This window comes from Treponema maltophilum ATCC 51939 (genome assembly GCF_000413055.1).
GTDB classification, from domain to species: Bacteria; Spirochaetota; Spirochaetia; order Treponematales; family Treponemataceae; genus Treponema_C; species Treponema_C maltophilum.
This window is the reverse complement of record NZ_KE332518.1, coordinates 2460111-2516338: the sequence shown is the minus strand read 5'-3', so window position 1 is coordinate 2516338 and position 56228 is coordinate 2460111. Positions and strand designations below refer to the sequence as shown.

56 protein-coding genes and 2 pseudogenes (1 of these 58 only partly in view) are annotated in these 56228 nt (G+C 43.5%); 34 read left to right on the top strand and 24 right to left on the bottom strand.

The features are described from left to right. From HMPREF9194_RS11635 to HMPREF9194_RS11625, 3 genes are all read right to left on the bottom strand, one after another. Positions 1 to 2160: the 5' portion of an adenylate/guanylate cyclase domain-containing protein gene (locus HMPREF9194_RS11635; protein ID WP_040846364.1), read on the bottom strand. The gene continues 216 nt to the left of window position 1, outside the view; only the first 2160 of its 2376 coding nucleotides appear in the window; it begins with the start codon at positions 2158 to 2160; the stop codon falls past the left edge of the window. Between the two features lie 86 nt (positions 2161 to 2246). After that, the gene (locus HMPREF9194_RS11630; RefSeq protein ID WP_016526578.1) at positions 2247 to 2840 is read right to left on the bottom strand and encodes a TetR/AcrR family transcriptional regulator; all 594 of its coding nucleotides are present in this window, start codon (positions 2838 to 2840) and stop codon (positions 2247 to 2249) included. Further along, the gene (locus HMPREF9194_RS11625) at positions 2809 to 4038 is read right to left on the bottom strand and encodes a THUMP domain-containing class I SAM-dependent RNA methyltransferase (protein WP_016526577.1); all 1230 of its coding nucleotides are present in this window, start codon (positions 4036 to 4038) and stop codon (positions 2809 to 2811) included. Before HMPREF9194_RS11625 ends, HMPREF9194_RS11630 begins: the two co-directional genes overlap by 32 nt. A gap of 126 nt (positions 4039 to 4164) precedes the next feature. Here HMPREF9194_RS11625 and HMPREF9194_RS11620 point away from each other — a divergent pair, with 126 nt between their 5' ends. Continuing rightward, positions 4165 to 5220, top strand: coding sequence for an alpha/beta hydrolase (locus HMPREF9194_RS11620; RefSeq protein ID WP_016526576.1), 1056 nt, complete (start codon positions 4165 to 4167; stop codon positions 5218 to 5220). A 146-nt stretch (positions 5221 to 5366) separates the two neighbouring features. On the opposite strand, the gene HMPREF9194_RS12005 is transcribed toward HMPREF9194_RS11620, so the two are convergent. Continuing rightward, on the bottom strand, positions 5367 to 6401 hold the full coding sequence (locus HMPREF9194_RS12005; RefSeq protein ID WP_016526575.1) for an NADase-type glycan-binding domain-containing protein: 1035 nt from the start codon (positions 6399 to 6401) through the stop codon (positions 5367 to 5369). A 119-nt stretch (positions 6402 to 6520) separates the two neighbouring features. Between HMPREF9194_RS12005 and HMPREF9194_RS11610 the strand changes: the two genes are divergently transcribed. Beyond that, on the top strand, positions 6521 to 7435 hold the full coding sequence (locus HMPREF9194_RS11610; RefSeq protein WP_016526574.1) for an aldose 1-epimerase family protein: 915 nt from the start codon (positions 6521 to 6523) through the stop codon (positions 7433 to 7435). Here HMPREF9194_RS11610 and HMPREF9194_RS11605 read toward each other — a convergent pair. After that, positions 7410 to 8195 (bottom strand): TrmH family RNA methyltransferase, encoded by a 786-nt coding sequence (locus tag HMPREF9194_RS11605; protein WP_016526573.1) that lies wholly within the window; start codon positions 8193 to 8195, stop codon positions 7410 to 7412. The two genes, HMPREF9194_RS11610 and HMPREF9194_RS11605, sit on opposite strands and share 26 nt — an antisense overlap. 5 nt (positions 8196 to 8200) lie before the next feature. Then, entirely contained in the window at positions 8201 to 9937 is a 1737-nt protein-coding gene (gene pheT / locus HMPREF9194_RS11600) for a phenylalanine--tRNA ligase subunit beta (protein ID WP_016526572.1), read from the bottom strand. Positions 9938 to 10088: 151 nt separating this feature from the next. Between pheT and HMPREF9194_RS11595 the strand changes: the two genes are divergently transcribed. Next, entirely contained in the window at positions 10089 to 10427 is a 339-nt protein-coding gene (locus HMPREF9194_RS11595) for a PilZ domain-containing protein (RefSeq protein WP_016526571.1), read from the top strand. Positions 10428 to 10474: 47 nt separating this feature from the next. Here HMPREF9194_RS11595 and HMPREF9194_RS11590 read toward each other — a convergent pair whose 3' ends face one another. Beyond that, entirely contained in the window at positions 10475 to 11101 is a 627-nt protein-coding gene (locus tag HMPREF9194_RS11590) for a PrsW family glutamic-type intramembrane protease (RefSeq protein WP_016526570.1), read from the bottom strand. 56 nt (positions 11102 to 11157) lie between these two features. Here HMPREF9194_RS11590 and HMPREF9194_RS11585 point away from each other — a divergent pair, with 56 nt between their 5' ends. After that, positions 11158 to 11730: a shikimate kinase gene (locus HMPREF9194_RS11585; protein WP_016526569.1), complete on the top strand. Its 573-nt coding sequence runs from the start codon at positions 11158 to 11160 to the stop codon at positions 11728 to 11730. A 7-nt stretch (positions 11731 to 11737) separates the two neighbouring features. Here the strand turns inward: HMPREF9194_RS11585 and HMPREF9194_RS11580 are convergent, their stop codons facing one another. Further along, entirely contained in the window at positions 11738 to 12265 is a 528-nt protein-coding gene (locus HMPREF9194_RS11580) for an FKBP-type peptidyl-prolyl cis-trans isomerase (RefSeq protein WP_016526568.1), read from the bottom strand. 140 nt (positions 12266 to 12405) lie between these two features. Between HMPREF9194_RS11580 and HMPREF9194_RS11575 the strand changes: the two genes are divergently transcribed. Beyond that, the gene (locus HMPREF9194_RS11575; RefSeq protein ID WP_016526567.1) at positions 12406 to 12990 is read left to right on the top strand and encodes a YggT family protein; all 585 of its coding nucleotides are present in this window, start codon (positions 12406 to 12408) and stop codon (positions 12988 to 12990) included. Positions 12991 to 12993: 3 nt separating this feature from the next. Next, complete coding sequence (recG, locus tag HMPREF9194_RS11570; protein ID WP_016526566.1) at positions 12994 to 15270, top strand: ATP-dependent DNA helicase RecG; 2277 nt, start codon at positions 12994 to 12996, stop codon at positions 15268 to 15270. 12 nt (positions 15271 to 15282) lie between these two features. Here the strand turns inward: recG and HMPREF9194_RS11565 are convergent, their stop codons facing one another. From HMPREF9194_RS11565 to HMPREF9194_RS11550, 4 genes are read right to left on the bottom strand one after another with little or no spacing between them, the layout of a single operon-like run. Next, positions 15283 to 19686, bottom strand: coding sequence for a SpiroCoCo family coiled-coil protein (locus HMPREF9194_RS11565; protein ID WP_016526565.1), 4404 nt, complete (start codon positions 19684 to 19686; stop codon positions 15283 to 15285). Positions 19687 to 19720: 34 nt separating this feature from the next. Beyond that, complete coding sequence (locus HMPREF9194_RS11560) at positions 19721 to 20392, bottom strand: HAD family hydrolase (protein WP_016526564.1); 672 nt, start codon at positions 20390 to 20392, stop codon at positions 19721 to 19723. A 46-nt stretch (positions 20393 to 20438) separates the two neighbouring features. Continuing rightward, positions 20439 to 20747 (bottom strand): MGMT family protein, encoded by a 309-nt coding sequence (locus HMPREF9194_RS11555; RefSeq protein WP_016526563.1) that lies wholly within the window; start codon positions 20745 to 20747, stop codon positions 20439 to 20441. After that, positions 20732 to 21796 carry a threonine aldolase family protein gene (locus HMPREF9194_RS11550; RefSeq protein ID WP_016526562.1) on the bottom strand — a complete coding sequence of 355 codons (1065 nt, stop codon included), beginning with the start codon at positions 21794 to 21796 and terminating at the stop codon, positions 20732 to 20734. The genes HMPREF9194_RS11555 and HMPREF9194_RS11550 overlap by 16 nt, the downstream gene beginning before the upstream one ends. 125 nt (positions 21797 to 21921) lie before the next feature. On the opposite strand from HMPREF9194_RS11550, the gene HMPREF9194_RS11545 reads away from it, so the two are divergent. Continuing rightward, positions 21922 to 22362, top strand: a complete 441-nt coding sequence (locus HMPREF9194_RS11545; protein WP_016526561.1) for a Dps family protein — start codon at positions 21922 to 21924, stop codon at positions 22360 to 22362. A 106-nt stretch (positions 22363 to 22468) separates the two neighbouring features. Here the strand turns inward: HMPREF9194_RS11545 and HMPREF9194_RS11540 are convergent, their stop codons facing one another. Then, positions 22469 to 23044 carry a YbhB/YbcL family Raf kinase inhibitor-like protein gene (locus HMPREF9194_RS11540; RefSeq protein WP_016526560.1) on the bottom strand — a complete coding sequence of 192 codons (576 nt, stop codon included), beginning with the start codon at positions 23042 to 23044 and terminating at the stop codon, positions 22469 to 22471. Positions 23045 to 23245: 201 nt separating this feature from the next. Here HMPREF9194_RS11540 and HMPREF9194_RS11535 point away from each other — a divergent pair, with 201 nt between their 5' ends. After that, entirely contained in the window at positions 23246 to 23761 is a 516-nt protein-coding gene (locus HMPREF9194_RS11535) for a hypothetical protein (protein ID WP_016526559.1), read from the top strand. A 148-nt stretch (positions 23762 to 23909) separates the two neighbouring features. Here HMPREF9194_RS11535 and HMPREF9194_RS11530 read toward each other — a convergent pair. Both HMPREF9194_RS11530 and HMPREF9194_RS11525 read right to left on the bottom strand, forming a co-directional pair. Then, a pseudogene (locus tag HMPREF9194_RS11530) lies at positions 23910 to 25002 on the bottom strand (MATE family efflux transporter). A 52-nt stretch (positions 25003 to 25054) separates the two neighbouring features. Further along, the gene (locus HMPREF9194_RS11525; RefSeq protein ID WP_016526556.1) at positions 25055 to 25648 is read right to left on the bottom strand and encodes a TetR/AcrR family transcriptional regulator; all 594 of its coding nucleotides are present in this window, start codon (positions 25646 to 25648) and stop codon (positions 25055 to 25057) included. A 185-nt stretch (positions 25649 to 25833) separates the two neighbouring features. On the opposite strand from HMPREF9194_RS11525, the gene HMPREF9194_RS11520 reads away from it, so the two are divergent. Together HMPREF9194_RS11520 and HMPREF9194_RS11515 are read left to right on the top strand one after the other, a co-directional pair. After that, the gene (locus HMPREF9194_RS11520) at positions 25834 to 26232 is read left to right on the top strand and encodes a VOC family protein (protein WP_016526555.1); all 399 of its coding nucleotides are present in this window, start codon (positions 25834 to 25836) and stop codon (positions 26230 to 26232) included. An 86-nt stretch (positions 26233 to 26318) separates the two neighbouring features. After that, positions 26319 to 26687, top strand: coding sequence for a TfoX/Sxy family protein (locus HMPREF9194_RS11515; protein ID WP_016526554.1), 369 nt, complete (start codon positions 26319 to 26321; stop codon positions 26685 to 26687). 48 nt (positions 26688 to 26735) lie between these two features. Here HMPREF9194_RS11515 and HMPREF9194_RS11510 read toward each other — a convergent pair whose 3' ends face one another. From HMPREF9194_RS11510 to HMPREF9194_RS11500, 3 genes are all read right to left on the bottom strand, one after another. Next, on the bottom strand, positions 26736 to 27308 hold the full coding sequence (locus tag HMPREF9194_RS11510; RefSeq protein WP_016526553.1) for an SAP domain-containing protein: 573 nt from the start codon (positions 27306 to 27308) through the stop codon (positions 26736 to 26738). 425 nt (positions 27309 to 27733) lie between these two features. Continuing rightward, a complete protein-coding gene (locus tag HMPREF9194_RS11505) occupies positions 27734 to 28453 on the bottom strand; it encodes a DUF7019 family protein (RefSeq protein WP_016526552.1) in 720 nt (239 codons plus the stop codon). A gap of 337 nt (positions 28454 to 28790) precedes the next feature. After that, positions 28791 to 29768, bottom strand: coding sequence for a pPIWI-associating nuclease domain-containing protein (locus HMPREF9194_RS11500; RefSeq protein WP_040846362.1), 978 nt, complete (start codon positions 29766 to 29768; stop codon positions 28791 to 28793). Positions 29769 to 30008: 240 nt separating this feature from the next. Between HMPREF9194_RS11500 and HMPREF9194_RS11495 the strand changes: the two genes are divergently transcribed. The 3 genes from HMPREF9194_RS11495 (at position 30009) to HMPREF9194_RS11485 (ending at position 31179) form a co-directional block, all read left to right on the top strand. Beyond that, the gene (locus tag HMPREF9194_RS11495) at positions 30009 to 30287 is read left to right on the top strand and encodes a hypothetical protein (RefSeq protein ID WP_016521328.1); all 279 of its coding nucleotides are present in this window, start codon (positions 30009 to 30011) and stop codon (positions 30285 to 30287) included. Continuing rightward, positions 30271 to 30669 carry a PIN domain-containing protein gene (locus HMPREF9194_RS11490; protein WP_016526550.1) on the top strand — a complete coding sequence of 133 codons (399 nt, stop codon included), beginning with the start codon at positions 30271 to 30273 and terminating at the stop codon, positions 30667 to 30669. Before HMPREF9194_RS11495 ends, HMPREF9194_RS11490 begins: the two co-directional genes overlap by 17 nt. A gap of 72 nt (positions 30670 to 30741) precedes the next feature. Next, positions 30742 to 31179: an alpha/beta fold hydrolase gene (locus HMPREF9194_RS11485; protein ID WP_016526549.1), complete on the top strand. Its 438-nt coding sequence runs from the start codon at positions 30742 to 30744 to the stop codon at positions 31177 to 31179. Between the two features lie 230 nt (positions 31180 to 31409). Here HMPREF9194_RS11485 and HMPREF9194_RS11480 read toward each other — a convergent pair whose 3' ends face one another. From HMPREF9194_RS11480 to HMPREF9194_RS11475, 3 genes and pseudogenes are all read right to left on the bottom strand, one after another. Continuing rightward, positions 31410 to 31682 carry a BrnA antitoxin family protein gene (locus tag HMPREF9194_RS11480; RefSeq protein ID WP_016526548.1) on the bottom strand — a complete coding sequence of 91 codons (273 nt, stop codon included), beginning with the start codon at positions 31680 to 31682 and terminating at the stop codon, positions 31410 to 31412. Beyond that, positions 31654 to 31881: pseudogene (locus HMPREF9194_RS12195) on the bottom strand (BrnT family toxin); the annotation flags it as partial. The gene HMPREF9194_RS11480 and the pseudogene HMPREF9194_RS12195, both read right to left, overlap by 29 nt. Positions 31882 to 32093: 212 nt before the next feature. After that, positions 32094 to 32384 carry a nuclear transport factor 2 family protein gene (locus HMPREF9194_RS11475; RefSeq protein ID WP_016526547.1) on the bottom strand — a complete coding sequence of 97 codons (291 nt, stop codon included), beginning with the start codon at positions 32382 to 32384 and terminating at the stop codon, positions 32094 to 32096. Between the two features lie 132 nt (positions 32385 to 32516). Here HMPREF9194_RS11475 and HMPREF9194_RS11470 point away from each other — a divergent pair, with 132 nt between their 5' ends. The 4 genes from HMPREF9194_RS11470 (at position 32517) to HMPREF9194_RS11455 (ending at position 35165) form a co-directional block, all read left to right on the top strand. Next, the gene (locus tag HMPREF9194_RS11470) at positions 32517 to 32861 is read left to right on the top strand and encodes a winged helix-turn-helix transcriptional regulator (RefSeq protein WP_016526546.1); all 345 of its coding nucleotides are present in this window, start codon (positions 32517 to 32519) and stop codon (positions 32859 to 32861) included. A gap of 81 nt (positions 32862 to 32942) precedes the next feature. Then, positions 32943 to 33818 carry a ketopantoate reductase family protein gene (locus HMPREF9194_RS11465; RefSeq protein WP_016526545.1) on the top strand — a complete coding sequence of 292 codons (876 nt, stop codon included), beginning with the start codon at positions 32943 to 32945 and terminating at the stop codon, positions 33816 to 33818. A 49-nt stretch (positions 33819 to 33867) separates the two neighbouring features. Beyond that, the gene (locus HMPREF9194_RS11460) at positions 33868 to 34470 is read left to right on the top strand and encodes a Type 1 glutamine amidotransferase-like domain-containing protein (RefSeq protein ID WP_016526544.1); all 603 of its coding nucleotides are present in this window, start codon (positions 33868 to 33870) and stop codon (positions 34468 to 34470) included. After that, the gene (locus tag HMPREF9194_RS11455; protein ID WP_016526543.1) at positions 34467 to 35165 is read left to right on the top strand and encodes an SGNH/GDSL hydrolase family protein; all 699 of its coding nucleotides are present in this window, start codon (positions 34467 to 34469) and stop codon (positions 35163 to 35165) included. The genes HMPREF9194_RS11460 and HMPREF9194_RS11455 overlap by 4 nt, the downstream gene beginning before the upstream one ends. A 33-nt stretch (positions 35166 to 35198) precedes the next feature. Here HMPREF9194_RS11455 and HMPREF9194_RS11450 read toward each other — a convergent pair whose 3' ends face one another. Continuing rightward, positions 35199 to 35651, bottom strand: coding sequence for an RpiB/LacA/LacB family sugar-phosphate isomerase (locus HMPREF9194_RS11450; RefSeq protein ID WP_002692357.1), 453 nt, complete (start codon positions 35649 to 35651; stop codon positions 35199 to 35201). Between the two features lie 125 nt (positions 35652 to 35776). On the opposite strand from HMPREF9194_RS11450, the gene HMPREF9194_RS11445 reads away from it, so the two are divergent. Continuing rightward, positions 35777 to 36526: an RluA family pseudouridine synthase gene (locus tag HMPREF9194_RS11445; RefSeq protein ID WP_016526542.1), complete on the top strand. Its 750-nt coding sequence runs from the start codon at positions 35777 to 35779 to the stop codon at positions 36524 to 36526. 20 nt (positions 36527 to 36546) lie between these two features. Here HMPREF9194_RS11445 and HMPREF9194_RS11440 read toward each other — a convergent pair whose 3' ends face one another. Together HMPREF9194_RS11440 and rocF are read right to left on the bottom strand one after the other, a co-directional pair. Next, positions 36547 to 37011, bottom strand: a complete 465-nt coding sequence (locus tag HMPREF9194_RS11440) for a hypothetical protein (RefSeq protein WP_016526541.1) — start codon at positions 37009 to 37011, stop codon at positions 36547 to 36549. Positions 37012 to 37026: 15 nt separating this feature from the next. Then, on the bottom strand, positions 37027 to 37935 hold the full coding sequence (rocF, locus tag HMPREF9194_RS11435) for an arginase (RefSeq protein ID WP_016526540.1): 909 nt from the start codon (positions 37933 to 37935) through the stop codon (positions 37027 to 37029). Positions 37936 to 38169: 234 nt separating this feature from the next. Here rocF and HMPREF9194_RS11430 point away from each other — a divergent pair, with 234 nt between their 5' ends. The 16 genes from HMPREF9194_RS11430 (at position 38170) to HMPREF9194_RS11355 (ending at position 56204) form a co-directional block, all read left to right on the top strand. Continuing rightward, positions 38170 to 39063 (top strand): radical SAM mobile pair protein B, encoded by an 894-nt coding sequence (locus HMPREF9194_RS11430; RefSeq protein WP_016526538.1) that lies wholly within the window; start codon positions 38170 to 38172, stop codon positions 39061 to 39063. Positions 39064 to 39182: 119 nt separating this feature from the next. Continuing rightward, complete coding sequence (locus tag HMPREF9194_RS11425; RefSeq protein WP_016526537.1) at positions 39183 to 40940, top strand: flavocytochrome c; 1758 nt, start codon at positions 39183 to 39185, stop codon at positions 40938 to 40940. Between the two features lie 90 nt (positions 40941 to 41030). Further along, on the top strand, positions 41031 to 41882 hold the full coding sequence (locus HMPREF9194_RS11420; protein WP_016526536.1) for an alpha/beta hydrolase: 852 nt from the start codon (positions 41031 to 41033) through the stop codon (positions 41880 to 41882). A 12-nt stretch (positions 41883 to 41894) separates the two neighbouring features. Next, a complete protein-coding gene (locus HMPREF9194_RS11415; RefSeq protein ID WP_051127897.1) occupies positions 41895 to 42440 on the top strand; it encodes a dehydroquinate synthase/iron-containing alcohol dehydrogenase family protein in 546 nt (181 codons plus the stop codon). Between the two features lie 120 nt (positions 42441 to 42560). Further along, the gene (locus HMPREF9194_RS11410) at positions 42561 to 43508 is read left to right on the top strand and encodes an L-lactate dehydrogenase (protein ID WP_016526534.1); all 948 of its coding nucleotides are present in this window, start codon (positions 42561 to 42563) and stop codon (positions 43506 to 43508) included. Positions 43509 to 43587: 79 nt separating this feature from the next. Beyond that, positions 43588 to 44373 (top strand): protein-ADP-ribose hydrolase, encoded by a 786-nt coding sequence (locus HMPREF9194_RS11405; protein WP_016526533.1) that lies wholly within the window; start codon positions 43588 to 43590, stop codon positions 44371 to 44373. Positions 44374 to 44467: 94 nt separating this feature from the next. Next, positions 44468 to 44884, top strand: a complete 417-nt coding sequence (locus tag HMPREF9194_RS11400) for a 2-thiouracil desulfurase family protein (protein WP_016526532.1) — start codon at positions 44468 to 44470, stop codon at positions 44882 to 44884. A gap of 43 nt (positions 44885 to 44927) precedes the next feature. Beyond that, positions 44928 to 45593: a hypothetical protein gene (locus HMPREF9194_RS11395; protein ID WP_245540749.1), complete on the top strand. Its 666-nt coding sequence runs from the start codon at positions 44928 to 44930 to the stop codon at positions 45591 to 45593. A gap of 560 nt (positions 45594 to 46153) precedes the next feature. Then, a complete protein-coding gene (locus HMPREF9194_RS11390; protein WP_016526530.1) occupies positions 46154 to 47035 on the top strand; it encodes a helix-turn-helix transcriptional regulator in 882 nt (293 codons plus the stop codon). Positions 47036 to 47052: 17 nt separating this feature from the next. Next, a complete protein-coding gene (locus tag HMPREF9194_RS11385) occupies positions 47053 to 47880 on the top strand; it encodes a type II CAAX endopeptidase family protein (RefSeq protein WP_016526529.1) in 828 nt (275 codons plus the stop codon). A 433-nt stretch (positions 47881 to 48313) separates the two neighbouring features. Further along, positions 48314 to 48529 carry a helix-turn-helix domain-containing protein gene (locus HMPREF9194_RS11380; RefSeq protein ID WP_016526528.1) on the top strand — a complete coding sequence of 72 codons (216 nt, stop codon included), beginning with the start codon at positions 48314 to 48316 and terminating at the stop codon, positions 48527 to 48529. 21 nt (positions 48530 to 48550) lie between these two features. Next, positions 48551 to 51577 carry a type I restriction endonuclease subunit R gene (locus tag HMPREF9194_RS11375; protein WP_016526527.1) on the top strand — a complete coding sequence of 1009 codons (3027 nt, stop codon included), beginning with the start codon at positions 48551 to 48553 and terminating at the stop codon, positions 51575 to 51577. Beyond that, on the top strand, positions 51570 to 52841 hold the full coding sequence (locus tag HMPREF9194_RS12190) for a restriction endonuclease subunit S (RefSeq protein WP_016526526.1): 1272 nt from the start codon (positions 51570 to 51572) through the stop codon (positions 52839 to 52841). The genes HMPREF9194_RS11375 and HMPREF9194_RS12190 overlap by 8 nt, the downstream gene beginning before the upstream one ends. Then, on the top strand, positions 52838 to 54151 hold the full coding sequence (locus tag HMPREF9194_RS11365) for an AAA family ATPase (RefSeq protein ID WP_016526525.1): 1314 nt from the start codon (positions 52838 to 52840) through the stop codon (positions 54149 to 54151). Before HMPREF9194_RS12190 ends, HMPREF9194_RS11365 begins: the two co-directional genes overlap by 4 nt. Then, the gene (locus HMPREF9194_RS11360) at positions 54151 to 55941 is read left to right on the top strand and encodes a type I restriction-modification system subunit M (protein ID WP_016526524.1); all 1791 of its coding nucleotides are present in this window, start codon (positions 54151 to 54153) and stop codon (positions 55939 to 55941) included. Before HMPREF9194_RS11365 ends, HMPREF9194_RS11360 begins: the two co-directional genes overlap by 1 nt. Positions 55942 to 56063: 122 nt before the next feature. Next, positions 56064 to 56204, top strand: coding sequence for a hypothetical protein (locus HMPREF9194_RS11355; protein WP_245540748.1), 141 nt, complete (start codon positions 56064 to 56066; stop codon positions 56202 to 56204). Positions 56205 to 56228 lie beyond the last annotated feature (24 nt).

The following is a 56228-nucleotide window of genomic DNA, read 5'->3' as shown; positions in this document are numbered from 1 at the left end:
CGCTTCCTTTGCCTGCAAAATCTCGTAAATACGCACCGGTTCGGTTTTTCCCTTTACCGTTACAAAATCGAGCTCGCGGCATACAAAACTGCCGTTCAATTTTTCATACACCGCTTCGGAAATAATCGCCTTTGAGCCGTATTCTTTATTTGCGCTTTCAAGCCGAGCCGCGAGGTTTACCGTATCGCCGATCGACGTAAAGTCCTTGCGCGTTTCCGATCCGACCGAACCGAATACGACGGAACCGGAGTTGATGCCGATACCGATGGAAATGGAATCCACTCCCTCTTCGAGTGCGGCCTGCTTTTCGCGGTACATTGCTTTGCGGATTTCCATGGCGGCTTTGCAGGCGTTGATCTCTTTTTTGGGGCCGGAAAAAAACGCCATTATTTCGTCGCCGACGTATTTATCGACATCGCCGTCGTTTTCGAAAATGATTTTTGTTTCCAGATCGAGATATCGATTCAAAAGCCGGATAACCTCTTTCGGCGATATCTTTTCGCACAGACTCGTAAATCCGCGGATATCGGTAAAAAGAAAGCACAGTTCGCGCGTCGTGCTCAAACGGCCGGTGTTTTTTTCCGCATTTTGCACCGTGTGAAACGATACGTACGGCAGCATGCCGCGCACAAGCGACACGATATTTTTTATTTCTATCGAAAGCGTTTTTATTTCGTCATTCGTGTTGACACTTTCTTCAAACATCAGCTTGCCCGATTCAATCTTCGCGTTGCCGGAAAGCATGTCGCTCAAACCGTTTGCCGTTTTGCGAATATTTCCGCACAGAAAGAGGATCGGGTTCGCGATAAAATCGGCGAGAAACAGAGTGATTATTATCGAAACATAAAAAAAGATTGCCGAAATCGTCAAAATAAAAACCTTTGCCTGAAAATACGGCCTGTTCAAGACTTCGTTCAAATACGTAACGACCGAAAACCCCACAAGCCTTTGACCGTCTTTGCGCGAAAACGTAACCGGATACACATACAAACAGGTGTTCTTTTCCGGCTTTAGAATCGGCTCGCTTCTCGTATTTTCATTTTGATAATGCGTTATGTAGCGCACGGCTTCGGACGGTAAAATCGTTTTTTCCGAAACGGGAATCTTATTAACGCTCCCGGCAGCCGTCGTATAAGAAAATACATCGAATTCCGGCAGTTCCGTAGAATAATCGATTTCTTCAAGGAAGATATTCGTTTTGCTGCTCGTCGTAATAATGTCTACCCTTTGGAAGGGGAACGGCGAGGACGCGTTTGTTTTCCGTATACCGTCGAAAAATGCACTTATTTTCGTATGAAGACCGTCGGAAAAATCATAGATCGCGGCAACCTGTTCGGCGAGATTTTTACCCGTATTGTTTACCGTTTGCGAAAGCAGCGTTTTATAATTTTTCAAATCCGTGGAAATAAAGGTGGAAAGAATAATCAGTATCGTACAGAGAATGACAAAGGTTATTTTCGTTTTTATGCGTGTTTTCCATTCCCGGTTTTTAAAATCGTTGATTCTGTCTTTTACGGCCGAATACACGGCGGCAAGATCCGGCGCTGCATCGCCTTCGGTTTTTTTGTGCTTTTTCAGCTTTTCCGATGTTTTGTCGCGAAGAATCGCTTCTTTTTGCTTTTCTTCTTTTAAAAGCTGTTTATATTCCACATACGATTCGCTTTTTCGTTTTATGGAAACTATTCCGAATGCGATTAAAGCTGAATGAAACGCAAGCGCCGAAAAAAAAGCAAGGTATACCGCAGGGCTTAACGAAGAAAACCAGCGCGCCGTATTTGCAAACAAAATTATTCCGCAAAAGCTGCCGGCAAGATAAAACGTTGCGGATACGAGCAAACTTAAATATACCATAGTATCCGTTATCTTTTTTTGAAAAAAGGATACGATCGTAAGGATACAGGCAATCGGCAAAAGAAAAAATGCGAAGCAGCAAACGGGAAAAAAATGAAACCCGCTCGGAACAACACCGGATGCCAATACGGTAAACGGATACAGCAAACGCGACGCCTGTTCGGGATTAAATAAATCCATCTTGTCCATACTGAAAGGGAGCGCCATAAGTACTACAAGAACGACAAGCGAACCGACTTTCCATCTTGCAACGGAAGAGGAAATCTTCTTCAGCCGATTTTTGATTTTTTCAAATACAATCTTACTCATGCTCATTGATTCTTTGTGAAACTTTTATTGATTATACTACGATATATTGCACTTTCCGGAAAAAGTCAAGACGCAAACGCGCCCTCTTACGCACTTATACCTGCGACGGCCAGCTGCAGGGAAGAAAGCATTTCGTTGACTGTCTGCTGGTCGAGGATTGCCAAACGGAAAATTGCCGATTCGATAAGCGAATAGAACATTTCGTTCGCCGCTTTTACGTTTATCTGCTTAAAGTCGCCGCTTTTTTTACCTTCGATTAAAATGGTCGAAAGAAGATGCCGCAAGCGCACGATGCGACGCCGCACGCGGTCGCCCGGATTTTTACCCGTTTTTTGTATTTGAATAAGATAGGCTAAAATAACCTGAAACAGCTGCCTGTTTTCCATGCAGCCGTGAACAATCACTTCCAAAACGTCCAAAAGCCGTTCTTTACAAGTGCGGCTTTTGTCGTCGATAATAAGGCGGAGCGAATTTTCCAAGCCTTCGGTCAACTGCTTGATACTCCATAAAAATATTTCGCGCTTGTTTTTAAAATAGATATATAAGGTGGTGCGCGTAATACCGCAGCGGTCGGCAATTTTTTGAAAGGTCGCGTCTTCATAGCCTTCATCGATAATCACATCGAGGGCTTTTTTTAAAATGACTTTTTTACGCTTTTCGTGGTCTATAACGATTCCCATCTTTTTCCTCCGTCGGTTGCGTACTGTGTTTGCCGTATCCTTGTTCGTTGTATATATAAAAAACGGTATCCAAATTACCGCTTTTTAAATTTTTTGCCTGCGACGCGCGCTTTCCGATGCAGCGTTCAAAATCCGCATAGGCCGTAATGAAGCCCATGTTCCAGCCTTTAAAATCCGTAAACAGGGAGCCCATGCTTTTATACAGCGCGGGAATTTCCTCCTCATCGCCGAGCCGCTCGCCGTACGGAGGATTGGTAATGATACATCCCTCGTTGTAAGGCGCTTGCAGCTCCTTAAAATCCGCACATTCAAAATCGGGGCGCGGAATTTTCAAATCGCTCCCGATAAGCTGCAAAGCGCGCCCCGCACCGGCGAATGCGCGTTCGGCGTTTACACGCGCCCGCTCTGCCGCAGCGGGATCTATGTCGGTTCCGGTAATGCGGGCAAGCACATCCGGGCGAATGTTCGCCGCTTCTTTTTTGCGGATTTCGTCCGCCGAGGCGGCATCGAAAACGGCAAGGTTTTCAAGCGCAAAGCGCCTGCCGAAGCCCGGAGCGACGTTGTACGCGTAAAGCGCCGCTTCAATCGCTATTGTTCCGGATCCGCAAAAGGGATCGTGCAGCGGCATTTTCCGCTTCCAGCACATAAGCTGCAAAAGGACTGCCGCCGTCGATTCGCGTATCGGCGCGCTTCCCCCGTCTTTGCGGTACCCTCTGCGGTTCAGCGGCGCGCCCGACAAATCGAGAAAAACCGACACCGTATCGTTTTCGACGTACACGCGTATATCCGCCTGCGCGCCGCTTTCCGGCAAAACGTTCATACGCCAGCACGAGCCGAGCTTGGCGCAAACCGCTTTATGCACGACGGATTGCACGCCGTGTTCCGATCTAAGAGCACTCTTATGAATGCGCACCTTATCTATATGGAGTTTTACGTCTTTTTTAAAAAAATCCTGCCACTGTACGGCATGCACGCCCTCAAACAGCGCGTCGAAATCGGGTGCGGCAAAGGAGGCCGCCTGCAGGTAAATTCTGTCCGCCGTGCGCAGGCACAGATTGGGCCGGAACAGCTCTTTTTCGGGGCAGTCAAACAGCACCCGGCCGGGAGCATTGCTCCTCACCGCGTAACCGAGTTTTTTTATTTCGTTTGCAAGAACCTTTTCGGCACCGATTGCACACAGGGCGGCAAGTGTTGTCATTAACAAAGTATACCCGAAAACCGCACATTCTGCAATTGCAATTTTGACACATTCTTAAAGTTTGTGAAATCGCGATCGCCCCGCACCGATTGCTTTTTTTGTCCCGCAGCGTGTATACTTTTCGATATGCTTTTCATTTTTTTGCCGCTGCTTGCCGCCGCAGGTTTTTTAATTCTATGCTTTTCCGCAGGATTCGTACTGTTCGGTTTTTTATGCGCGCGCTCCGTGTACGCAAAACACTCGTTCGTCGATAACGCCGATCACATAAAGGACGAAAAAGTTTACCCCGTTTTGCTTGAAGCGAAAAACCGCATAGACGAAACATCGCAGGAAAAGGTCGCAATACGCTCCGCCTGCATCCGCCGGATTTTCCCCTTACCGTCCTTTTTCCCCAAAAAAACGCTGAAACTGTGCGCCGATTTACAACTGCAAAACGATGCCGAAAGCGCGTCCGACAAAAAGCATTTTGCGGTGCTCGTTCACGGCTTTTCCGATTCCGCCCGCGGCATGGCGTATTTGGCCGAAGCATATTATAAAAACGGCTTTTCCGTTTTAAGCGTCAACCTGCGCGCCCACGGCGAAAGCGAAGGCCGCTTTGCGGGGCTCGGCCATCTTACAACCGACGCCGCCGACCTTGCGCTGTGGCTCCGCTTTTTGGTATACCGCTTCGGCAAAGATATCCGCATTGTGCTTCACGGCGTGTCCATGGGAGCCGCGGCGGCCGTCCAATGCGCATACGGAATCATCGCCGTGCAAGACGAATGTGCCGACGAAAGAGCCGCCCTGAAAACGGTTGCCGCCGACTGCGGATTTTACCGTTTTTCGGAACAAGTCGAACGCCAGCTGTCCCTGTTTTTATCCGCAAAAGGCATTCACCGCGCGGTTTTCTGCTGTGCGGCAAAAGCCGCGTCTTTTTTCAACCTTTTTGTAAACGGATTTTCTTTTTCGGCCGATTGCCCGGGCACAACCTTGGCCGCATGCACGCAAGCGCAGCCCTTTGAACTCGTTTTGTTTCACGGCAGCGCCGACACCCTCGTACCGCCCGCCGACGCGCACCGCTTGTACGAAGCGGCGCACGAACCCAAACGGCTCGTTTTAACCGAAGGCGCCCCGCACATCGGCAGCTTTTTTTACGCCCCCGAAAAATACATGGCCGCCGTTTTGAAAAACTTCCGCGATTGACTTGTCCGAGTATACGGGCGTTGCCGTAAGAAATCTTACGGCCGCGTGCTCTGCAGTACTCCTCGCAGGCATTCGCTTGCTGCGGGGTACTGCTGCCGCCCGCTAACGCATTATACATAATAAGTATAGCAGTAAAAATATTTTATTCATTTTTTCTCTATTTTGCATACTTCGTATTTACCGGTATCATTATTGTATCTATACCGCCAATCTTTTGCTTTATTATCATACTCCGGAAACATGATAGCGGAAATTGCCGTATCCTGCCATTTAGTCCCCGGATATACATCTTGAATCGTTATACGTATTTTTACCACAGGCTTCGTAAATTGTACTGTCTTAAAATATACAAAATCTTCAAAATAGACTGTTTGCTCCAACTCTTTTCCTTTTGCGGTTATCCCCTTTATAAGAGCCTTTTTTATACGGCTATTCATTTTATATAAATGAGGCCGCGATGCGTCTACAAAACCGTTTAAAATATAACATACACTTTGTTCCATATCCGGCTCAATTTCTATCCATTCACCGATTCCGCCTCCCGCAGCGTTTTCTACCCACGGCATTGCATACATATTCAAGCTTGACCCGACCTCATCGTGTAACATGTATAATTCAAACTCGGAACCGTTATAGGGAAAGGTTACGCCTTTTACCGTTTCGGTCATATAACTGCTTGTTGTCGTTTTTTTTATAAGCCCTGAATAGGGACTGCTGTCTACATACCATCTCTGTTTATTTTCCGAATCCCAAAAGTCGCTTTTTTCTCTTTGTTTAAAAATATATGGAGTTGCCATAGTCAAAAAATATCCCGAATTAAAATCCTTCATACTTGTAAAAAACAACAGATATTCATTTCCTAACACAAAGAAGATATCGATTTTTTTATCTTCTTTTGTTTTATGATTGTGTACGGGAACTTTTTGTGATAAAAATCCATTTTCAGTTAACGTAAAATCGGAAATTTCAAACCGTTCAGTAGTATACAGCCGACCTTCAAGATCTTCTATACAAGCTTCCAGTTCTCTTTCTATTCTCTTAAAGCCCTGTGTCCAATCACAACGCACTTGAAACGTTTCTTTTTGAATAAACTGTGCAAACAATTCTTTTTGCCAATCAACGGCAAAAAAACAATGCCCCATTCCGCACAGTAAAATTACTGCTGTTATATATTTTTTCATCTTTTCTGCCTCCTTATCCGGTACTTTATATCGATAAGTATAGCTTGTAAAAATGCAGCTGTCCAGTTGTCGGCGATGCGCCCCTTTCAAAAGACGCGGATTGCGGCTATACTGCCGGTATGCAAAAACATCTTTGTAACGATTATCTGAGCGTTACGGTCGACACGGCGGGTGCGGAGCTCGTTTCCGTAAAAACGCGTTCGCACAGGGAAATCCTGTGGCAGGGCGAAAAGGGCGTATGGAACGCTCACGCGCCCCTGCTTTTTCCGTGGACGGGACGAATAAAAAACCGCCGGTTCACGCACAAGGGCGCGGCTTTCGACGCGGGCATTCACGGTTTTATAGCGCAGACCGAACACCGGCTCGCACAAGAAAGCGCGGACCTTTTGCGCTTCGAAACCGAAAGTTCGCCCGTTACGCGCAAACTGTTCCCCTACGATTTTGCACTCGCCCAAACGTTTTCCCTTAACGCCAGCGCGCTCACGCATACGGTTGACGTAACGAACACGGGGAAATCGCCGATGTTTTTCGGACTCGGATTTCATCCCGGCTTTATATGCCCCTTTGAAAAAGAAAAAGAGGCGGGCGATTACGAGCTTGTTTTCGATACGGCGCAAAGTCCGGACTTGGTCGAATTGACCGAAAACGGACTTCCTTCCGGCGCGCAAAGGCGGTACATGAATAATCAAAAAGCGCTCGCCTTGTCGGACGACTTGTTCAAAGGCAATACGCTGTGCTTTACGGGATTAACGGCATCGTCGGTTACGCTGCGCGAAAAAAGTGCGCCGCACAAAAAAAACGGCGCCGGCTATTCTGCAGGATATTCGGTTGAAGTGTGCATAAAAGATTTTCCGTACCTGCTTTTGTGGAGCGCCGCAACCGAAAAGCTGCGCTTTGTCTGCATAGAACCTTGGTACACGCTGCCCGATTTTGAAAACTCATCAAGCGAATGGGAATCCAAAAAGAATCTTTTGCGCCTTGAAAGCGGAAAAACTTTTACCGCCGCCCTTACGTTGACAATTCATACAGTATAACCGCGGCTGCCTGCGCAACGTTCAAACTGTCGGGGAAGGCTTCGCCGGCGCGCGCAAGCCGTTTATTGTGCGAGGGAATGCGCACGAGCCGGTCGCACAGTTTTTTTACCTCGTCCGTCATTCCGTTTTCTTCGTTGCCCAAGATAACGGCGCATCCGGTCTTCGCATCGTTTTTTGCTTCGTTTTTTACACCGCGCACGTTCATGCTGGCTGCGGCGTCGGTTCCCACACGTAAAAGCTTTCCTTTAAGCGCGCGCAAAAACACGGGAATCGAATGCACGGCGTACAGCCGCACAAATTCCATGCCGCCCTGCGCGTTCCGGTACGAGCTTGTCGTTATAAGGCTCGCAGCGCCGGCGGCCGGCAAAACGATCCGCTGTATGCCGAAAAAAGCCGCCGAACGGATTATCGCGCCCACGTTTTGCGCATTGCCGATACCGTCCAAAACCAAAACAGTTTCACCCCGGCTGCTCCATTCGTCAACATCGGAAGGCCCTACCGGCAAAAAAACCGGCATTTCAATCATCGCCGTAAGGCCCTGATGGTGGTGCGAGCCCGACAGCTTTTCGAGTTCCTGCGCGTCCTGCACTTCGTTGTACGGAATTTTACGCGATGCAAGTTCTTTGCACAAAAAACCGAACGCCGGTGCGCGTTCACGGGTATAATAAAAACGCTTTATTTTTTGCGGGTTTTGCCGCGCCAAAGCCTGTACCGCCGCAAAACCGCACACGGCCAATTCGGCTCGCTGCTTGTTTTTCATTTGATTTACAGCAGCGCTTCCAAGTCGATTTCGCCCGCCGTACAGGGAACGCGGATGTCCCAGTTTTCAAGAACGGCCGGGTGCAGTTCGCCGAAAATGCCGACCGCTTTGCCTTTTACGATAAGGCTCGCCTGCCGGCCGGGAATAAAACGCGGATCGGAAGCTTCTTCAACCTTGTATTCATGGTTTAAAAAATAAAGCAGAGAAGCCGTTTCGCTTGCCGCCGTATTAAAGTTCGCATCGGCGGATGCCGTCAAAAATCCTATGTACTGACGGGTTTTTGTTCCCGTATCTTCCGTATCGCATAAAAAAGCCGTTTTGCCGATTTCGAAAATCTTATGCGGATACACGGCGTTGCCCGATACCGCTTCGGCGCTTAAAAGCGACGGAATAATTGAAGAGCGCACAAACTGATAATTTTCGCTCATCGGGTTTGCAATTTCGATTACCTGCGAACCGTCGATGTTCATGCGCTCGATATAGTCGCGCTTTGAGCCCAAATAATTGAAAATCATTTCCTGGTAGCCCAAGCCGATTAAAAGTCCCTTCGCCTTGCGGCTCAAAAGCGTTACGGGCGACAGACGGCCGATCGTAAAATCGTGCGGTTTTTCCGGCTTAAATGCAGACAATTCGCAGCCGAGCATAATGTCTTCGATAACGTCCGCCGAATGCAAAAAGTCGTTGCGGTACGGAGGCGGCAGTACGCTTATAAGGCCGTCTTTTTCCTGCGCTTCGACACCCGTGCGGGCGAGGGCCGAAAGCATTTTTTCGACCGAAAGGTCTTCGCCCAAAAGTTTGCGTACCGCCGCAACCGAAGCTTGCGTCCGTTCCTGAAAATAAAAGGGCGTTACGAGGTCTTTGCCGAAGCCGGTGTCATACGGATGCTTTACAAGGCAGGGAAGAATCGTATAGCCCGCGTCGAAAAAATCGCAGGCAACAATCATCGTCGCAAGCAATAAAGACGGCATATCGGTTCCGGTCATTTCAACCAAAAGATCGCTGTCGCCGACCTGCACGGCGCCCAAAAATGCGCTGTTGATAATCGGCGCCATGGAAAGCGTTTCGCCGGCGGCATCGCTTAAAAGCGGAAACTTTTTCGCTTTTTCCAAAATCCAGCCGTATTCTTTTCCCTTCGGATGTTCGCTTATAATTTGGCGGCAGCTCATCGGCGTGTCAAAACCCAACGGCACAAAGCTCGTTTTATCCGGATCTACGGCATGATATGAAACCGGCCATTTAATCGGCGCGTAGCGGTACACGCCCATCGAAATCGAGCGGCGCTTGCGGCCGAAATTCCAGCATAATTTTTCCTGCGTTTGAATGACATCGAGCAGCATCGGCTCGTCGATCGGTTTTCCGGATATGACAAAGGCGCTCATAAAAGGACGGATATCCTTTAAGGCGGGATCCACGTTTATGACGCGCGAGCCGTAATCTTTGCTTTCACCCGCCGACGACAAAAAGTCTTTATATAAAACATAACCGCTTTCCCGACTCTGTTCGGCATCTTTATTTTTATGCAGCCGCAGTTGGCGCGCAAGGCCGGCGGTAGACCATAAGTCGGGACGGTTCGTATCGTTCAGTTCGATTTTAATCGTTCGTTCGTTTTCGGGCGCCTTGGGGTCAGGTTTTTCATCCAGCTCGGCCTTTGCGCAGGTTAAGCGCTGCTCGAGCACGTCGTAAGAATATTTTTCACCCAACAAACTAAAAAAAAGCTTTTCGTTTACATCTATTTTAGGCATATGCCCTCCGTTAAGCTCGGTAGTTTTTACAGTATACCGAAATCCGCCGGCGCTGTACAGACCTCGTGTTCCGACGGCAGACTTCGGCATGAATGAAAAATAAAAGAAAACAGGCTTGCAAAGAAGCAAAAAGAAGTGTATCCTTTAGGCGATGGCAATAAAAGAACGAAAAACGCACCGTTTCCGCGAAGCGGGAAAGGTTTCCGTACCTGAACTCTGTATTTTTCCGGGTCTTTTAATCGATATAAGCAGTTCCGGCTGCTGTATCCGTTTTCCCGCCGTCGTTGACCCCGACATGGATTCGGACTATGAAGCATCATTCGTCCTGTCGTCAAAATCGCCGCAGCACCCGATCGTTCTTATAGTGCAGCCCAAATGGAAAAAGACCGCCGACTCGGCAACGGAAATCGGCTTTGAATTCCTGCATTCGCCCGGTACCAAAAATCTGGCACAGTACATACAGGAACTTTCCGAAGCCGCCGAAGGCTAAACGGTCAAGAAGTCGATCCGTTCGCACTTCAGTTACTTGCGTTTCAATTATTCGCGCTGCAAATCGGTATAATAATATCGCAGCCTCACGGCGGCAAATAAAAGCACCGCAATCGAAAACCACCAGATGAGTCCGTTGAACGAAGCAAAAAAATCGTATAAGCCGTGGCAAACCGTTGCGGACACAAGGGCGGCAGCCCGCGCCTTTCCGTTTTTACGTGTCCACACGAAAATTCCCGACAGGCCCGAACACAGCGCGTGCAACACCACGGCCGTAATCAAACGCACGAGCGAATAATTCGTTCCGGCGATGCAGTATACGAGGGCTTCAAAAGAGCCGACCGCCGTTCCGGCAATAATGGCCGACGCCGTAAACGCCGAAAGCGGAACCGCCTTTACCGGCAGCAAAAATAAAAAGACCGCCTTTACGGTTTCTTCGATTAATCCGTTAAAAAGCAAAGCGCTCAAAAAAACGGCGGCAAGAGAAGCGGGCGAAAAATTGAAAAAGCGCCGTATAACGAATTGAATGACGATAATCGGAACGAGGGCGGCAAAGCCCGCGCCGACCGCCCATACGGAATAGGAAAGCTTAAAGGACGGCACTTTTACGGCCGAAAAAACGATGCCGGCAAGCAGGGGCAAAAAGCACATGGCCAGCGTTACGTACAAAATCATACTTCATCATAACAAAAATACTGTACAGGTGCAATAAAAGGCTGTATAGTAAGCATATGCAGTGCGTTATTTTGCTTGGTATACAGCATTCGGGAAAAACGACCGCCAGCCGTCTTTTGGCGGCGCGGAAGAGCTTCGAGTTTTTCGATATCGATGCGATTATCGAGCGGCTGTGCGGCATAAGCTGCCGCGAACTGTACGCGCAAAAAGGTGAAGCCGCGTTTAAAAAAGCCGAACTTGAAGCGTGCCGGCTTTTTCAAGCCGCTTGTGCGGAAAAAAGCAAAACAAACGCGAAAGGCGTCGTATGCGCCGCAGGCGGCGGTATCTGCGACAACGCGCGCGCGCTGTCGGTTTTAAAAAAAACGGGCACCTGTGTTTATTTGGATATCGGCGAAGAAGAAGCTTTTTCGCGCATTTGCGCGCGCGCGGCACGCGAAGGAAGTTTTCCCGCCTACATCGAGCGGCACAAACCGCAAACAGACGAACGGCGCAGGGAGATTTTTCACGCCGTATACGAACGCAGAGCGGCGGAATATAAAAAAAACGCGGCGCTGACTGTCAACGCGGACGGTTTAAGTCCGGAACAAGTATGCGCCGCTATTGAAAAGCTGCCGGCTTTAACGCCTTAAAATCCTTTTAAAAGCACCCGCATCCGCCGCCGCAGCCGGAACACCCGCCGCATCCGCCCGAGGAGCAGCCGCATGAATCGCCGGAAGCGGCTGAAAGCTCTTCATCGGTCGCATCGCGCACATCGGTTATGTTTACATCAAAAAACAGCTTTTTGCCGGCGAGCTCGTGGTTCGCGTCCACCGTTATGTTGTCGCCGTCAATTTTTGTAACGCGAACAATGCGGCTCATTGCGCCGGAACCCGTTTCAAATTGCATGCCGACTTCAATCTTTGTTCCCGTGTCGAAATTCGCGCGCGGAATCGTTACAACCAAATCTTTTGAATATTCGCCGTACGCTTCGGCCGGTTCAACCGAAACCGACAAAGATTTGCCGGCCTCTTTGCCTTCGAGCTGCCTTTCCAAACCCGGAATCAAGTTGCCGTATCCGTGAAGATATTCCAGCGGCACGGAACCTTCGGACGAATCGAGCACGTTCCCGTCTTCATCCTTCAGCGTATAATGGATTGATACCATTTTATCTTTTTCGATTACCATATAATTCCTCTTGTATTTATACTAATATACACTTTTAAGCGCCGCGCGGTCAAGTCGGAGCAAACGGATAAAGGCGGACAGTTTTCTCAGTCGCAGGACTTTTTCTTGATTCCCGCACTTTTTTTTGTTATATTCAGCTTATGTACATTATCTTCAGCCTGCTTGCGGCATTGGCAAGCGCCGTTTCGCTGTATTCGCTTTTATGCATTGTACGCGTTTTTTTTACGTGGGTGCCCGACCTCAATTACAGTCCCTTCGGCAAACTGCTTGCGCACATCTGCGACCCCTGGCTCAACGCATTCCGCAAATTCAATTTTACGCGGAACTCGCCCGTCGATATTTCTCCGGTTATTTCCGTAGGCGTTTTACTCATTATTTCGTCGATTTTCAAGCAAATCGCGCGCTCGCGCAGTTTTTCACCGCTCGTTATTATTGCCGTGATTGTGCAAATGGTATGGTCGGTTGTGTCGTCGCTTTTAACTTTTTTTAATATTTTGCTTTTAGTCCGATTGATTGCCGAACTGCTCAACAGAACGCAAAGCCGCATTTGGTACAATGTCGATCAGGTTTTGAATCCGATAATTTACAAAATTCCCGCATTTTTTGTGCGAGGTCGTTTTATCCGGCCGAAAACGGCGATGCTTATAACGCTGGGCTGCGGTGTTGTCGTTCAAATCGCTTTGGGACTGCTTGTAAAAAGCGTGCTGCCCCTTTTATTGCTCTAGCCTATGAAGTTGAAGGACATGGAGATACCGCTGAACCGTATCTCCGGCGTGGGACCGTCTTTTGCAAAAGCCTTTGCCCGTGTAAATGTTTTTACGGTGTCCGATTTGCTGTCGTATTATCCGCGCGATTGGGAAGACCGGACGCGGCGCCGCTCCTTTGCCGAATTTATGCGGGGAAAAGTCCATACGGCCGCTCAAGTGCTTTCGCACGAATGGTTCGGCTTCGGCCGCATGAAAACGCTGAAAATCATCGTAACCGACGGCACGGAGCGCGCGGCTCTCGTGTGTTTTAATCGTCCTTTTTTGCAAAAGAACCTGCCTGAAGGTTCGCTCATAAGCGTAAGCGGCGCATTCACCTACCGTTACGGCGAAATACAATCCTCGTCTTTCGATGCAGTTCGTATTGCCGAAGAAGGAAGCCTTGCCGACATTGCAAACTCGATTTTGCCGGACAGCGCCGTTTATCCCGTGTACGCGCTCACCGCGGGCTTGACGCAAACCCACATCCGTAAAACAATGAAAAAAGCGCTTTCGGAATACGGGAAGGGAATTGAAGACGAGGTTCCTCAAAGGCTTATCGACGCATACGGATTTTTCCATAAACAAAAGGCCGTACAGGCGATTCATTTTCCTGCAAATATGGAAGAAGCCGAACAGGCAAAGCGTTCGATTATTTTTGAAGAACTGTACGTGTTCCAAAAAAACATTGCCGAGCGTGCGACCGAGCGCAAAAGCGGCATGAGCGCGCCGCTCCAAAAAACGGTCGGCTCGCAAAAAGAACTGGAACCGCTTTTGTCGCCGCGCCAAAAAGAACTGCTCGGCCGCTTAACCTTTTCGCTCACAAAAGACCAAATACAGGCGATCGCCGACATAAACGCGGACATAGACGCGGGCTTTGCGGCATCCGATGCGTCCGGAGGAAAGCCGTCTTTTTATATGGCGCGTTTGCTTCAGGGCGACGTCGGTTCCGGAAAAACCCTCGTTTCCTTTTTTGCCGCCTTGCGCACAATCGACTGGGGCGCGCAGTGTGCTTTGCTTGCTCCGACCGAAATTCTTGCAAAACAGCACGCCGAAAACGCCGCCCGCCTTTTGGAGCCCCTAAGCGGCGGAACGGGCAAGGGTGTGCGCGCCGCTTTTTTAAGCGGAAACGTTAAAAACAAAAACCGCATCCCGCTGTTGGAGGAACTTCAAAACGGCGGCATAGACATCGTTATCGGCACGCACGCTTTGTTTTCAAAAAATGTCCTGTACCGGAACCTGAAGCTGGTCATTATAGACGAACAGCACCGTTTCGGCGTCGTACAGCGCGGCACAATTATAGACAAAGGCCGCTCCTCGATCGTAAACGCGCGGCAGACGAACCCGGATGCCGTGCCTCAAAACCCCGCCCTTTTAATGATGAGCGCAACGCCGATCCCGCAAACGCTTGCCCACACCGTGTACGGCGACTTGGACGTTTCGCTTATAAAAAGCATGCCGGCCGGACGCAAACCGGTACTCACGCATTTGACAAAGCCGGGAAACGAAGGGCGCGTATACGAAACCGTGCGCGAAGAACTGAAAAAAGGGCATCAAGCGTATTTCGTGTATCCGCGCATCGAAGATGCGGAAAACGCCGAAGAAGAAGCCGATACGCAAACAAAGACCATGCCGAATACCGAAAACGAAAAACTGTCAGCATCGGCGGCGCGGGACAAGATGCGCGGCATAAAATCGGCGGAGCACATGTATGCGTTTTTATCGGAGCGCGTGTATCCCGAATTCAAGTGCGCGCTCATTCATTCAAAAACGGACGAAGAAGACCAAAGCCGGATTCTGCGCTTTTTTTACGAAGGACGCATTCAAGTGCTTGTTGCGACAAGCGTTGTCGAAGTTGGCGTTGACGTGCCCAATGCGACCTGTATGGTTATCGAACAGGCTGAACGTTTCGGCCTGGCGGCGCTTCACCAGCTGCGCGGACGGGTCGGGCGCGGCAACGCCCAATCGGCGTGTTTTTTAGTTTACGGCGATAAGCTAAGCGAAACGGGTAAAAAGCGGTTGAAGGTTATGCACGAAAGTACCGACGGTTTTTTTATTGCTGAAGAGGATTTACGTTTGCGCGGGCCCGGCGAAGCGGCCGGCATTCAGCAGTCGGGCTATTTGACGCTCGGTTTGGCCGACCCCGTGCGCGACACGGAACTTTTGCTTCTCGCGCGAACAGAAGCCTTAAAGGAAGCCGCAGACACGCCCTGTCCCGGTTGCACGCCGCGCCGAAACCCGCTCGGCGCCGACTATGCGTAATGCGTACCGCGCTCAGCGGGTTTCTTTGCCGTAAAAGTCCAAAATAAGTTCCACTTCGCCGATCGTTACATTCAGGCTGGACGCAATTTGTTCCACCTTCCATCCTTGATGGGCAAGCTTTATAACGCTTTCACGCACCGCAATCGGCGGTGCGCCGGCATCTTTCTTTTTGCCGCGGTCTTTTACGAGAGCCCCGAGCAGGTTCACTTGCTCAAGCGCTTCTTTTTTCATTTCGCTTAAGCGGACTTCCGTTTTGGTTATCCAGCTGCACGCCGTATCGACTTTTTCGATGCGCTTATCCGTTTCGGCCAAAATACTGTCCAAATTATTCAGTTTATCGACCAAATCGTTTATGCGCCCGGATTTTTCCATAAGCGAATCCAGATCCGTGCGCAGCGTATCGACGGCGGCCGGCATTTCCAGCGTTTGCTGCGAACATTCGCCGAGCCGCTGTTCAAGTTTGCGCAGCTCGTCGAAGGTGCGGTCGACGCCTTCAATGGTTTGATCGAGCACGATATTTTTCTTTTCGAGTCGGTCGTAACGCACGGAAATATCGCCGAGCGTTTCCTGAAAGCGCCGCACTTCGCCCTGAAGAATCTGTAAATCGTCGCTCGTGTTTTTCAGCTCCAGAATTTTTTGATCCATCGACGACGACAATCCCATAAGCTGGCGGAAATCCTTTTCCATGTCGTCTATTTTGTTTTTTCCGGCCGCAAACTGCTGAACCTTTGCCGTTATCTCGTCATCGATTTTTCGCATTTTGCCGAACTGCATTTCGATGCTGTCGGTTATCTGTTTGAAGTTGTCGAACCGCGAAATGTGATCGCGCAGTTCCTTCATTTGATTTTCAAGCTGATTTTTCATCTCGGTCGTTTTTTCGACCAACTGCGTTTGCGCCAAAAACTGCTTAAGCTGCCGATCGGTTTCGTTGATGCTCATTTTAAGATGATTCGCTTCGGTTTGAATTTCCAAAAAGGTTTTTTCGTGAATGCTTTCGGTTTTTTTCTGAGCGTCCTGTACGAGCGTTTTCAACAAGCGCAGTTTTTGTTCGGCGTCGCTGTTTTCCTCGCGGATTTTGCGCTGCGTGTCGTCCAGCATGGTTTCGTACGCTTTTTTGAATTCTTCAAGAACCTGTTCGGTGCGTTCTTCGTAATCCGCCAAAGCCTTTTTGCTTTGCTCTTTCAGCTCATCCAAATCGGCGGTGATTTTACCGGTTTCGTCCTTCGCGATATTTGCAAAATGCGCAATGTCGGAAGTAAAAATCTGGCGAACCTGTTCGATTTGTTCTTCGGAGGCTTGCTGCAAACCGGCAAGTTTTTCGGTATACAGCGAACGGTTTTCTTCAAACTGCGCATTGAGCCGCTCTCGCCACGACGCAAGATCGCCCAAAATGCCTTCCAACGACCCCTTCGTTTCTTCCTGCGCGACGGCTACCGACTGGGATATCTGCGTAAGCTGCGCGTTTATTTCCTGTTCGTAGCGCTTCAGCTGTTCCGCCGTGTTTTGCTGTTGGCGATCCAATTCGCCTTTCAGCGATTCTTCAACCGCTTGGCGGGCTTTTTCCATATCTTCATGCTGTGCATCGGTAAACGCACGCAGCGAACTGTCTATGCCGTCGAAGCGGTCTTTAAAGTCCGCTTCCGCATTTTTAAGCGCTTCTTCCAGCGCGGTAAACTGCTGGCGGTATTTTTCCTGCAGAGTGAGCAGTTTTTCTTTCAGATCTTCGCCGTACTGCAGCTCGAGACTGCGCCGCTCGTCTTCAAAACGCTGCGACACATCAGTTAAGCGCGCATCAAAGCCCGCCTTCCATTCTTCCAGCGACGTACTCAGGTTTTCGCCGCGTTCGTTCAAATCCTTAAAAAAATCGTCTTCAAAAACCTTCAGCTTTTCCGACACGCTGTCGTACGCTCTGGTTTTCAATTCGTTCAATTCCCGGTCCAACCCGTCGATAATTTCTTTCATGCCCTCGTACGACGAATTGATTTCGCTTTCAAAATCTTTTTGAGCGCTGCCCCGATCGTTTTTGAATAAGTCGAACTCGTTTAATATGCGCTGTTCGGCGTTTTCCATAAGCTTGCGGAAACTGCCGTCGAGGCTGTCGATGTCCGAAGCAAGCGTTTCGAGTTTTTTAAGCCGGTATTCGATATCTTTTTTTGTATCGGAAAGCTGTGCCTCCGTGTCGCCGAAAAACGCCTGCAGCGTTTTCGCGTTGTGTTTTACGGCGTCTTCGTAGGCGGTTTTGAACGCGTCTTTCATTTGCGCCATGTGAGTTTCCGATTCTTTTGCAAGGGATGCCGAATCGGACTCCAAAAGCCGGCGGAGCTGTTCGATAGCGGCGGCGCTTTCCTGCTGGCGTTTGTTGACCGTTTCATCCATGTGCTGCAGCATTTGCTCTGCCCTGCCGAAATTCGTATTGAATTCGACAAGTTCTTTTTTTTGCCGCTCTATTTCCGCACTGCTTTGTTCCGCAAGAGAGGCGATTTCGTCCGACAAAGCCGAATACTGCTTTTCCGCCGCGTCGGCAAGTTCTTTGCGCCTGCGCTCAAACTGCGAAAATGCCGCCGTGCTGAGATCTTCGAGCGCCTTTGAAAGTTTTTCGTCTTGAGCGCCTATTGCGCCCTGCAGGCGCTCATCCTGATCTTCGATGGCGGCGCGGATTTTTTCTTCCTGGCCGTTTCCGATCATATCCAAAAGGCGGCGCGATTCGGCGAGCGAGGCCGTCACTTCTTCCTGCCTGCTCGAAAGTTCCGTGTACACGCGGTTCGACACTTCTTCGAGTGCGGTTCGCGTCTTTTCGTTTATCTCGTTTACGGCCTCGATAAAACGGTTTTCCTGTTCCGCAAGTACACTGCGGATTTTTTCGCCTTGGCCGCCTTCGGCTTCGGCTAAAATGCGCTCGGTTTCGCCGGCAAGCTCGTTTACCTTTTCACGCTGCTTTTCAAGTTCCGCCGCAACCGCTTGCTGCTGGTTTTCAAGGTCGGAAAACACCTTTGCTTTTTGTTCGGCGGCAGCCGCGGACAAATCGTTCTTTAAAGATTCCAGCGCTTCGGTCGAACTGTTTTTAAAGCGTTCGTATGTTGCGGCGACCGACGAGGTAAGTTTTTCGAGCGCTTTGGAAAGTTTTTCATCCTGCCCCTCGATGGCGGCGCGAATTTTTTCTTCCTGGCCGCTTCCGATCATGTCCAAAAGGCGGCGCGATTCGGCAAGCGAGGCCGTCACTTCTTCCTGCCTGCTCGAAAGTTCCGTGTACACGCGGTTCGACACTTCTTCGAGTGCGGTCTGCGTCTTTTCGTTTATGTCGTTTACGGCCTCGATAAAACGGTTTTCCTGTTCCGAAAGTACACTGCGGATTTTTTCGCCTTGGCCGCCCTCTGCTTCGGCCAAAATGCGCTCGGTTTCGCCGGTAAGCTCGTTCACCTTTTCGCGTTGCTTTTCAAGCTGCGCGGCGACCTGTTCCTGCTGATTTTCAAGATCGGAAAGCACCTTTTCTCTTTGTGCGGAAACGGCCGCGGACAAATCGTTCTTTAGATTTTCCAGCGTTTCGTCCGAATCGTCTTTAAAACGTTCGTACACGTCGGCTGCGGAATTCCGTACCGCTTTCATTTGTTCGGCCAAATCGTTTTCGATTTCCGTTTTTTCGCGGTCGATGTATTCGGTCAAATCCTGCGTGCTGCGGTTTAAAAGATTTTCAAATTCTTCCGCGCGCTGCCGCGTGTTTTCCTGAAGCCGTGCAAAAACGTCGTCTTCAAGCGAATCGGCTTTTTCAGCGGCGCGAGAGAGCGATTCTTCAAATACTTCGTTTATCTGTTCGAGCAGCTGTTGGTTTTTATCCGTCGCCGCGTCCGCAAGCGTTTCCAAATCGGCAAAGCGCCGGTCGAGCGCCGCGGTATATTCGACCCCCGCACGGCCGATGTATTCCGCATTTTGTTTTTCAAAATCGAGCAAAAGCTGCGGAATTTTCTTTTCGATTTCGCCGAGCCGCTTTTGCTGGTCGGAGAGCAATTTGAACGTTTTATCTATAAAATCCGATTGTTTGTGTATTTTTTCAAGATTTTCTTCCACTTTCGACGACATTTCGAATAAGTCTTTTATAAGCGCTTCATAGGAAAGAACGCGTTTTTTTATGTCGTCCAGCACGCTTATATGCGCACCGAATTCCGCCGAGCGGGCTTCGAAAGCGGATGAGTTTTGCTCGAGCCGCTTAACGGCGGCAACGGCCTGACTTTGCTTTACGTCAAGTTCAACTCCGGCATTCTTCATTTGAATGATGCGGTCTTTAAAATACGCGTCAAAATCGGCAAGAACCTTGTCCGTAAATTTTTTAACCTTTTCAATCGACCGGTTGTTTTTATCCAGCTGCCTGAATACCAGCAGCATCGCAAAACAAACTGCGGCCGTAAGAATGTTCAGTATCATCGCTTTCCCCACCCGGTTTACAAGTTATCTATATTTACTGTAACACAATTTTACACAATTGACGATAGTTTTTAAAGCAAATATCGGCTTCGCGCGGCTTTTTATGCAATATTCTTCGCCATAAGGGCGTTAAATAGGCCGTTTTCATACCCGCATTGCGCGCGCCCTTAACGTCGCTTCGGATATTATTGCCGACATACAAAATACGCTCGGCCGGAACGCCCAAAGTGCGCTGCAAAATCCCGAACGGATAAGCGGACGGTTTAAGCGCCCCGCAGGTTTCCGAACCGAGAATGCAGTCGAACAGATGTTTGCAGCCCCACAAATCGCCTTTTTGCTCCGGCGGAAAATCCGACAGCAAGGCAAGTTTAAGCCCCGCATCTTTAAAAGAGCGCAGCGTATTTTGCACGTTTTTAAACGGTTTTATCGAAGGGAAAAAGGGCGCCAGTCCGTCGTAAATTTTTTCGCGTATGAGCCGGTGCGCTTCTTCCGGAGAGATTTCCATATACGCGGCTAAAAGGCGCGCCTGATATTCAAAAAAATCGGGAAGCGGCGCCGTTCTGTGCAAAATATAACGCACGCGTTTGAACTTAAGAAAAAAGGAAAGGTTTTTAAAAAAATACGGAATGAGGCGCACAAAAAGCCGGGAGTCGGGGTACAGCGTTCCGTCTATATCGAAAGCGACCGCTTGTATATCGAATATCATTATTTATTGTACTATAAATAAACGCCGCATGTCCATCATGCAAACCTTATTCTTCCCATCTGTGCTTTTGCAAATCGACGCACGAGTCGTTTTTAAACGTAACGCCTTCGGCAAGCAGGCGATTTTTTTGCTCCGGAAAATTCGGCGCGAGGCGGCCCGAATGATTGACAACCCGATGGCACGGATAGTCGCCGTAATCTTCAGCGCGGCTCAGTATGTTTCCTACAAGGCGCGCATTTTTGTCCCTGCCGATAAGACGTGCGATTTGCCCGTAAGTTGCGACCTTACCTTCGGGGATTTCTTCGACCGCCGAAAGGATTTCGTATATTAAATCTTCCGTTACGATTTTCCGCATGATGAATGTTCCGAAAGCACTTTCAACAGTCGTTCAACCTGTTCGCCGGTCGTTGCCCAGCTTGTCGCAATGCGGGCGACGGTGTGCGCTTCGTCCGCTTTTTCCCAAAAAGAAAAACCGATTTTTTCAGAAAGCAGAGCGTAATCTTCGTTTTTCAAAACGATAAAGATTTGATTGGTCGGAGAGGCGAAATATTGGCGGAAGCCGTGGGCGTCGAGGAATGTGCGGATTTTGTCTGCCGCACGGATCGCATTTTCTCCGATACGGAAGTACAGGCCGTCTTCAAAAAGCGTTTCGAATTGAATGCCCAAAAGCCTGCCTTTTGCAAGAAGTGCGCCGTGCTGTTTTACCGTTGTTACAAAATGAGGTAAGCGGTTTTTATCGGGAATGACGAGCGCTTCGCCGAAAAGAGCGCCGCACTTTGTCCCGCCTATGTAAAAAGCGTCCGAAAGAGATGCAAGGTCGGAAAGCGTTACGTCGTTTTCCGGAGAGGCGAGCGCATAGGCAAGCCGCGCCCCGTCGATGTAAAGCGCAAGCGCATATTCGCGGCATAGGGCGGCAATTTCGGACAGTTCCTTTTTAGAATAAAGCGTGCCGCATTCGGTCGACTGGGAGATATAGACCATACCGGGCTGAACCGCGTGCGCTCTGTTTTCATCGGCATAAAAATCATGCAGATACCGCTTAAGCGTTTCTGCCGAAAGCTTTCCCGCAATGCCTGCAAGCGTGAGCACTTTATGGCCGCCCGCTTCGACTGCACCTGCTTCATGCACGGCGATGTGTCCCGTGCCCGTCGCGACAACTCCTTCGTACAGGCGCAAAAACGCGTCGATGACCGCCGCATTCGTCTGTGTTCCGCCGACAAGAAAATGAACCGCGGCGTCAGAGCTGTTCGCAGCTTTTCGTATCAGGTTCCGTGCGCGTTCGCAGTGTTTGTCAGTTCCGTAGCCGGAAGTTTGCTCCGTATTTGTTTCCGCAAGACGCTGCAAAATCGCCGGATGAGCTTCTTCAAGATAATCCGCCGCAAAGTTCGGTTTGTATATCTTCATAATCTTTCCCCGATTCCCGACAATTTTTTGTTGACAATTGTATTTTTTTTCTATATTTTAAACACAGTGAGTATAATACATTTCTTTAAAATTACAAAGAGATGAATTCTTAACAGGAGGCTCATATGTCAAAGGAATTGGAAAAGAAATTAAATCTGTATCTTGCAAACCAACTGGTCGATTATGTAAAAAAACATAATCTGCACTGGAACTTGAAAGGAAGTCATTTTTTTACTCTTCATGCAAAACTCGAAGAATTGTATGAAGAAGCGGGCGATATTCTCGACGAAGTTGCGGAACGCATTCTCGCGCTCGGCGGAAACCCCGTTTCGAATATGAAAGAAGCCTTGTCGATTGCGACGATTAAAGAATTGGAAAACGGTCCCAAATCGACCGATCAGACGATAAAGGCGCTTATTTCCGACACCGACTATTGGATTAAAGATTCGAAAGAAATCGCCGAACTCGCGGACAAAGAGGGTGACAGCGTGACCAACGATATGTTCAACGGCTACACGAAGGCATATCAAAAATTGGCGTGGATGCTTAAAGCATACGTCAGCTAAGCCGGCGCGGCTTTGCCGAAGTGAAGCTGTCCGAAAACGAAAGTTTCGGACAGCTTTTTTTGTCCCTTCTTTTATTCAAAGCACCGAGTTCCGTGCGCCGACTTTTTTAGTCGTTCTCTTTGGGGTTGTCTTTTGCCGCGAACATGCCCGTAAGCGAAGCCGTTTCGATTATATGATCTTTAATCGCGGCTTTCAGTTCCTTAACCTTGCTGCCGGCCGGAAGGTTGAGCGTTGTGTCGAGCGCATACAGGTAAAAAATATAACGGTGGTTGCCGAACGGCGGCTGCGGCCCGTTATAGCCGCTTGTTCCCCAGCTCGTTGTACCTTCAACGGTGTTTGCCGGCACGTTGTCCGCCCCGATCGATGTCGTTTCCGGCGGAATGTTCCACAGCGTCCAGTGATAAAATCCGCCCGGCATCGGCGCGTCCGGATCGTGCACGATAATCGCCAAGCTCTTTGCCTCGCTCGGCACACCGGCAATTTCCAGCGGCGGAATGCGGTTCGCACCGAGCTTTGCAAATTCTATCGGCATCTTTTCGCCGTCGGCAAAAGCCGAACAAGTCAGTTTCATCGCGCCCTCTCCCGTAGAGATTTCTGTTTTGCGGCTGCCGCTTTTGCAACTGCCGCAAGAAATAAGCAGCAACGCCGTAAGCAACGGTATTGTTATACGTATAAGTTTCATAATTCCATCTTACTTCATAAAATACGGTAAGTCAATGGTTCTGCGATTACACACGGTTGTCGATTGCGTATTGCAGATTGGCAAACGCGTAGCTCATGCAAAATTCCCCTTCCGTCGAAAATACGCATCACTGCATCCTGTTATTGTCGCCCCCTTGACTTACCCCGCACTTTAAAGGATAGTCGGAGTATCGGAGTAATTATGAGTTTACAAATACACACGGCCATTATTCATGGCATTATATGGTCTGCCTTGTGGGCGGCAATGGTGGCGGTTTCGGTTCACCGATTCCCCTGGACAATAGCGCACGATTATCCTGCAGACGTTACAGAATGTGCCCATATACTGCAGCCGAGTGTAAATCAAAAAAGGCTCGCCATTGTCTTTTTTGTTTGCGTTTTTTTTCTGCTTGCCGGTACGGCGATCTTTTCGGTTTTCTGTACCTACGGCGCAAAAGACGTTTCTTTCGTCACAATTTTTTGCCATTTGTGGGTTATGGCGATGATGTGGAACGCCGTCGATTTACTCATCGTGGATTGGCTCATGATCTGCACGCTTTCGGCAAAACTGTTCATTTTTCCGGGAACCGAAAACTGCAAAGGTAATAAAGATTATCTGTTCCACTTTATGGGATTTTTAAAGGGTCTGATTGCAATGACGCTTACGGCGCTTATATTATCCGCTGTGGCATTTGCGATTATGCGGCTGATACGGTAATGTGAATAAATTGTGAAAGCAAGTTGGGAGATATAAGACAATCACACGAATGTAATGAGAGTTTATCACTGCTATCAAAGTAAGATTTGTGAGCAGCATATATTACTGCGTACGTAGAAAGTTCATTATTTTACGTTTAAGGAATTCCTTAGACGGCATCCTTTCCCATTTTTCTCATTACATTAAGCATTAAAAACAATCCGGCTATAATCATTGTAAAATCTACAATAGGTTCCGCCCACCAAACAGCTGACACTCCGAATAATTTCGGCAACAGAAGTATCGCCGGAACAAATAATACCAATTGTCGCAACAGTACAATGATCCCTGCTTTTTTACCGTCTCCAATGGATTGAAAAAAGGTCAGTGTCATAATCATAATTCCGTATAAAATAAATGTGGAATAAAACATCTTAAAGTTTTTAACACCGGCTTCAATAATCTCATGTCTTACACTGAATAACGACAGTAATGTATCGGAACAAAACATTGACGGTATCCACGAAACTGCCGCAAGAATAGTTGCTCCATATATAAAAATCTTCATCGTGTCTTTTACTCGCCCGTATTGTTTTGCTCCGAAATTTGAAAAATAATGAAATGTTAATAAAACTTGTACGATTTGAGATAATACGGTTGCGATAGCAGCTCCTTCAATAGCATATTCTCCCATGAGCTTTATAAGAATAGGGTCTAACATAATGTTGAGTATGGCTCCCGTTCCCATAATCATCATTGATTGGTTTTAATGATCCTTCGCCGCGCATTGTCATATTACCTGCTTGAGCAAAATTAACAAATAGAGATCCAAAGAACACAATTCGTAAATATCTAACACCAAGCTCTTTAATATTTCCTTTAGCACCGACCATATCTAAAAAATGAGGTGCGAATATCAAACCTGCTATTGTGATAATTGCAGAAAATAAAATAACCCAATAACAAAAATTGCCGAATATTTTATCTATTGTTTCTTTATCACCCTTACCGATAGCTCGTGATAATATCGATGCACTGCCTACGCCTATCAAAGCCGATATTCCGCCATTTATAATTGTCAAGGACATGGATACACTAATTGCCGACATCGCATAGTCCCCAATAAGCCGCCCTGCAAATATCCCATCCATAAACGGGTACAGACCGATAACCAGCATTCCAATTATTCCCGGGATAGCCAACTTGAATAACAATTCTTTAGGATTTTTAGTTAATAGCTGTGTTTTCATATCTTGTTTCATTGCAACTCACCTCTTAAAATATTATTTCTCATTTTCAAATATCCCTATTGGTTTAGTTATTTTTTTCAAGATCAATAATGTATTGAATCATTGTTTCTTTTATATACTTCTTATGAGCGTCAAAAGAATTCCGTGCATTAAGCACTTCCGAACTCACTATTAAACCGTTAATGTAATGAACTAAAAAACCATCCTTAAAAATATGTGCCCTAATTCCCAGTTTCTTTGCAATGAGATCAAGTTCTTTAGTTGTATGCAATTTTAGTTCTTGATATAAATCTTCCAAATCCCGATTATAGTTTTTTGCTTGCAAAAGAAGTGCGTACAGCTTCATTAAATCGGTTTTCGCTAATGCCTTACTTGTTAAAATATCACCCATTTGCTGATATTTATCTTTGCTCCGATTATGCACTAAATATTCAGTTATCAAGCTATTTCTGTATTCATTTCCATCAAGCATTAAGTCTTTTAGCATTTCAGTTGTACTTGCATAATGATGATATACGCCTCCTCTACTCATACCTATTTCAGTAATGACATCTTCCATTGTTGTATTCTGAAAGCCTTTATCTAAAAAGCATTTTTTTGCGGCTTCTCGAATTTCTCTTTTTCTCATCTGTCCGACTTTTTGTTTTTCTTCTTTCAAAATAAAGTCCCTCCTTGCCTGTCAAAAAAACCGACAGTGCTGTCGGTTTTTAATATAGCGTTATTATTAAGTGATGTCAAGTAAAAAAACACTTTGTAAACAGCGCGAAATGAACAGTATATACAAATAATAGTTAAAAACAGTAGATTAAGGAAATCAGCAATCTGAAATGTATGGAGTGAGAAATGAATAAAATAACATGTATTTGTTTAGGCGTGCAAAATATGGAAAAAGCATTAAAATTTTACAGAGACGGGTTGGGATATAAGACAGACTGTAAAGAAGATAATCCACCGGTATGCTTTTTTAATACACCGGGAACAAAATTTGAACTTTTCCCTTTGGATTCATTGGCAAAAGATATTGATGAAAATAATCCGCCGACAGGAACCGGCTTTTCAGGAATTACATTGACATACAATGTGAAAAACAAAGAAGATGTAGATAGCGTTATTGAGTTGGTAAGAAAAGCCGGAGGAACTATTGTTAAAGAGCCGCAAAAAGTATTTTGGGGCGGATATCATGCATATTTTTCCGATTTAGATGGATACTATTGGGAAGTATCTTGGGGTCCCAATTTTTAATTTGACGAAGATGGTCTATTGAAATTTTAGAGAGAAAGGTAACCTGTTCAGAAACGGAAGTTTCCGAACAGGTTTAATGGATAATTATGGCATCGAGTAAAACATATTTGGATTTTATTTTGGAACAGTTATCGGAATTGCAAGACATACGCTATCGCGCAATGATGGGAGAATTTATTATTTACTATCGAGATAAAATTGTGGGCGGTATCTACGATGACCGCTTGCTGGTAAAAGCGATACCCTCGGCAATTGCGTATATGCCGAACGCTTCCTACGAATTGCCGTATCAGGGCGCAAAAGAAATGCTTTTAGTAGATGAAGTCGATGACAAAGCATTTATAACCGGTTTGTTTAACGCAATGTATGATGAATTACCGGCGCCGAAAAAGAAAAGGGGGAATGAAAAACATGGGGTATTAACTACTACAGCATATTTTTTATTTTCCCAATAGTCAATACTTTCTAAAATATAGCGTTGACGCGATGTTAGATTAAATTTTCTATGTATTTTTATTCTTTTTCCACGTTATATAATCTTTTTTTGCCTTCATATCTTTTAACTTATTCCATGCTTCCAAAGCCTCTTTTCTTGTTGCATTTTTTTCGTTTGTCAGATAATCACTTATAAAGTTATTAAATTTACAGGATGGAATTTGCGGAAGCCTTCCTTCAGTTTGGTTTAACCGAATATATTCACAAATAACATCATCATAAGTTATTTTCTTGCCATGAGAAAGTTTATTTTCAATCCAGCGATTAAGCCAATATTTTGCACCCGATTTCGGTTTTAATCCCGGAACTCGTTTATCCATTTCACTCTGTATGAATTCCCACGTTTCTTTTTTGTTGCTGAAATTTTCAACATAAGTATGATTATTCAATATATCTCTATTTCGACTTTTAATCCGAAAACGATTCTTTTGATTTACCGTTCCGGTTTCCAAAAATTCAATAATCATCTTTTCAAGCTGATCCTTTCGTGTTTTTGAATCAAAAGGAATTTCAAGCGACTTTGCAAATGCTTTGAGTTCACTCATGTACCAATATTTATTCTTAAATTCTTTTATTGTCATAGAGTCTTTTGCTTATGGTAATGAATAGTCTGAGTTGCATGGACTACAGCCCAATCAGTTTCTGACAAGGCAATATTATCATTAATATCACCAACGAAAAGGTTTGTATCAGCAAGTTTTGTCATTGTTCAATCCTTTTACCTCCTTATCTCCAGCGTCGAAGGCGTCAATTGAACAGGATATTCATTGCGCGAAGCGTCATCCTGTCGACCTTTCCTCATACTATCACAAAAAGCCCTCATTTACAATCTAAACTGATACAGAATGAAAATCACATCTTTCTACCATGAATAACACATCGAATAAACAAGCAATTGGCAGATGAAATCTATCCCCACTAAACGATAAAAAAAGAAAAAAATCGGATTCCGCTTATAGGGCAGCCTTGTGTGTCCTATCATTGCGTTTTAGGACAATATATCTTGTTAGAATCTTCTTGTGTATTGCTTAGCAATAAATAGGGGATAAGCAAATGTAAAAACAATATTATATGAATCATCTTTTAGTATTGCTCTTTTCTCCCATAGAACTTCGTAATCAGCCTTGTCTGATATAAAACATCCCAATTGTTTTAGATATTTTACAGGATCATTTGCAAAATTTATTTTGATATCATTATTAATGTTTTTTATTGAAAAATCACTGCATTGAAGATAATTTTCCATTAATTGGCTGAAAATACTATATCCAGAACTGCCGTCCATTGCACTCATTTTATCATGAAGATTGTCAGAAACTAATATCAGTGGTGATTTTTCTCTATACTTTGAAAATCTACGATCTTCGGAAATCCAAATATTAATTTTATCAGTTTGAAATGCTGAATCAATTATTGAACCATCTATAATGACTTTACGCAATTGTAATTTTTCTAATGTAAAATAAAATTCATTATACATAAGGTTGTCTTCAGGCTCAAAAAGATAATTTTTCTTCTTAAGATATTCATATACAGCAATAATCTTGGCGTGGGTATCTTTGTTTTTCGCATCAATGTTTGTTGACAAATCTACTTTTCCAAACTTTAATGATAATGTATATGATAACCTTTTAAGAATACTATCAAGTGATTGAAAATATAAATTATTCACTTTTTGAATATTTATATATTGATAATTTTTTAGTTCACGGTTTAATTCATACATAACAATCTCCTTCTATAATTTTACTATTAGATAGCATTTTATATTACTTTTCTATTTTTTACATGAGTAATTTAATATTTGCTTACCTGCATTTGTGAACACTATCAGCAGGAGCAAGTGTTCTTAATTACCAATTTTTATAGATAAGAAAAACCGGATCAATTTTCTTCATTTCGGTTGATATCTGCTGCTTGTCGAGCTTCTCCATTAATTGTTTACGTCTTTCTATATTTGATTCGCGCTGATTTAACCCCTTTTCAAGTAAAACTACAACTTGTTAAGCTATAGTTCTATTTTTGCCTTTTGCATTGAAACGGCAGCTAACATTCGTATATTCTCATAATAGTTGTTCTACAAGAAGCTTTGTTCTTTTTAAAATGAATATTAATTCTTCATCTTTTAATGTGGGGAGTATTTGATGAGTACCTTTTTGATAAAGATTAAATAGTTCAACTATTGCATCGATATCCTTGTCAATTATTTCAAGTAAATCTGAGTTTTGATATTTTTTCTGCAAAATATAATCTATTCTAGTTCTTCTTGTTGGTTTGTTATCATGATAATATTTTTGATTTATATATATTTTTCTAATATCATCATCTGGTGCACAAGTATGTAGTATTTGCGTTATTAACTCACGTAAAGAAGTAATTGTATGTCTTACTTTGTCGGGATTTTTTGATATTAAGGATTCTTCCGCACCTTTTAACAGTATACTCCATGAGTTATTTATACTGATAATTTTTTCTTCTGCCTTAGAACAATTGTTGTCAACTAAATCTAAATATTCCTGTTCTGAATCACTATCGATTTCTTTTTCTATATATTTTAAATATTTCAAAGATTGATAATGTGCAGCACCAGATACTTTTGGTGCGATTAAATAGTCTACTATAATATTTTTATTTATCTTTGATTGAGAATAGCTTAAACTCATCTTTGTAATTTCTGAAGACAATAACTGAGATGTAGTAATCAATGAGTGAGATAAATCCGAAAAGGTATTTAGATAATCAGGTATTTGAATAGTTAAATTACTATACAATCCAAGCATTGATGAAGAAAGTAAAAATGAATTTGTATACTCAGGAGTAATATTTTTTATAATATTTGCTAATTCATTGATTTGTGAAATCATAGGAGGTGGAATAATTTCATTAAATGTATTAAACTGAGATAGAAAATCTCTAAATGGTTGATTAATAAGCTTAATCTCTTTTGAAAGAGAATTTAGATATGTCATTTCAGGAAGCAGATTTTTATAACTATTCATTAATTTATTTTGTGCTTGTAACATTTTTTCGAATTTATTCATGTTTTTTCTGCTGTGCGAAGTGATATCGCTCTAACACCCCTTTCCCCATTATATCATAAAAACACTGATTTTCAACTTAAATTTATTTGATGCTTAAATTAGCGCAAAACAAAAAATTAAATCTTTCTACATAATATTTATAATGTTTGTGTGGGGATCGTATGAAAAATATATTGATTTGACATGAACTTTGCTTGATTTTTCATGCAGCCTGCCGTATATTATAAACGGAGGCAAAACATGGCAATGTTACAAGTCCGCGACATGGATGACCGCTTATACGACAGATTGAAATTCGCCGCAAAACGTGATAACCGCTCAATCAGCCAACAAGTCGTTACCATTTTGCAAAATTATTTTACTTCCGTTCCCGTAAAACCGAAAAATGCCACAGAAGAATTTTTGAAACTTTCAGGAGCATGGGAAGATACAAGAAGTGCAGAAGAAATTATTGACGATATAAGAACTTCCCGCGTCAATTCAACAAGATTCGAGGCTGTAGATGGCATATTTGATTGATACGGACATCATAATATTCGCACTGAGAGGCGACAAGACGGTATTGGCAAAATTCGAGGAAAACAAAAATATTCCTATTTCCATTTCGATGATTACGTATGCAGAGCTTGTATTCGGTACAAAACGCTCGCAGAATGAACGGACTAATATGCTAAAAGTGAATCGTATTCGCGAAATTTACCCTGTCGAAGAGTTGAATATCGGTATTATGGAACTATTTGCCGATATAAAAGCGAACATGTATTCCAAAGCAATGAGAATAGAAGACATGGATCTATTTATTGCAGCAACGGCAATTTACAATGATTTGACTTTAGTAACCAATAATACAAAGCATTTTAAAAATATTCCGTTATTGAAATTGGAAAACTGGAAAACATAATAAGAGCAGCGGGAAGCAAAAAAAGAATTTTCGCCGTATTTTGATTCCGTTTTTAAAGACTGCAAATCCGTGATGATTATAGCAAACAGTATTGGCGCGTTTTTTACCATGCACGTTTTATCCGATATGCCGATAGAAAGGGCGCATTTTATTTCTCCCGTTGTGAACATGGAAAATCTGATTATAAACATGATGAAGAAGGCTAATGTAAGCGAAAACGAACTCCGCGATAAGGGTGAAATCGATACTCCTTTCGGAGAAAAACTTTCGTGGAAATACCTTCGTTATGTAAGGGAACATCCTGTTCGTTGGGCGGCGCCGACACATATTTTGTACGGCGCAAAAGACAATCTGACATCTTTTAAAATAATTTCCGAATTTGCACATCAAATCGGCGCAACGCTTACCGTCATGAAAAACGGGGAACACCGGTTTCATACGGAAGAGCAAATGCGCTTCCTTGATAATTGGCTGCAAAGCTTCACTGGTTCTAAGTTATCTGTCAAATAACCGCCGAAAACCCAACCATATATATTTTTATTATTTTTTATCGTTTCAATTGGAAGTAATATTTTAACCCATTTAGATTTTATTCCGTCAATAACAGTTTCGTCACCGATTTCTACAACTTTTACATCGGCTTTCAACGCGAACAAACACAACTAGAAAAAGAGTCCGCATACTTAATACAACAACATACCGGACTTATTGGAAGGCATACGCTGAGGATAAATGTTAAATTAATAATCACCTGTAGTAATAGCTTTTCTTAAAATACTGTTTATTCTGGTCTGATAGCCTTTACCTAACGCCTGAAGGACCGCAAGAATATCGGCATCTATTTTTATGGAAATTGTTTTTTTAACGGGTGTTACATTCCAATATGCTTCATGCGCCGGTCTTAGCCTTGCAATTTGTTTCTTTGTTAATTTAGGACTATCCTCATCATACGATATAGGATAATTTTTTATTTCTTCCAATCTTTCAGCCGTTAATTTTTTTGGAGTAATCATAATATTCCTCCCTCAAGTCTTTATCTGCTTGCCGTGCGGATATTAACCGTATTCTGTTTTTCTTTTCAGTAAAAAAGACCAGAACTATCAATATTCCGTTCAAATTTCCGATTCCGTAATATCTATCTTCTTTTTCGGAATGCTCGAAATCATATCCTGTCAAAAATGCAGGATCGTCAAATACTTCCAATATTTCTTCTAGTTCCGCTCAACCCGCATCATTGCACTGAAGCAATATCAACTTGGAGCGGATGTTAGACGTCTTTTATTTACTATGATGAATTACCTATAACACATAAAAATTCTATACTTTGTCCCAAAATGTATCTTCTGCCGATTGTTGTTCGGCAAAAGTCCATACTTCTTGTATCTTGCCGTTTTCTATTTTGAATAGATCAATGCCCGGATCATTCAGCTTGTCGGAACCTCTCTCTGCGCTGCGGAAACAACACTTGCAGCAACAAAACAATCATTACTTGCAGCCCAATTGGTAATAACTTTAAATGTACCGCCGCTCCTTTTTGCAAATTCCCCTAAACGCTCTCCCAATGCCTGTTTCCCTACAACCGTACCTGAAAGCGAACTTTCGCCTCCCATGTGCCATACAATAGCATCGGAGATTGTTGCAAAAACTCCTGCAAAATCACCTCGTTCCAATGCATCGCGATAAGCATCAAATACCTTCATTGTTTCATTTTTCATAAAATTCCTCCGGTAAATATTTAGAAGAAATCCCCTCTTCTACGGGTATTATTATACTCCCTTATCTTGATTTTACAAGTACGAATATTTATAATACATGGTATCTAATATACTACTGCAAAGGAGTTTTTTATGATGTCGATTTATGATAAGTGCCCCTTCGCTACTACTCAAAGAGTATTGCAAGGGAAATGGGCGATTATAATTTTATATCATCTGAGTACGGGCACAAAAAGGTTTAATGAACTTCAAAGATTAATGCCTGCAACAACTCGAACTGTTTTAACAAGACAGCTCCGTCAGCTTGAAAAAGATAAACTGATCGACCGAAAAGTCTTTGCCGAAGTCCCGCCTCATGTTGAATACTCTTTAAGTAAATTGGGAACTAAATTTCAAAAAGTGTTAGACGAGATTGAGATTTTCGGTTTGAGTTATATCGCCGAATTACATAAAATACAAAAAGGAAAAAGCAGTTGAATTTACACCAACATTTTAGTTTTTTATACTGAAATCTATTTGTGGAATAATTTTCAATTCAGAGGAGGCCGCAATCGACAAATGAAAATTTTAATCTACGGTGCGGGCGTAATCGGCGGTTTGTATGCCGCCGTGTTCGCCGAAGCGGGCTATGACACGACGGTGTACGCAAGAGGGAAAAAACTTGAAACGCTGAAAACCCGCGGCTTGCTGTATGAAAAAAACGGCAAACAGTATAAAGCAAAGGTTAAAGTTATCGATGTATTGCAAAACGATGATATCTATGATTTTATCTTTTTGACGGTAAAAGAAAATCAAGTGCATACGGCGCTCGAAGAACTCCGGTCGAACGGCAGCCCGAACATCGTTACAATGGTCAATACGCTTGAACCTTACGCCGACTGGGAGAACCTGTGCGGCAAAGGGCGTATTATCCCCGCGTTTCCGGGAGCGGGCGGCAGCTATGAAGACGGCGTGCTGAAAGCGGACTTTACGCCGCCTCTTATTCAGGCGACGACATTTGCCGAAATCGACGGGAACTCATCGGAGCGGCTGAAAAAACTCGCGGCTCTTTTTAAGACGGCGGGGGTGCGATACCGGATTGTAAAAGACATGCATGCCTGGCAACTGTGTCACTTGGCGCTGGTTGTCCCGATTGCCGATGCGTATTATAAAGCCGAAAATCCGGAAGAAGTTTGGAAAGAAGCGGATATTATGAACGATACGGCGCGGCACATAAAAAACAATTTTCAAAAATTGTACCGCTCGGGAGTAAAACTTTCGCCGCCGAAAATGCATCTTTTGAGATTGCTGCCGGCTCCGGTTCTGCAAGCCGTTTTTACTCAGGTTTTTAAAAGCCGCTTCGGAAATTTATTTATGTACCGGCACTCGATGAAAGCGCCCGATGAAATGCGATCTCTGCACTTGCAGTTGTATCAATACCTTACCGGGCTGTAAATATAAATATAAAAGTGATACTATGTGTATCTAAAGGAGAGTACAAAGCATGCGTTTATTTTTATGTTCACATTTTTCAAGCGTCGGCTCCGCCGTTGAAGAGCAAATTGCGGGGAAAAAGGTTCTGTTCATTCCGACCGCATCAATACACGAAGGGTATACGGGATATGTCGGTTCGGCACGTAAATTATTCAAAAAAGCGGGCGCCTTGCTGACGGAAACCGATATTTCGAGCGAAGAATTTTCGAAAATAAAAACGCTGTTTGACGATGCCGATGTTATTTATTTTACCGGAGGTAATTCGTTTTTCCTCATCGACTGTTTACGAAAAACCGGAACGGATAAACTTTTAAAACGGCAGCTGGGAAAAGGGAAATTATTTATCGGAGAGTCGGCAGGGGCTATCGTATGCGCACCGACAATTTCTTATATTGAGAAAATGGATCCGATTCCGAAAGATTATTCGCAAAGCGACTATGCGGGATTAAAACTTATTGATTTTTATATCCTGCCGCATTATCTTACCGCGCCGTTCAAAAAAGCTACGGAGCAAATTATGCAAACCTTTCCGACGCTCGAAATATGCGCTATCAATAATTCGCAAGCCGTTATTATTGAAGACGGCAAACGGACAATAATCAGCGTGGAATGAAACTCATCTGTATCGGCGACAGCTTAACATTCGGTAATGTCGGCTATTCGTATATTCATTTTTTAAACAAAAAAATTCATGCCGTAAACAAAGGAAAAAACGGCGACACGCTTAGGGGCGCTTACAGCCGGCTCAAAAAAATAATCGATAAGCCCCGACACGGGGGCGGTACATTCATCCTCGGAATCGGTACAAACGATATTCTGCTGCCGTATTTAAAATCTCTTTCTTTATTTTGGTTTTTGACAATGAATCTGCGCTGCAAAATAAAACGGTGCATAGAAAACGACGATATCTTTGAACGCGAATATGACAGGCTTTTGCACTTATGCTCCGAAAAAAACAAACGCGTAATCGTTTTCGGAATGCCGCTTATTAATTTAAAAAATTTTCCGCACGAAAAGACGGTACGAAGAAACGCCGTTATCAAACGATTGGCACAAAAATATAATTATTCTTTTATCGATATATACGAACTGCAAAAAGAAACGCTTCCACCCGACAAGCGCACCTATACATGGAAACACGGTTTTGCGTTCAGGCTTATAGATGCCGTCATAATGACGCTGTTGCCGTTTTGTAAAGACGGGTTCGCAAAAGCACGAGGTTTGAACGCAAGCGTAGACGGAGTTCATTTTAATTCGGCATCGGCAAAAATTTTGGCTGCGGAAATAGAAAAAGCCGTACTGCGATAGAGCTCGCAAAAGCCGCCGATTCGGCGGCCGCGTTTATTTGCCGTATTTTCTTTCTATAGCGGAAAGCGTGTCGACCCGTTCCGTGTAGACGCCGCCTTCAAAGCGGGCATCAAGAAAGGCATCGACAATCATTTTTGCTTCTTCGGGTCCGACGATACATACGCCCATGGCGACCGCATTTATGTCGCTGTGTTCGACGGCGAGCTTTGCCGTACACGGTTCGCTGCACGCCGCAGCCCTCACTCCCGGAACCTTGTTTGCGGCAAGAGAAATGCCGACGCCTGATCCGCACACCATCACGCCCTTTTCAACTTCGTGCGATTTAATCGCTTCGGCAACCTTTAAGCCGAATTCGGCGTAGTTTGCCGGAACCTTTGAATCCGCCGCACCGTAATCGACGCATTCGTATCCTTTATTGCGAACGTGTTCCATTAAAATATGTTTTAATGCGACTCCCGAATGATCGCTCCCAAATCCGATTTTCATATGCGCACCCCCTTTATATAAAGATATAGCAAAACAACAATATAATCAATGAAAAAATCGACGCCGTATTTCCGGCTGCGGGCTCTTTATTTTATACCGATACTTCGGTACAATTAAAGAGAAAAATGAAAAAGCCGAATGCGCATAAGGAACCGGAATTCAAAAAGAATTCCGGACACAAAAAGCTGGATATCTTATATGAAGACGCATACATCATTGTAATAGATAAACCGTCAGGCATGCTTTCGGTTCCGTATCCGGGCGGCAGCGGACGAACGGCTATCGGCGTACTCGAACGCATTATGCGCGACAAGGGCACCTATGCAAAACACCGCAAACCCCTTGCCGTACACCGGCTCGACCGCGACACCTCCGGCGTTATGCTTTTCGCATTGACCGAGCGCGTAAAAGACGAGCTTATGCGTTTTTGGCACGGAAGCGTTACCGAGCGCATATACCGCGCCGTTGCCGAAAATCCGGCCGGAAGCGCGCTTCCCGATTCGGGTCTTATCGACGAACCGCTTGCGTACAACGCATACAACAGAGGCTTTGTGCCCGATGCCGAAAAACGTGCGCGTTTCGATACGGTTGAAGCGCGCACGCGGTACAAAGTAATCGAACGCGGCGCAACACATACGCTTTTCGAGCTTTCTTTGGATACCGGTAAAAAAAATCAAATACGCGCGCACCTTGCATCAAACGGGTATCCCATAGCGGGAGATACGGTTCGGCATGCGCGCACCGACCCCTTCGGCCGTCTTGCGCTCCACGCCCGTTCGCTCGCATTTACGCATCCGGTTACAAAGCAAATCATGCGTTTTGAAGTTCCCGAACCGGAATCGTGGATCGCCTATGTCCGCACAGGCAAGCGGTAATGCGGCACAAAAGTATTTTCCTATTCGAAAAGAGTTTCCAAATCGGAAAGAGCGTCCAAAAAGCTTTCCGCGTTGTCTTCGGTTATCATAACGCCCCACCATTCAAAATCATCTTTGCCGATAACTTTTATAAGAAGAAAAATTCCCTTATCGTCATAAGGGGAGTCCGTGCAAAGAACCATATAATATTCGCCTTGCTTGTATTCCCACTCATTTAAAGCTTTTTTGCATAACCACACAGTGCTCTTTGTCAATTTGGTTACGCGGCGTATATCTTTCGGAATAAGCTTTTCGACTTCATCCATAAGATCCGCGTCCGTTTCCGATTCGTCGCAGATAAATTCCGCGCTCGCGTATCCTTCATATCGATGGGTAAGATCTCCGTCCTGTATTGCGGAATAATATTTTAAGTCCGCATTCTGTGCAATACAGTGTACGGCGCCGCACAAAAAGAACACTCCTATTAAAACGAAAAGTTTTTTCATGCGTCCTCCGGTTTATCAGTATAATTTTTCTCCGAGCAGGCGGGCGGCAAGGGCGACGGCCAAGATCGCCGTTTGGTTGCGCACATCGAGGATAGGGTTTACTTCCACAATATCGGCCGATTTTACAAGACCGATGTCGTTCATCTCTTCCATAAGTAAAAGAGCTTCGCGGTTTGTCATGCCGGCGGGAAGCGGAATGCCGGTGCCGGGCGCAAACATGGGATCAAGCACGTCCATGTCGAACGACACGTGCATAACGTCCGCATGCGTTTTAAAAAACTGTACGACTTTTTTAACAACGGCGGGAAAGCCCTGCCGTTCAATGTCGCTCATCGTAAAAACGGTAACGCCGGCCTTGCGCATAACGTCTTTTTCGCCCGGATCCAAGTCGCGGATACCGACAAAGCACACGTTGTGTGGATCGACCTTCGTTCCCTCAAAATAGAGGTTCGTCAGTTCCGGCAAACCGAAACCGCAAGATGCGGCAAGACATTCGCCGTGTATATTGCCCGAAGGCGTCGTTTCCGGCGTGTTGAAATCTCCGTGCGCATCGACGTAGAGTACGCCCAGCTTTTGATTGTTTCGTTTAGCCGAAGCGGCAGCCCCGGCAAGCGTTCCGAGCACAATCGAGTGGTCGCCGCCGAGCGTAAACGGAAAGTTCCCCGCAGCGAAAGACTCATCGACTTCTTTTGCAAGCTGCGTGCAGGCTTTTGCAATCGGCTTTAAATATTTTGCTTTCGGGTTTCCGATTTTTTCGCATTCCTGCGGATTTATTCGAATCGGCGAATTATATTTAACAAGCGAGTGCCCGAGCGATTCAAGTTTTTCGCACAATCCGGCAAGCCGAATCGCCGACGGCCCCATATCGCTGCCGTGCCGCGACGCCCCGAAATCGAGCGGCATTTCAATAACGTGAATATTCATGGGCACAGTATAATGCGAAACGGTGCTCTAGAGCAACCGGCCAAGCATAAGGCTAAAACCGCGCAGAAGGTTAAAAGCAGTTTTTTCATTGTAACCATACAATCCTCCGTAAAAGTGAAGTCTCCATAACAACACCATACGATAAAAGAGAGGCGGCATCAATGATGCTGTGGACAATCATACAGTTGCAGGAATAACAATTGTTTGATACCATACTTTACGGGAGTGCCCAAAATGAAACCCGGCGAAGCGATTATCAAACCCGTTACGGTACGCAGCGTCATAACAAAATCGAATTTACCCGTTGCGGACTATTCCGTTAATCCTTATGTCGGATGCACTCATGCGTGTAAATACTGTTATGCGTCTTTTATGAAGCGCTTTACCGGACATACCGAACCGTGGGGCGGCTTTTTAGACGTTAAAGACTGGCCGAAAATAAAACATCCCGAAAAATATGCAGGCAAAGAATTGTTCTTCGGCTCCGTTACCGACCCCTATAATCCCCAAGAAACCGTTTACGAACGTACCCGCGCCTTGCTTTTGCAGCTGAAAGACTGCGGAGCAAAAATCAGCATTGCGACAAAAAGCGATTTGGTCCTGCGCGATTTGGATATTATTCGAAGCTTCCCGAACGCCCGCGTATCGTGGTCGATCAACACGCTCGATGAGCGTTTTCGTCAAGATATGGATAAAGCCGTTTCGATTGAACGACGGCTTGCCGCAATGGAAACCTTTTACCGCGCAGGGGTACGCACCACTTGTTTTATCTCGCCGATATTTCCCGGCATTACCGATGTTGAAAAGCTTATCGGACGGGTACGAAATCAGTGCCATTTGATTTGGCTTGAAAACCTTAATTTACGCGGCAGTTATAAACCGGTTATTATGGACTATATAGAAAAGAATTATCCGGCTTTGATGCCGCTGTATCGGGATATATATTATTGCGGAGACCGCAGCTATTGGCATTTGCTTGATGCGCGGCTGAAAACGTTTACATCGGAAATCGGACTTGACTATGTAACGAACGACGACAGTATGAACCGCCCCTTCGACGCACCGCCGGTTGTCGTCAATTTTTTCTATCATGAACAGATAAAAAAATCGGCACGAAAACAATCTTAAAGAAGCCGTCGATGCGCTGTAACACAATTTGACAATAAAATAGCGGTGCATTACCATATGCCTATACTGTACAGCGCAAAAGCTGAAGCTTTTTGCAAATTTTTTATGGAGGCAAAAGTATGAAAAAGGTTGTAACGGGACTGTTCGCGGCGATCTTCGTTTCGGCGGTCTTGTTTACGGCGTGCTCGAAAGGCTCTTCGATGAAAAACGGAACATATACCGGAACGGGCGAAGGCAAGGGCGGAAAGATAACGGTGGAAGTAACCGTCAAAAAAGACGCGATTGCCGACATCAAAGTGATTTCACACAACGAAACGCCGGGTTTCGACAAAGCGATGGATACGCTTAAAGCGGCGGTAATAAAATCGAACAGTACGGCGGTCGATACGGTTTCCGGCTGTACGCTCACGTCGAAAGGCTTTCTTCAAGCCGTGAATGCGGCGGTCGCACAGGCGGGCGGGGAACTCAAAGCGAATAAAAAAGATGCCGCAGCATCTCAGGCAAAACAGGACAAAACCGAAACGCACGACGTCATCATCATAGGCGCGGGCGGTGCCGGACTTGCGGCCGCAATCGAAGCGAAAGAAGCGGGCGCCGACGTTATCGTTTTGGAAAAGATGCCGATGGCCGGAGGCAACACGCTCATCTCGGGAGCCGAAATGGCGGCTCCGGGCAACTGGCTCCAAAAGCGTGACGGTATCGAAGACAGCGTTGCGCGCTTCGAACAGGACATAATGAAAGGCGGCGACAATATCAGCAACCCGGAACTCGTGCACGTTGTCGCGTCGAATGCGCTTGCCGGTGCGGAGTGGCTGAGAGACAACTGCGGTGTCGTATGGGAAAATTCGCTGATGTTTTTCGGCGGACATTCGGTAAAGCGCAGTTTGATTCCGGCCGGTGCGAGCGGCAAAGAACTCATCACAAAGATGCTCGCAAAGGCGGAAAAGCTCGGTATTACCATCGTGTACAATACGCCCGCAGTTGCGTTTATCCAAGATGCGCAAGGACGCGTTACCGGAGTTTCGGCCGAAAGTGAAACGACGAAGTACACCTTTTATGCGAAAAAAGGCGTTGTGCTCGCAACCGGCGGTTTCGGCTCAAACCTCGATATGCGCAAAAAATACAATCCCGCCGTCGATGAAAACATCCTTTCGACGAATACGGTCGGCAGTACGGGCGACGGTATCGTCATGTCGGAAAAAATCGGAGCGGCCCTCGTCGATATGCAGTATATTCAAACCTACCCGATATGCGATCCGCTTACGGGCACGCTTTTGTATTTTGACGACGCACGCCTCTACGGCCACAGTGTTATCGTAAACAAAGAAGGCAAGCGCTTTGTCGAAGAACTCGGACGGCGCGACGTTATGTCCATGGCGATCAAAGCGCAGGCGGGACATTGCTGCTATGAAATCATCGATCAAAAAGGATACGAAGAAAGCCATCTGGAACAAAACCACGCGGCCGAAATCGATTATCTGTACAAAAACAAATTGTTGGTAAAAGCCGATACGCTTGAAAAAGCGGCGGCATTTTTCGGCATCGATGCGAAAGAGATGATCGCGACCGTAAACCGCTACAACAGCTACGTCGCGCAGGGCAAAGATCCCGAATTCAACAAACGCAGCTTAACCTTCCCGATCGAAAAGGCACCGTTTTATATTTTGAAAGCAGTGCCCGCAGTACACCACACGATGGGCGGCGTCAAAATCAACAGCCAAGCGCAAGTCATAAAAACCGACGGTACGGTGATCCCCGGTTTGTATGCCGCGGGAGAGGTAACCGGCGGCGTGCACGGCAAAAACCGCTTGGGCAGCGACGCGATCGCCGACATTATCGTGTTCGGCCGCATCGCGGGAAAAAACGTGGCAAAGTAAGCGGTTTGTAACAGAAACGGCAGTTCGGCGGCAGACAAAGGAATTGCGTTTGCTGCCGGCCTTGTATGGTGTATCAGGAGCGGATAAAATATGAAAAATTTTATACTTTTATCGGCGGCTGTTTTATATATCGGGGCCTTCGCCGCGACGCAGACAAACGCGGCGCCCGCCTTTAAAGTCGAAGAACAAAACTTTCAAAGAAACGGCATGAAAATATCCGGAGAGCTTTTTATCCCCGACCGCGCATCGCCCGTGCCCTTGGTCATCCTTTCGCACGGATTCGGCGGCAATCGCGGAGGCGTTAAAGGCTATGCCGAATCTTTTGCGGAGCATGGCATCGCCGCATACATTTTCGAGTTTATCGGCGGCGGCAATCATATCAAAAGCGACGGAAAAATGACGGAAATGTCGGTGCTCACCGAAGCCGAGGATTTGATTGTCATTCTCGATAACTTAAAAACCGACGCGCGTTTTAAGCCCGAGCAAATCTTTTTATTCGGAGAAAGCCAAGGAGGCTTTGTTTCGGCGTATGTTGCCGCTATGCGCCCCGATGATGTCGCGGGCTTGGTTTTATTATATCCCGCTTTTGTGTTGCATGATTACGTTCGGCGGCACACACCCGATCTGGAACGGATTCCCGACACAATGAAGCTGCTCGGAAAAACCGTCGGGCGGATTTACAATAAGGATGTACTGTCCTTTGATATTTATACATTGATGCCGCAATATTCCGGCAAAACGCTCATCATTCACGGAAGCGCCGACTCGCTTGTGCCGCTGTCGTATTCGGAACGGGCGATTAAAGCCTTCCCCGACGCGAAACTCATAACGCTTGACGGCGCAGGACACGTCTTTTACGGAAACGCAATGCGGAAAGCCGCGGACTATGCGGTACAATTTGTACAAAGCATAATCGGCGAAAACAGACCTCAGGCTCGGTAAAAAAGTAAACGGGTGGCTATCTTAAGTTTCAACACTTCCGATTACATTATGGAAGGCCTTTTGCGATCGCTTATCCATAGCAGCCGTATCGCCGCAAAAGAACCGAAAAACTACGAAGCGCGCAGCAATATCATGTGGATTGCGACGTGGGCGCTCAATACGCTTGTCGAAAAAGGCAAGTCGACCGATTGGATGGTGCACATGATCGGACAGTCCGTCGGTGCCTATACCGACGCCACGCACGGCATGACGCTTTCCGCCGTATCGCTTCCGTATTACCGGCATATCATGTTGAACGCAATCCCCAAATTCAAACGCTATGCTACAACCGTTTGGAACGTAGACCCGGCCGGAAAATCCGATGACGAAATTGTACAAGCAGGTCTTTCCGAAATGAAAAAGTGGATGCAGGAAATGCACCTCGCATTGAGTATAAAAGAGCTCGGCGTTACGGAAGACATGATCGAAGGCATCGCCGACGGAACCTTCATCCTCAAAGGCGGGTATAAGGTTTTAACGCATGATGAAATCGTGCAGATATTGAAGGAGAGCATGTAAACCATAATGTAAAAGGGAAATCGACGGAATACATAATAAGCGAAAAAGCTATCAGAAAAATCCGCATTTTCTTCTTGCCTAAACATATGCATTTCAGTATGTTTTAAGCGGAGGTATCCTATGGATGAAAAGAAACGCAAAGTTACCGTTGTGGGAGCAGGTGCGGTCGGTTCAACCTTTGCCTACGCATTGGCTCAAAGCGGTTATGCGGACGAAATCGCAATAACCGATATGAATAAAAATTTTGCCGAAGGACAGGCGCTCGACCTTGTACAGGGCCTGCCTTTTTTACCGCAAGTCGACATACACGCGGGCGATAAGGCCGATTATGCCGACAGCGATATTGTCGTGGTTACGGCGGGAGCAAAACAACAGAGCGGGGAAACGCGCATAGACTTGCTGAAACGCAACGCTGCCATTATCACCGGCATTGCAAAAGACATCGCCGAAAGCGGCTGCAACGGTGTTATGCTGATTGTAAGCAATCCCGTGGATATATTAACACGGGCGGCGCTCAAGGCTTCCGGCTGGGAGCGCGGAAGAGTTATCGGTTCCGGCACCGTTTTGGATACGGCGCGCTTCCGCTACACGCTCAGCAAAGAATGCGGCGTCGACGCGCGCAACATTCACGGTTATATTTTGGGCGAACACGGCGACAGCGAATTTGCTGCTTGGTCGATGACATCCGTTGCGGGACGGCGTATCGACGAATACTGTTCCGGCGGCGTGTGCAGCTCCGGCCCGCACTTCGACAAAGCAAAAATTCTGGAAGAAGTACGGGATTCCGCGTATCATATTATCGACTACAAAGGTTCCACCTATTTTGCCGTCGGCTTGGCCCTGACGAGAATAGCGGGTGCCATTTTGCGCAACGAACACAGCATTTTGTCCGTTTCGATGACGCTTGACGGAGAGTTCGGGCTTAAAGACGTATGCTTGAGCGTACCCTGCGTTGTCGGACGGAACGGTGCGGAACGGGTCATCGAAGGCACCCTTCCTGCAGACGAACAGGCTGCGTTGGAAGCAAGCGCAAAACGGCTCAAAGATGCTTTTGCCGACATGAATTAACCGAAACTTTACCTCTGCGCCGGCTTTAACTTCCGCCGCGTTTTTTGTTATAATCAATCGGATTACACAAGGAACAGGTATGACACAAAAAGAACGGCGCATTTTTTTAATAGATTGTCTTTTAAAGGAAAACCCCGGTTATCGCACGGCGCGAATACCGGGTGACGAGCGGGAACAAAAGCGTCTGCTCCGTTCCCTCATGAACGTCCGTCCGCCGCAAGATACAAGTGAAGAATTTTTACGCATACAGGACGAATATTTACGGGAAACGATCCGGGAGGGCGGCATTACCGATCTTGCGCAGTTAAAGCCTCTTGCCGCACAAGGGAACGGGACTTTTTATCTGTGGCAGGGCGACATTACACGGCTCAAAGTCGATGCGATCGTAAACGCGGCAAACAGCGCTATGACCGGCTGCTGGCTGCCCTGCCACGCGTGCATCGACAACTGCATCCACACATTCGCAGGCGTGCAGTTGCGCGCGGTTTGTGCCGGCATCATGCAAAAACAGGGGCATGAAGAACCGACGGGAAGCGCAAAAATCACGAGCGCGTTCAACCTGCCGTGCAAGTACGTGATCCACACCGTAGGGCCTATTGTGCAGGGGCGCTTACAAAAAAAACACGAAGAACAATTGGCGTCATGCTATCGTTCCTGCCTTGAACTCGCCGAAGCGCACAACGTAAAAAGTATCGCCTTTTGCTGTATTTCCACCGGCGTCTTTATGTTTCCGAATCGGCGTGCGGCGGAAATTGCGGTAGAAACCGTCCGCACATACTGTAAAGAAACGGGAAGCGGAATAAAAGTCGTTTTTAACGTATTCAAAGACGAAGATTTCGCAATTTACAGCGGAATTTTACCATAAAAAAAATAGTCGAAAATATGTTGGCACTTATTCGGCACAGAAGAAAAGAGGATTGTCGGCATTATGTAATAATAGAAACTTTATGGAGTATATAATGAAAATTGCTGTCAGCGCATGCCTGTTGGGAGAGAACTGCAAATATAATGGCGGAAATAATTTTTCTCAAAAAGTAATTGAATTTGTAAAAGGGCATCAAGTTGTTCCCGTATGCCCTGAAGTGCTCGGCGGATTGCCTATTCCAAGAGAACCCGCTGAAATAGTTAAAGGAATTGTCATGCAAAAAAACGGAAACTCCGTAGATGCGGAATTCAGAAAAGGAGCACAAATCGCCCTGAAAAAGATTCTCGATCGGAAAATTGAACTTGTAATTCTTCAGTCGAGAAGTCCCTCTTGCGGTGTAAACATGATATATGACGGCTCTTTTTCAGGAAAACTGATTTCGGGACAAGGTATTTTTGCAAAGCTTCTCAAGGAAAACAATATTAAGGTGATAGATGTTGAAAATTTATAACAGGAGGACAGACGGCATTTTAAGGCGGTTTACAAAACAAATTATGATAGAGAAAAAAATGAAAAATCAGACCTTTAAGCAAAACCGAAACTGTTTTTTTATCTCAGCGATGTTCCTTATCGGTATTTTTGTATATATGGGGATTCGGATTGGATTTTTATATTTCAGTCTCCGGCTAAAATCGGCAAAATTCTTGCAGGAAACCGTAAATCAACATCGTACGCTACTGATGATTATAGATGAATTGCTCATGCTTTCAACTATCCTTTGCGGTGGCGTTTTTTATAGTGTACGCAAGGTATATTCTCAAAATAAAAATATACTGACCGGATTTGTAACGGTAAGCTTTATACTAATGCTAATGGCATGGCTGTTAATAATGTTTGAAACCGGAAGACTTGTATATCCTGTCAACGGTCTGCCAGTTGTTACGGGTGACAATCTCCGAACGACTTTAGCCGAAATTTACGCCGCTTGGCATTTATGCGATATCTTGCTGGGACTGTTTATAATTTTTTGGTCGGGATTATTATCGCATTCCTTTTGGAAATACAGCGGGATAACGATTGGACTATTGCAAATCATCTGTACTTATTTCGGACAAAGCATAAAGCCGATCCCTTTGTTCATTGCTATTATATTATCAACAATTTGGCTTTTAAAACAAAGTATTTCAATCGTTAACGATCTTAGGGATAAAAATTTATGACGGAAAATATGTAAAAACTTCATTTGGAAAAACACATGCGGTAGCAACCGTCCGCACATACTGTAAAGAAACCGGAAGCGGGATAAAAGTCGTTTTTAACGTATTCAAAGACGAAGATTTTGCAATTTACAGCGGAATTTTATCATAAGAATCGGTTATGCTACTATAAGTAGCGAAAATGTATCGAATTGTAAGGTATAATTTCTTTTACAATTGCGGCCGCAAGGTTATCATCTGCCTGAAAATTACGAATGCCGAAGCATATTCGTGAAGGAGATACGATAAAAAACGCCGTCTGAAATATCGCCGTCGTTTTTTATCTCGAGTTTGCGTGGATGTTTGCAGAAAGACGTGTATACATACCGTTTCGATAAGAATCGTATGAGTACGATACACTCTATTTGCAAACTCGATTATTGAACGTGTGCGCGTTTGCGCACGACTAAAAACTTTTTCGGAAATTGATTCGAAGTCCGCGAAAGCGGACACGTAGAATCAGTTCTTTGCAGAACGAGCCGAAGGCTCTAATTTCCTGCAAAAGTTTTTATGGGAGATTATGTATGAACTTTTCTGAAAAACTGAAAACCTTGCGAAAGCAAAAAAATCTTTCGCAGGAAGAACTTGCGGAAAAAATCCACGTAAGCCGTCAGGCAATTACAAAGTGGGAAAGCGGGATAGGGCTTCCCGACATCGGAAATATCATTGCTATTTCCCTTTTGTTTAATGAGTCGCTCGATTCGCTTTTGAACGAAGAAAAAAGCCTCTTGTCCAAGCACGAGTTTTTGTATGAAAGCGGAACCGAATACGATTTGGACAATCCGAAAAAAATCGATTTTAAAATCGGCGCCGCTCACGAAATCATAGTGGAACAAACAAAGGACGAAAAACTTCAAGTTCTTCTCGCTTCAAATAAAATAGTTTGTCTCGCACAGCAGGCAAAGGTTAAGATTGTTGAAGATAAAAATCGCATGGACGTTATCGTAAATCATTCGGCGGATTTCAGCGCCGCGAATGCTTTGGAAAATCTTTTTGTGCTGATCCGCATTCCGGCAAAATTCGTTGCGGATATTGAAATTCATTCGGAAACGGAAAATCTGAAAATCCGCGATATTACATTTGAAGCCTTGGAATTTTCCGGCAAAGTTTCAAACTGCTTTTTTACAAATACCGGCGGCCACACCGAGTTGGATACCGATTCGAATCTGTATGCGGAAATAAATAATTGTAAAGGCAAAATCGATTTTAATCAGGTGAAGGCGATTTCCAAAATCCGCTTTGCCGAACATTCAAATTATTGTCTACGAAATGCCGGCCGCCGAACCCGCTTTTTGGATTCCGACAACAACATACTCATCGATAAACGCGAGAAAAAAGAAGTGCAAACCGACGCCGACTTGATTGTGGAATTGAACGGTTGGAAATCCGAAATTCGGATTTTATAAAATTATAAGAGGTTTACATGAACACAAAATATACATACAGACCCGTACGATTTTATGTTACAACTATTTTAGCAACTTGGGGCTTTTGGTTTTGCGCGCTCATTTTTAAAGAAGGTTTTATTTGTACGCTCACAATGCTGCTCGGACTCCTTTCGCCGGCAATAATCGCACTCATCACGGTGTTCGGTTCAAAAAGCAAAGAATTGAAAGCGGACTTTAAACGCAAGATTTTCAGATTTTATAAATTAAGGCCGAAATACATCTTTGCCGCCGTAATTGTTTTTGCACTGATAGTCGGCTGCTCCATTTTGCTTTCAACCTTTTGGGGACAGTCTTTAAATCAGTTTTCCGTCACGGAGGGTTTTTCTTTTACCGGAGCGGGGGTCACTTCCGCATTTTTAACGATTTTGCTTGCTTCGGTTTTGGAAGAAGTGGGTTGGCGCGGTTACGGTGAAGACTCAATCGCCCAATATTGCAGCTGGTTCAAAGAATCGATTATATTCGGCTTTGTCTGGGCTTTATGGCACTTGCCGCTGTTTTTTATTCCGGGCACTTACCATTACGGCATACGCGAAATGAATGTTTTATATATGTTCAACTTTTTTATTTCCGTTATTCCGTTCGGTTTTATAACAACATGGGTTTACGTGAAAAATAACCGAAGCATGCTTGCAAGTATTATTTTTCACCTTTTTGTAAACTTCATGCAGGAAAAAATTGCAATGACCCAAACGACAAAATGCGTCGAAACAATCTGTGTTACACTTGCCGCCGCAATTATCGTTTTTACAAACAAAGATCTGTTTTTTGAAAAACGCCACATAGGGAGAATATTGGAAAGCTGAATTCCGGGAAGGGAAGCATGGTTTCTGCATACGATACAAAGAATGGCCTTTCATTGTTATAGGTCGTTCTTAAACGGAAAATTTGGAAATTCATGATATTATAAGGGCTGAAAATCTTACTTATGTTATTATCCGGTAAAAATAGACTTCATAAAGAGAGCGCTTTGTAAATCACACAAGTATTCCAAAATCACGATTACGATGCCATCTTTTATGCTGCCAAAATCCTCGGCGTATTTCTGTTTTGTCTGAAGCACTTTGTAAGTATCTTCTAATTCTTTCTATCTCATATATTCAGTGTATCGTTTTATCAACTTTTTAAATAGTAGCTGTAAAAAGTACTATCTGTGACTAACAATATTGTCACATGTAATAGCTTATAATATAATATGCAGTATAAAAACTTGATATAAATAACAACGAGAAGATTGATATGGAACTTTCTGAAATTATAAAGACAATTCGCTCAGAGTTAAATTTATCGCAAGAAGGATTAGTCAGAGAACTACATGTCGGCTTCAGTTCAGTGAATCGGTGGGAGAATAATAAATCAAAACCTAATCAGATAGCAAGATATGCCTTGATAGAGCTTTGTAAAAAGAAAGATTTAGACCAAGATTTGATTTCGTTATTGGAAGCGATGAATTAAGTTGGATAAAGGATGATAAGTATGAAGCATGAAAGACAAATAGAGAATGAATTTATCAAAAAATTGATAGATTTAAAATATGTTTATCGCGAAGATATTAGAGATCAATTTTCATTAGAAGAAAATTTCAGAAAGCATTTTGAAAGATTGAACCGTGTAAAATTAAGTGATTCTGAATTTATAAGATTATGTGATAGTATAATAAATCCAGATGTTTTTGAGAATGCAAAAAAGCTCAGAGAAATAAATACTTTTAAAAGAGATGATGATACGCCTTTGCAATATACTCTTGTAAATCTCAAAAACTGGTGCAAAAACGAATTTGAAGTAATCAACCAACTATGCATTAACACAGAAAATAGTAACCATCGCTATGATGTTATCTTGCTTATTAATGGTATCCCGGTAGTTCAGATTGAATTAAAAACTTTACAAATCACCCCTAAAAAAGCGATGGAACAAATAGTGAATTATAAAAATGATCCGGGAAATGGATATACAAATTCTCTACTTTGTTTTATTCAGCTTTTTATTGTTAGTAATGAAACTAATACCTATTATTTTGCCAATAATCGCAAGGAGCATTTTTCATTTAATGCAGATGAAAGATTCTTGCCTATTTATGAATTTGCAGATAAGAACAATAATAAAATAACCAATCTATATGAATTTGCGAATTGTTTTTTACCTAAGTGTACTATTGGAGAACTTATCAGTAGATATATGGTTTTGGTAGTGAGTGAGCAAAAATTGTTGATTATGCGACCATATCAGATCTATGCCGTGAAAGCAATTGTAGATTGTATTGAGCAAAATCGGGGCAATGGATATATTTGGCATACTACAGGTAGTGGCAAAACTCTTACATCATTTAAGACATCAACACTTTTGAAAGATAATCCAGATATTGAAAAGTGCTTGTTTGTTGTGGATAGAAAAGATTTGGATAGACAGACTCGTATAGAATTTAATAAGTTTCAAGAAGGATGTGTGGAAGAAAATACAAATACAGAAAGTTTAGTTAAGCGTCTCACATCTGATGATTATAAGGATAAAGTGATAGTTACTACCATTCAAAAACTTGGACTTGCACTTGATGATGATAGTAAGCGTAATCAAGAAAAAAGAAAAAGAGGCGAATTGACTTTTAAAGAAAGGCTACTAAAGCTTCAAGATAAGCGTATGGCAATTATTTTTGATGAATGCCATCGTTCACAATTTGGAGATAATCATGAAGCAATAAAGACTTTCTTCCCCAAAGCACAATTGTTTGGTTTTACCGGCACACCAATTTTTGAAGAAAACTCAAATTATAAACAAGTCGATGGAACAATTGGTTCTTATAAAACCACAAAGGATGTATTTGAAAAGGAACTTCATTCTTACACTATCACAAATGCGATTGATGATGGCAATGTTTTACGTTTTCACATTGATTATTTTAAGCCTGATGATACTCATATTGCAGCAAAAGCAGATACAAAGATAAGCAAAAGGAAAATTGTAGAAGCTATTTTGTCCAAGCATGATGCGGCAACATATAGTAGACGGTATAACGCTATTTTTGCAACAGCAAGTATCAATGAAGCAATAGAGTACTATGATTTATTTAATGAAGTACAGAAAGAATACTTAGATTTAGATGAAGGTTTTATTCCATTGAATATTTCTTGCGTTTTTTCGCCTCCGGCTGAAGGCAATAAAGATGTAAAACAACTACAAGAGGATCTTGCACAAGAAAAAGAAGATAATAAACAAGAGCCAGACAAGAAAAAAGAAGCCTTAAGGAGAATTATTGACGACTATAATTCAAAATACAAAACAAATCATACTATCAACGACTTTGATTTGTATTATCAAGATGTACAAAAACGGATAAAAGACCAACAATATCCAAATGCGGATTATCCACATGAAAACAAAATAGATATTGTTATTGTTGTAGATATGCTTTTGACAGGCTTTGATTCTAAATATTTAAATACTTTATATGTAGATAAAAACTTGAAGCAACATGGATTGATTCAAGCCTTTTCAAGAACGAATCGTGTGCTGAATACTACAAAACCTTATGGCAATATTATTGATTTTAGAGGACATGAAGATGAAGTGGATGCAGCGATCAGACTGTTTTCAGGAAAAGAAAACAGCGAGAAAGTTAAAGAAATTTGGCTTGTAGATCCGGCTCCTACTATGATTAAAAAGTTGGAAAAAGCAGTAGATGAACTTGGAAAGTTTATGAATGCACAAGGACTTGAGTGCAAGCCTGAAGCAGTAAGTAACCTTAAAGGTGATACGGCTCGTGCCATGTTTATTGATAAGTTTAAACAAATACAGAGGCTCAAAACCCAACTTGATCAATACACAGATATAAAAAAGGAACAAGTAGCTGATATTGAGACTTTATTACCAGAAGATACAGTTCGAGCATTTAGAGGGGCATATTTAGATATTGCAGGAAGATTAAAAGATGAACAGGAAAAAGATATTCACAATGTATCTCCGGAAGTAGAGCAATTGGACTTTGAATTTGTGTTATTTTCATCTGCCATCATTGACTACGATTATATTATGGCGCTTATTTCTCAATATACTCAATCTAATGTACCGAAGAAAGAAAAAATGACAAAAAAAGAATTGATAGATTTGATTGCCTCAACTTCTAATCTAATGGATGAAAGGAAAGATATTGAAGAGTATATAGAGGAACTTGATCAATTTATTAAGACTTCCAAAGAAAATAAAGGGCTGAGTGAGAATGAAGTAATGGAAGGATACCGGAAATTTAAAGCTAAAAAAAACTCTAAGGAACTTATTTCTCTGTCTGAAAAGTACGGACTTGAATCCCAGGCTCTAAAAACTTTTGTTAATGGAATTATGGAAAGAATGATTTTTGATGGAGAAAAATTGATTGATTTACTTGAACCTCTGAATCTTAGTTGGAGAGAAAGAACGCAAAAAGAATTGGAGCTTATGGATGAATTAGTTCCGTTGTTAAAGAAAATGGCAAATGGAAAAGAGATTATGGGGTTAAAGGCTTATGAGTGAAAAGGACGATATAGCAATACTGCCAAGATATAGATTTCCTGAGTTTTCAGAGAGTTGGAAAACGATAAAGCTGATAGATATTGCCGATTATAGGAGGGGAAGTTTTCCGCAACCATATGGTCTACCAAAATGGTATGATGAATTAAATGGTATGCCTTTTATTCAAGTATTTGATGTAGATGATAATATGTGTTTAAAAGCAAGTACAAAAAATAAAATTAGTAAATTAGCTTCAAAACAAAGTGTGTTTATTGAAAAAGGGACTTTAATAGTAACCTTACAAGGCTCAATAGGTCGCGTTGCTATAACACAATATGATGCATATATAGACAGAACCTTGCTATTATTTGAAAAATTTTATAGGGATATTGATAAAGTTTTTTTAGCACACAGTATTCAACAATTATTTGAAATAAAAAAACAAAGTGCTCCAGGAGGAATAATAAAAACAATTACAAAGCAAGTTTTGAGTGAATTTACAGTTCAACTACCAGAAAAACTTGAACAACAAAAAATTGCAGATTGCTTATCTTCTATTGCTGAACTTATTTCTGCCGAAGAAAAGAAATTGTTATTGCTAAATAATTACAAAAAAGGCTGGATTCAAAAGCTATTCCCAGCCGAAGGAAAAAATGTTCCTGAATGGAGGTTCCCGGAGTTTAAAGATAGTGAGGGCTGGGAAACAATAAAGTTGAGAGAGCTTGCGGATTATAGGAGAGGCAGCTTTCCACAGCCATATGGTTTGTCAAAATGGTATGATGAATTAAATGGTATGCCTTTTATTCAAGTATTTGATGTAGATGAAAATATGTGTTTAAAAGCGACTACAAAAAATAAAATCAGTGAATTAGCTTCACAACAAAGCGTATTTATTGAAAAGGGAACTTTAATAGTAACCTTGCAAGGATCGATAGGCCGTGTTGCAATAACACAATATGATGCGTATATAGATAGAACATTACTGTTATTTGAAAAGTTTTATAGAGATGTGGATAAAGTTTTTTTAGTCCACACTATTCAACAGTTATTTGAAATAAAAAAACAAAGCGCGCCAGGAGGGATAATAAAAACAATTACAAAGCAAGTTTTAAGCGAATTTACAGTTCAATTACCAGAAAAACCAGAACAACAAAAAATTGCTAATTTCTTATCCGGTATAGATGATTTGATAAGCAAACAAACAAGTAAAATTGAATCATTAAAATGCCATAAAAAAGCACTAATGCAGGGATTATTTCCTACTGTTGGGGAGGCATGGAAATGAGCATAAATATTCCCTCAAGTTTTACAAGAGAAGAGTTTCAAAAATTAACAAATAAAACCATGGGTAATGATGAGTTTCAACATTACAAAAAAATAATCACAGAAAATTATAAAAAAGATAAAACTTCCGGGAATTATATTTTAAAAGAAAATGTATCGCAAGAATTACTTGTGAACATTGATTTTATTTTCAAAAGGATCGGACATAAAAAAATTAGTTCTATTAAAGAAATAGCCGAGTATTTCAAGAAACTATTGGATGAGAAGAAATATATTATTTTATTCGCTTATAATGGAACAGGCAAAACGAGACTTTCCGGTGAATTTAAGTCTTTGGGACAACATTTGAATGAGGAGACCGGAGAAAAAACGGCTGATACCCTTTACTATAATGCTTTTACAGAAGATTTGTTTTATTGGGATAATGATTTAGATAACGATGCGGAGCGCGTGTTAAAGTTTAATAAGAATTCGCGTTTTTTTAATGGATTAAAAGACCTTGATATGGATAACAAGATACGTTCGTTTCTTCATCGATACTCTGATTTCAATTTTAATATTAATTATGATAATGCAGCGATCAGTTTTTATAGAGAAGAATTGTTTGAAGGCACCATGCAAAGAATCGACAATATTAAAATTTCTCGTGGTGAAGAAAATATCTTTATTTGGTGTTTCTTTTTGGCTATTGTTCAATTGGTAATAGACAAAGCAGAAGCATACGACTGGGTAAAATATATTTACGTAGATGATCCTATTTCTTCCTTGGATGATAATAATGCAATTGCTATAGCCAGTCATCTGGCGACGCTTATGAGAGGAAATGAAGTAAAAGTTATTGTATCATCACATCATACATTGTTTTTCAATGTTTTATGTAATGAAATTAACAGCGCGGAGCAGTTGTTTTTGCAAAAAAGTACAGACAATTCCTCTTATATTTTAAAAGATACTACTAAAACGCCGTTTTTTCACCATGTCGCATTATTGAAGGAGCTAAAAAGGGCATCTGACACAGGCGAATTGTATACTTATCATTTTAATATACTGAGAAATATATTAGAAAAAACAGCATCATTTCATGGATATGCTCATTTTTCTTCATGTATTAGAAAAGGCGATGTAGAAAATGAACCGATATATACGAGAATAGTCAACCTTTTAAGTCACGGGAATTATTCTTTATTTGATCCTAAAGAAATGGTAGAAGAAAACAAGCAATATTTTAGAAATATTCTTAACAATTTTTTGGGAGACTATAATTTTAACCAGAAACTATTTGAGAATACTCAAAATCAGGAGAAACAATAATGAATGATACACAACAATTAGGAGATGCACTTTGGAGCATAGCGAATAAACTTCGCGGTGCTATGAATGCGGATGACTTCCGTGATTATATGTTATCCTTTCTTTTCTTAAGGTATCTTTCTGATAACTATGAAACTTCTGTACAGAAAGAGCTTGGCAAAGACTATACGGATTGTGAAAAAGAGATTGAAAATGTACAAAGCAATGGGAATATAGATAAAGTTATAGCTGAATTAAAATTAAAGATAACGACTTACTTTAATACATTGCCTATAAGTAAGTTGCCTATAAAAGAAGATGAGACAGACAATAATCTTATCCAAAGAGCAAGACAAACTCTCATTGATGAATATGAAAGTTTACTCGAAAGTCAAAAACTAACGCCTTTAAGTGTATGGTATATTAATAATTTAGATCATGTAACTATTTTTGAAAAACAAATGCGTAAAAAAATTCATTTTGTCATTAAGCCGCATTATCTATGGAGCAATATTTACGAGTTATCACGGACACAAAACAATCAACTTTTGAAGACTTTGCAAAGAGGCTTTAAGTTTATTGAAAATGAATCATTTGAAAGTACTTTCCATGGATTATTTTCGGAGGTTAATCTTGATTCCGATAAACTGGGAAAAGATTATCTATCACGTAACGCAATATTGTGTTCTATAATTACCAAAATTGCCGAAAAGCTTGCTGAATTTACAAATGAAATAGACCTTTTAGGAAGTGCCTATGAATATTTAATCGGACAATTTGCAGCCGGTTCCGGTAAAAAAGCAGGTGAGTTCTATACCCCTCAACAGATTTCTACTATTCTCTCCAGAATTGTTATATTGGATAGCCAGAAACCGGAATTGGGAAAGAGAAAATTTATCAATAACCTGTTGGATTTTGCCTGTGGATCAGGCTCACTGCTTATCAATGTAAAGAAACATCTTGAGCCTAATAGCATCAGTCAAATATATGGACAAGAAAAAAACATAACGACCTATAACCTTGCACGAATGAATATGTTGCTGCATGGTTTTAAGGATTCGGAGTTTCAAATTTTTCACGGAGATTCTTTGTTAAATGATTGGTCGTTGCTGAATGAAATGAATCCGGCTAAAAAGTTGGAGTGTGATGCTGTAGTAGCAAATCCGCCTTTTAGTTATCGATGGGAACCGGATGATACATTAGCTGAAGATTTTCGTTTTAAAGGTTATGGACTTGCACCAAAGTCGGCAGCTGATTTTGCGTTTTTGCTACATGGATTTCATTTTTTGAGCAAAAATGGAACTATGGCAATTATCTTGCCTCATGGCGTATTGTTCCGAGGAGGTACAGAAGAGAAGATTAGAGCTAAACTTCTGAAAGATGGAAATATTGACGCGGTAATCGGACTGCCGGCTAATTTATTCTTTTCGACAGGAATACCGGTTTGCATTCTTGTATTGAAAAAATGCAAGAAACCTGATGATGTGTTATTTATCAATGCAAGTGAATATTACGAAAAAGGGAAAAGACAAAATGTCCTTTTACCAGAGCACATAGATAAAATCGTTGATGTATACCAATTCCGTAGGGAAGATGACAAGAGGTATTCACGTCGTGTATCTATGGAAGAAATTGAGAAGAATGGATACAACTTAAATATTTCCCGATATGTAAGCACAGCTCCTGAAGAAAAAATAATTGATATTGAAGAAGTGGCAAAAGAATTGAGGACAATAGAGGATGACATCAAAAATGCAAAAAATGCTCATAATGTATTCTTGAAAGAGCTTGGTCTTGAACAATTGCCATAGGATTTATGTTTATAACATCGTAGAAGCGGGTGTTGCCGGCAAGTTGATTAACAACATGGGTGTATGTGAAAAATAACCGAAGCATGCTTGCAAGTATTATTTTTCACCTTTTTGTAAACTTCATGCAGGAAAAAATTGCGATGACCCAAACGACAAAATGCGTCGAAACAATCTGTGTTACACTTGCCGCTGTAATTATCGTTTTTACAAACAAAGATATGTTCTTTGAAAAACGCCACATAGGGAGAATATTGGAAAGCTGAATTCGGGAAAAGGGTGGATCGTTG

What these genes read in the sequence shown, in the direction of transcription:
- HMPREF9194_RS11630 (WP_016526578.1), bottom strand. Translation starts at nt 2,840, where the DNA reads ATGGGAATCGTTATAGACCACGAAAAGCGTAAAAAAGTCATTTTAAAA.
- HMPREF9194_RS11625 (WP_016526577.1), bottom strand. Translation starts at nt 4,038, where the DNA reads ATGACAACACTTGCCGCCCTGTGTGCAATCGGTGCCGAAAAGGTTCTT.
- HMPREF9194_RS11620 (WP_016526576.1), top strand. Translation starts at nt 4,165, where the DNA reads ATGCTTTTCATTTTTTTGCCGCTGCTTGCCGCCGCAGGTTTTTTAATT.
- HMPREF9194_RS12005 (WP_016526575.1), bottom strand. Translation starts at nt 6,401, where the DNA reads ATGAAAAAATATATAACAGCAGTAATTTTACTGTGCGGAATGGGGCAT.
- HMPREF9194_RS11610 (WP_016526574.1), top strand. Translation starts at nt 6,521, where the DNA reads ATGCAAAAACATCTTTGTAACGATTATCTGAGCGTTACGGTCGACACG.
- HMPREF9194_RS11605 (WP_016526573.1), bottom strand. Translation starts at nt 8,195, where the DNA reads ATGAAAAACAAGCAGCGAGCCGAATTGGCCGTGTGCGGTTTTGCGGCG.
- pheT (WP_016526572.1), bottom strand. Translation starts at nt 9,937, where the DNA reads ATGCCTAAAATAGATGTAAACGAAAAGCTTTTTTTTAGTTTGTTGGGT.
- HMPREF9194_RS11595 (WP_016526571.1), top strand. Translation starts at nt 10,089, where the DNA reads ATGGCAATAAAAGAACGAAAAACGCACCGTTTCCGCGAAGCGGGAAAG.
- HMPREF9194_RS11590 (WP_016526570.1), bottom strand. Translation starts at nt 11,101, where the DNA reads ATGATTTTGTACGTAACGCTGGCCATGTGCTTTTTGCCCCTGCTTGCC.
- HMPREF9194_RS11585 (WP_016526569.1), top strand. Translation starts at nt 11,158, where the DNA reads ATGCAGTGCGTTATTTTGCTTGGTATACAGCATTCGGGAAAAACGACC.
- HMPREF9194_RS11580 (WP_016526568.1), bottom strand. Translation starts at nt 12,265, where the DNA reads ATGGTAATCGAAAAAGATAAAATGGTATCAATCCATTATACGCTGAAG.
- HMPREF9194_RS11575 (WP_016526567.1), top strand. Translation starts at nt 12,406, where the DNA reads ATGTACATTATCTTCAGCCTGCTTGCGGCATTGGCAAGCGCCGTTTCG.
- recG (WP_016526566.1), top strand. Translation starts at nt 12,994, where the DNA reads ATGAAGTTGAAGGACATGGAGATACCGCTGAACCGTATCTCCGGCGTG.
- HMPREF9194_RS11565 (WP_016526565.1), bottom strand. Translation starts at nt 19,686, where the DNA reads ATGATACTGAACATTCTTACGGCCGCAGTTTGTTTTGCGATGCTGCTG.
- HMPREF9194_RS11560 (WP_016526564.1), bottom strand. Translation starts at nt 20,392, where the DNA reads ATGATATTCGATATACAAGCGGTCGCTTTCGATATAGACGGAACGCTG.
- HMPREF9194_RS11555 (WP_016526563.1), bottom strand. Translation starts at nt 20,747, where the DNA reads ATGCGGAAAATCGTAACGGAAGATTTAATATACGAAATCCTTTCGGCG.
- HMPREF9194_RS11550 (WP_016526562.1), bottom strand. Translation starts at nt 21,796, where the DNA reads ATGAAGATATACAAACCGAACTTTGCGGCGGATTATCTTGAAGAAGCT.
- HMPREF9194_RS11545 (WP_016526561.1), top strand. Translation starts at nt 21,922, where the DNA reads ATGTCAAAGGAATTGGAAAAGAAATTAAATCTGTATCTTGCAAACCAA.
- HMPREF9194_RS11540 (WP_016526560.1), bottom strand. Translation starts at nt 23,044, where the DNA reads ATGAAACTTATACGTATAACAATACCGTTGCTTACGGCGTTGCTGCTT.
- HMPREF9194_RS11535 (WP_016526559.1), top strand. Translation starts at nt 23,246, where the DNA reads ATGAGTTTACAAATACACACGGCCATTATTCATGGCATTATATGGTCT.
- HMPREF9194_RS11520 (WP_016526555.1), top strand. Translation starts at nt 25,834, where the DNA reads ATGAATAAAATAACATGTATTTGTTTAGGCGTGCAAAATATGGAAAAA.
- HMPREF9194_RS11515 (WP_016526554.1), top strand. Translation starts at nt 26,319, where the DNA reads ATGGCATCGAGTAAAACATATTTGGATTTTATTTTGGAACAGTTATCG.
- HMPREF9194_RS11510 (WP_016526553.1), bottom strand. Translation starts at nt 27,308, where the DNA reads ATGACAATAAAAGAATTTAAGAATAAATATTGGTACATGAGTGAACTC.
- HMPREF9194_RS11505 (WP_016526552.1), bottom strand. Translation starts at nt 28,453, where the DNA reads ATGTATGAATTAAACCGTGAACTAAAAAATTATCAATATATAAATATT.
- HMPREF9194_RS11500 (WP_040846362.1), bottom strand. Translation starts at nt 29,768, where the DNA reads ATGAATAAATTCGAAAAAATGTTACAAGCACAAAATAAATTAATGAAT.
- HMPREF9194_RS11495 (WP_016521328.1), top strand. Translation starts at nt 30,009, where the DNA reads ATGGCAATGTTACAAGTCCGCGACATGGATGACCGCTTATACGACAGA.
- HMPREF9194_RS11490 (WP_016526550.1), top strand. Translation starts at nt 30,271, where the DNA reads ATGGCATATTTGATTGATACGGACATCATAATATTCGCACTGAGAGGC.
- HMPREF9194_RS11485 (WP_016526549.1), top strand. Translation starts at nt 30,742, where the DNA reads ATGATTATAGCAAACAGTATTGGCGCGTTTTTTACCATGCACGTTTTA.
- HMPREF9194_RS11480 (WP_016526548.1), bottom strand. Translation starts at nt 31,682, where the DNA reads ATGATTACTCCAAAAAAATTAACGGCTGAAAGATTGGAAGAAATAAAA.
- HMPREF9194_RS11475 (WP_016526547.1), bottom strand. Translation starts at nt 32,384, where the DNA reads ATGAAAAATGAAACAATGAAGGTATTTGATGCTTATCGCGATGCATTG.
- HMPREF9194_RS11470 (WP_016526546.1), top strand. Translation starts at nt 32,517, where the DNA reads ATGATGTCGATTTATGATAAGTGCCCCTTCGCTACTACTCAAAGAGTA.
- HMPREF9194_RS11465 (WP_016526545.1), top strand. Translation starts at nt 32,943, where the DNA reads ATGAAAATTTTAATCTACGGTGCGGGCGTAATCGGCGGTTTGTATGCC.
- HMPREF9194_RS11460 (WP_016526544.1), top strand. Translation starts at nt 33,868, where the DNA reads ATGCGTTTATTTTTATGTTCACATTTTTCAAGCGTCGGCTCCGCCGTT.
- HMPREF9194_RS11455 (WP_016526543.1), top strand. Translation starts at nt 34,467, where the DNA reads ATGAAACTCATCTGTATCGGCGACAGCTTAACATTCGGTAATGTCGGC.
- HMPREF9194_RS11450 (WP_002692357.1), bottom strand. Translation starts at nt 35,651, where the DNA reads ATGAAAATCGGATTTGGGAGCGATCATTCGGGAGTCGCATTAAAACAT.
- HMPREF9194_RS11445 (WP_016526542.1), top strand. Translation starts at nt 35,777, where the DNA reads ATGAAAAAGCCGAATGCGCATAAGGAACCGGAATTCAAAAAGAATTCC.
- HMPREF9194_RS11440 (WP_016526541.1), bottom strand. Translation starts at nt 37,011, where the DNA reads ATGAAAAAACTTTTCGTTTTAATAGGAGTGTTCTTTTTGTGCGGCGCC.
- rocF (WP_016526540.1), bottom strand. Translation starts at nt 37,935, where the DNA reads ATGAATATTCACGTTATTGAAATGCCGCTCGATTTCGGGGCGTCGCGG.
- HMPREF9194_RS11430 (WP_016526538.1), top strand. Translation starts at nt 38,170, where the DNA reads ATGAAACCCGGCGAAGCGATTATCAAACCCGTTACGGTACGCAGCGTC.
- HMPREF9194_RS11425 (WP_016526537.1), top strand. Translation starts at nt 39,183, where the DNA reads ATGAAAAAGGTTGTAACGGGACTGTTCGCGGCGATCTTCGTTTCGGCG.
- HMPREF9194_RS11420 (WP_016526536.1), top strand. Translation starts at nt 41,031, where the DNA reads ATGAAAAATTTTATACTTTTATCGGCGGCTGTTTTATATATCGGGGCC.
- HMPREF9194_RS11410 (WP_016526534.1), top strand. Translation starts at nt 42,561, where the DNA reads ATGGATGAAAAGAAACGCAAAGTTACCGTTGTGGGAGCAGGTGCGGTC.
- HMPREF9194_RS11405 (WP_016526533.1), top strand. Translation starts at nt 43,588, where the DNA reads ATGACACAAAAAGAACGGCGCATTTTTTTAATAGATTGTCTTTTAAAG.
- HMPREF9194_RS11400 (WP_016526532.1), top strand. Translation starts at nt 44,468, where the DNA reads ATGAAAATTGCTGTCAGCGCATGCCTGTTGGGAGAGAACTGCAAATAT.
- HMPREF9194_RS11395 (WP_245540749.1), top strand. Translation starts at nt 44,928, where the DNA reads ATGATAGAGAAAAAAATGAAAAATCAGACCTTTAAGCAAAACCGAAAC.
- HMPREF9194_RS11390 (WP_016526530.1), top strand. Translation starts at nt 46,154, where the DNA reads ATGAACTTTTCTGAAAAACTGAAAACCTTGCGAAAGCAAAAAAATCTT.
- HMPREF9194_RS11385 (WP_016526529.1), top strand. Translation starts at nt 47,053, where the DNA reads ATGAACACAAAATATACATACAGACCCGTACGATTTTATGTTACAACT.
- HMPREF9194_RS11380 (WP_016526528.1), top strand. Translation starts at nt 48,314, where the DNA reads ATGGAACTTTCTGAAATTATAAAGACAATTCGCTCAGAGTTAAATTTA.
- HMPREF9194_RS11375 (WP_016526527.1), top strand. Translation starts at nt 48,551, where the DNA reads ATGAAGCATGAAAGACAAATAGAGAATGAATTTATCAAAAAATTGATA.
- HMPREF9194_RS12190 (WP_016526526.1), top strand. Translation starts at nt 51,570, where the DNA reads ATGAGTGAAAAGGACGATATAGCAATACTGCCAAGATATAGATTTCCT.
- HMPREF9194_RS11365 (WP_016526525.1), top strand. Translation starts at nt 52,838, where the DNA reads ATGAGCATAAATATTCCCTCAAGTTTTACAAGAGAAGAGTTTCAAAAA.
- HMPREF9194_RS11360 (WP_016526524.1), top strand. Translation starts at nt 54,151, where the DNA reads ATGAATGATACACAACAATTAGGAGATGCACTTTGGAGCATAGCGAAT.
- HMPREF9194_RS11355 (WP_245540748.1), top strand. Translation starts at nt 56,064, where the DNA reads ATGCAGGAAAAAATTGCGATGACCCAAACGACAAAATGCGTCGAAACA.